General features: G+C 53.9%; 47 protein-coding genes and 1 tRNA gene (2 of these 48 running past the window's edge). 18 read left to right on the plus strand and 30 right to left on the minus strand.

The window, feature by feature from the left end:
- Window positions 1-1,018, minus strand: the 5' portion of a protein-coding gene (locus TREBR_RS09365) for a Coenzyme F420 hydrogenase/dehydrogenase, beta subunit C-terminal domain (protein ID WP_013758936.1). 167 nt of this gene lie to the left of the window's left edge; only the first 1,018 of its 1,185 coding nucleotides appear in the window; its start codon is at window positions 1,016-1,018; its stop codon lies beyond the left edge, outside the window.
- Entirely contained in the window at window positions 1,015-2,640 is a 1,626-nt protein-coding gene (locus tag TREBR_RS09370; RefSeq protein ID WP_052296177.1) for a lipopolysaccharide biosynthesis protein, read from the minus strand. The genes TREBR_RS09365 and TREBR_RS09370 overlap by 4 nt, the downstream gene beginning before the upstream one ends.
- 399 nt (window positions 2,641-3,039) lie before the next feature.
- Here TREBR_RS09370 and TREBR_RS09375 point away from each other — a divergent pair, with 399 nt between their 5' ends.
- Window positions 3,040-3,513 carry an arginine repressor gene (locus tag TREBR_RS09375; RefSeq protein WP_013758938.1) on the plus strand — a complete coding sequence of 158 codons (474 nt, stop codon included), beginning with the start codon at window positions 3,040-3,042 and terminating at the stop codon, window positions 3,511-3,513.
- A gap of 65 nt (window positions 3,514-3,578) precedes the next feature.
- On the opposite strand, the gene TREBR_RS09380 is transcribed toward TREBR_RS09375, so the two are convergent.
- The 4 genes from TREBR_RS09380 to TREBR_RS09395 are packed head-to-tail and all read right to left on the minus strand — an operon-like array spanning window position 3,579 to window position 6,546.
- Complete coding sequence (locus TREBR_RS09380; RefSeq protein WP_013758939.1) at window positions 3,579-4,292, minus strand: hypothetical protein; 714 nt, start codon at window positions 4,290-4,292, stop codon at window positions 3,579-3,581.
- Window positions 4,289-5,002 carry a fluoroquinolone export ABC transporter permease subunit gene (locus TREBR_RS09385; protein WP_013758940.1) on the minus strand — a complete coding sequence of 238 codons (714 nt, stop codon included), beginning with the start codon at window positions 5,000-5,002 and terminating at the stop codon, window positions 4,289-4,291. Before TREBR_RS09385 ends, TREBR_RS09380 begins: the two co-directional genes overlap by 4 nt.
- Complete coding sequence (locus TREBR_RS09390; RefSeq protein WP_013758941.1) at window positions 4,999-5,922, minus strand: ABC transporter ATP-binding protein; 924 nt, start codon at window positions 5,920-5,922, stop codon at window positions 4,999-5,001. The genes TREBR_RS09385 and TREBR_RS09390 overlap by 4 nt, the downstream gene beginning before the upstream one ends.
- 9 nt (window positions 5,923-5,931) lie before the next feature.
- Window positions 5,932-6,546 carry a TetR/AcrR family transcriptional regulator gene (locus TREBR_RS09395; protein ID WP_013758942.1) on the minus strand — a complete coding sequence of 205 codons (615 nt, stop codon included), beginning with the start codon at window positions 6,544-6,546 and terminating at the stop codon, window positions 5,932-5,934.
- A gap of 277 nt (window positions 6,547-6,823) precedes the next feature.
- Between TREBR_RS09395 and TREBR_RS09400 the strand changes: the two genes are divergently transcribed.
- Both TREBR_RS09400 and TREBR_RS09410 read left to right on the plus strand, forming a co-directional pair.
- Window positions 6,824-8,407: a glucose-6-phosphate isomerase gene (locus TREBR_RS09400; RefSeq protein ID WP_013758943.1), complete on the plus strand. Its 1,584-nt coding sequence runs from the start codon at window positions 6,824-6,826 to the stop codon at window positions 8,405-8,407.
- 219 nt (window positions 8,408-8,626) lie between these two features.
- Window positions 8,627-9,526 carry a DUF368 domain-containing protein gene (locus tag TREBR_RS09410; protein ID WP_013758944.1) on the plus strand — a complete coding sequence of 300 codons (900 nt, stop codon included), beginning with the start codon at window positions 8,627-8,629 and terminating at the stop codon, window positions 9,524-9,526.
- Window positions 9,527-9,700: 174 nt separating this feature from the next.
- On the opposite strand, the gene TREBR_RS09415 is transcribed toward TREBR_RS09410, so the two are convergent.
- The gene (locus TREBR_RS09415; protein ID WP_013758945.1) at window positions 9,701-10,558 is read right to left on the minus strand and encodes a M28 family peptidase; all 858 of its coding nucleotides are present in this window, start codon (window positions 10,556-10,558) and stop codon (window positions 9,701-9,703) included.
- A 49-nt stretch (window positions 10,559-10,607) separates the two neighbouring features.
- Window positions 10,608-11,048, minus strand: a complete 441-nt coding sequence (locus TREBR_RS09420) for a hypothetical protein (RefSeq protein ID WP_013758946.1) — start codon at window positions 11,046-11,048, stop codon at window positions 10,608-10,610.
- A gap of 160 nt (window positions 11,049-11,208) precedes the next feature.
- Here TREBR_RS09420 and TREBR_RS09425 point away from each other — a divergent pair, with 160 nt between their 5' ends.
- Window positions 11,209-12,480, plus strand: a complete 1,272-nt coding sequence (locus tag TREBR_RS09425) for a metallophosphoesterase family protein (protein ID WP_013758947.1) — start codon at window positions 11,209-11,211, stop codon at window positions 12,478-12,480.
- The gene (locus tag TREBR_RS09430; protein WP_013758948.1) at window positions 12,477-15,569 is read left to right on the plus strand and encodes an AAA family ATPase; all 3,093 of its coding nucleotides are present in this window, start codon (window positions 12,477-12,479) and stop codon (window positions 15,567-15,569) included. The genes TREBR_RS09425 and TREBR_RS09430 overlap by 4 nt, the downstream gene beginning before the upstream one ends.
- 44 nt (window positions 15,570-15,613) lie before the next feature.
- On the opposite strand, the gene TREBR_RS09435 is transcribed toward TREBR_RS09430, so the two are convergent.
- A complete protein-coding gene (locus TREBR_RS09435) occupies window positions 15,614-16,429 on the minus strand; it encodes an SGNH/GDSL hydrolase family protein (RefSeq protein WP_013758949.1) in 816 nt (271 codons plus the stop codon).
- A 231-nt stretch (window positions 16,430-16,660) separates the two neighbouring features.
- On the opposite strand from TREBR_RS09435, the gene TREBR_RS09445 reads away from it, so the two are divergent.
- Window positions 16,661-18,166 (plus strand): IMP dehydrogenase, encoded by a 1,506-nt coding sequence (locus TREBR_RS09445; RefSeq protein ID WP_013758950.1) that lies wholly within the window; start codon window positions 16,661-16,663, stop codon window positions 18,164-18,166.
- Window positions 18,167-18,268: 102 nt separating this feature from the next.
- Here TREBR_RS09445 and TREBR_RS09450 read toward each other — a convergent pair whose 3' ends face one another.
- Genes TREBR_RS09450 through TREBR_RS09460 form a run of 3 tightly spaced genes read right to left on the minus strand, consistent with a single transcriptional unit; the run spans window position 18,269 to window position 21,797 of the window.
- Window positions 18,269-19,705, minus strand: a complete 1,437-nt coding sequence (locus TREBR_RS09450) for an RluA family pseudouridine synthase (RefSeq protein ID WP_013758951.1) — start codon at window positions 19,703-19,705, stop codon at window positions 18,269-18,271.
- A 27-nt stretch (window positions 19,706-19,732) separates the two neighbouring features.
- Window positions 19,733-20,749: a tRNA (adenosine(37)-N6)-threonylcarbamoyltransferase complex transferase subunit TsaD gene (gene tsaD / locus TREBR_RS09455; protein WP_013758952.1), complete on the minus strand. Its 1,017-nt coding sequence runs from the start codon at window positions 20,747-20,749 to the stop codon at window positions 19,733-19,735.
- Window positions 20,730-21,797 (minus strand): divergent polysaccharide deacetylase family protein, encoded by a 1,068-nt coding sequence (locus TREBR_RS09460; protein WP_013758953.1) that lies wholly within the window; start codon window positions 21,795-21,797, stop codon window positions 20,730-20,732. Before TREBR_RS09460 ends, tsaD begins: the two co-directional genes overlap by 20 nt.
- Before the next feature lie 239 nt (window positions 21,798-22,036).
- On the opposite strand from TREBR_RS09460, the gene TREBR_RS14310 reads away from it, so the two are divergent.
- Window positions 22,037-22,207: a hypothetical protein gene (locus TREBR_RS14310; protein WP_013758954.1), complete on the plus strand. Its 171-nt coding sequence runs from the start codon at window positions 22,037-22,039 to the stop codon at window positions 22,205-22,207.
- A gap of 77 nt (window positions 22,208-22,284) precedes the next feature.
- Here the strand turns inward: TREBR_RS14310 and TREBR_RS09465 are convergent, their stop codons facing one another.
- From TREBR_RS09465 to TREBR_RS09515, 11 genes are all read right to left on the minus strand, one after another.
- Complete coding sequence (locus TREBR_RS09465) at window positions 22,285-23,043, minus strand: lysophospholipid acyltransferase family protein (protein ID WP_013758955.1); 759 nt, start codon at window positions 23,041-23,043, stop codon at window positions 22,285-22,287.
- 87 nt (window positions 23,044-23,130) lie between these two features.
- On the minus strand, window positions 23,131-25,587 hold the full coding sequence (locus TREBR_RS09470) for a helicase C-terminal domain-containing protein (protein WP_013758956.1): 2,457 nt from the start codon (window positions 25,585-25,587) through the stop codon (window positions 23,131-23,133).
- Window positions 25,588-25,671: 84 nt separating this feature from the next.
- A tRNA-Glu gene (locus TREBR_RS09475) sits at window positions 25,672-25,743 on the minus strand.
- A 63-nt stretch (window positions 25,744-25,806) separates the two neighbouring features.
- Window positions 25,807-27,048 carry a tetratricopeptide repeat protein gene (locus TREBR_RS09480; RefSeq protein ID WP_013758957.1) on the minus strand — a complete coding sequence of 414 codons (1,242 nt, stop codon included), beginning with the start codon at window positions 27,046-27,048 and terminating at the stop codon, window positions 25,807-25,809.
- A 168-nt stretch (window positions 27,049-27,216) separates the two neighbouring features.
- Window positions 27,217-28,266 carry a flagellar filament outer layer protein FlaA gene (locus TREBR_RS09485; protein ID WP_013758958.1) on the minus strand — a complete coding sequence of 350 codons (1,050 nt, stop codon included), beginning with the start codon at window positions 28,264-28,266 and terminating at the stop codon, window positions 27,217-27,219.
- A gap of 115 nt (window positions 28,267-28,381) precedes the next feature.
- Window positions 28,382-28,876, minus strand: a complete 495-nt coding sequence (locus TREBR_RS09490) for a GerMN domain-containing protein (RefSeq protein ID WP_013758959.1) — start codon at window positions 28,874-28,876, stop codon at window positions 28,382-28,384.
- Window positions 28,873-29,907 (minus strand): N-acetylmuramoyl-L-alanine amidase, encoded by a 1,035-nt coding sequence (locus tag TREBR_RS09495; RefSeq protein ID WP_013758960.1) that lies wholly within the window; start codon window positions 29,905-29,907, stop codon window positions 28,873-28,875. The genes TREBR_RS09490 and TREBR_RS09495 overlap by 4 nt, the downstream gene beginning before the upstream one ends.
- A complete protein-coding gene (locus tag TREBR_RS09500) occupies window positions 29,904-31,595 on the minus strand; it encodes an ATP-grasp domain-containing protein (protein WP_013758961.1) in 1,692 nt (563 codons plus the stop codon). The genes TREBR_RS09495 and TREBR_RS09500 overlap by 4 nt, the downstream gene beginning before the upstream one ends.
- A 7-nt stretch (window positions 31,596-31,602) precedes the next feature.
- Window positions 31,603-34,137 carry a cytidylyltransferase domain-containing protein gene (locus TREBR_RS09505; RefSeq protein WP_013758962.1) on the minus strand — a complete coding sequence of 845 codons (2,535 nt, stop codon included), beginning with the start codon at window positions 34,135-34,137 and terminating at the stop codon, window positions 31,603-31,605.
- Complete coding sequence (locus TREBR_RS09510) at window positions 34,134-35,126, minus strand: hypothetical protein (protein ID WP_013758963.1); 993 nt, start codon at window positions 35,124-35,126, stop codon at window positions 34,134-34,136. The genes TREBR_RS09505 and TREBR_RS09510 overlap by 4 nt, the downstream gene beginning before the upstream one ends.
- Window positions 35,101-36,771, minus strand: coding sequence for a spiro-SPASM protein (locus TREBR_RS09515; RefSeq protein ID WP_013758964.1), 1,671 nt, complete (start codon window positions 36,769-36,771; stop codon window positions 35,101-35,103). Before TREBR_RS09515 ends, TREBR_RS09510 begins: the two co-directional genes overlap by 26 nt.
- A 49-nt stretch (window positions 36,772-36,820) precedes the next feature.
- Between TREBR_RS09515 and TREBR_RS09520 the strand changes: the two genes are divergently transcribed.
- The 4 genes from TREBR_RS09520 to mutL are packed head-to-tail and all read left to right on the plus strand — an operon-like array spanning window position 36,821 to window position 42,169.
- Window positions 36,821-38,638, plus strand: a complete 1,818-nt coding sequence (locus TREBR_RS09520) for an alpha-glucosidase (RefSeq protein ID WP_013758965.1) — start codon at window positions 36,821-36,823, stop codon at window positions 38,636-38,638.
- Entirely contained in the window at window positions 38,635-39,861 is a 1,227-nt protein-coding gene (gene xseA, locus TREBR_RS09525; protein WP_013758966.1) for an exodeoxyribonuclease VII large subunit, read from the plus strand. Before TREBR_RS09520 ends, xseA begins: the two co-directional genes overlap by 4 nt.
- Window positions 39,862-39,887: 26 nt before the next feature.
- Complete coding sequence (xseB, locus tag TREBR_RS09530; protein WP_013758967.1) at window positions 39,888-40,127, plus strand: exodeoxyribonuclease VII small subunit; 240 nt, start codon at window positions 39,888-39,890, stop codon at window positions 40,125-40,127.
- Window positions 40,124-42,169, plus strand: a complete 2,046-nt coding sequence (gene mutL, locus TREBR_RS09535) for a DNA mismatch repair endonuclease MutL (RefSeq protein WP_013758968.1) — start codon at window positions 40,124-40,126, stop codon at window positions 42,167-42,169. The genes xseB and mutL overlap by 4 nt, the downstream gene beginning before the upstream one ends.
- Before the next feature lie 99 nt (window positions 42,170-42,268).
- On the opposite strand, the gene TREBR_RS09540 is transcribed toward mutL, so the two are convergent.
- Both TREBR_RS09540 and TREBR_RS09545 read right to left on the minus strand, forming a co-directional pair.
- A complete protein-coding gene (locus TREBR_RS09540; protein ID WP_013758969.1) occupies window positions 42,269-44,386 on the minus strand; it encodes a tetratricopeptide repeat protein in 2,118 nt (705 codons plus the stop codon).
- Window positions 44,361-45,197, minus strand: coding sequence for a tetratricopeptide repeat protein (locus TREBR_RS09545; protein WP_013758970.1), 837 nt, complete (start codon window positions 45,195-45,197; stop codon window positions 44,361-44,363). Before TREBR_RS09545 ends, TREBR_RS09540 begins: the two co-directional genes overlap by 26 nt.
- Window positions 45,198-45,329: 132 nt before the next feature.
- Here TREBR_RS09545 and TREBR_RS09550 point away from each other — a divergent pair, with 132 nt between their 5' ends.
- The 6 genes from TREBR_RS09550 (at window position 45,330) to TREBR_RS09575 (ending at window position 50,970) form a co-directional block, all read left to right on the plus strand.
- Complete coding sequence (locus tag TREBR_RS09550; protein WP_013758971.1) at window positions 45,330-46,697, plus strand: tetratricopeptide repeat protein; 1,368 nt, start codon at window positions 45,330-45,332, stop codon at window positions 46,695-46,697.
- A gap of 1 nt (window position 46,698) precedes the next feature.
- Entirely contained in the window at window positions 46,699-47,409 is a 711-nt protein-coding gene (locus TREBR_RS09555; RefSeq protein ID WP_013758972.1) for a metallophosphoesterase, read from the plus strand.
- Window positions 47,406-48,311, plus strand: coding sequence for a transcriptional regulator (locus TREBR_RS09560; RefSeq protein ID WP_013758973.1), 906 nt, complete (start codon window positions 47,406-47,408; stop codon window positions 48,309-48,311). Before TREBR_RS09555 ends, TREBR_RS09560 begins: the two co-directional genes overlap by 4 nt.
- A 65-nt stretch (window positions 48,312-48,376) precedes the next feature.
- On the plus strand, window positions 48,377-50,032 hold the full coding sequence (locus TREBR_RS09565; protein ID WP_013758974.1) for a PP2C family protein-serine/threonine phosphatase: 1,656 nt from the start codon (window positions 48,377-48,379) through the stop codon (window positions 50,030-50,032).
- Window positions 50,033-50,046: 14 nt separating this feature from the next.
- Window positions 50,047-50,385 (plus strand): anti-sigma factor antagonist, encoded by a 339-nt coding sequence (locus tag TREBR_RS09570; protein ID WP_013758975.1) that lies wholly within the window; start codon window positions 50,047-50,049, stop codon window positions 50,383-50,385.
- 33 nt (window positions 50,386-50,418) lie between these two features.
- A complete protein-coding gene (locus TREBR_RS09575; RefSeq protein ID WP_013758976.1) occupies window positions 50,419-50,970 on the plus strand; it encodes an ATP-binding protein in 552 nt (183 codons plus the stop codon).
- A 92-nt stretch (window positions 50,971-51,062) separates the two neighbouring features.
- Here the strand turns inward: TREBR_RS09575 and csrA are convergent, their stop codons facing one another.
- From csrA to TREBR_RS09600, 5 genes are read right to left on the minus strand one after another with little or no spacing between them, the layout of a single operon-like run.
- Window positions 51,063-51,284: a carbon storage regulator CsrA gene (csrA, locus tag TREBR_RS09580; protein ID WP_013758977.1), complete on the minus strand. Its 222-nt coding sequence runs from the start codon at window positions 51,282-51,284 to the stop codon at window positions 51,063-51,065.
- On the minus strand, window positions 51,278-51,724 hold the full coding sequence (gene fliW, locus TREBR_RS09585) for a flagellar assembly protein FliW (protein ID WP_013758978.1): 447 nt from the start codon (window positions 51,722-51,724) through the stop codon (window positions 51,278-51,280). The genes csrA and fliW overlap by 7 nt, the downstream gene beginning before the upstream one ends.
- Window positions 51,725-51,732: 8 nt before the next feature.
- On the minus strand, window positions 51,733-52,977 hold the full coding sequence (locus tag TREBR_RS09590) for a flagellar hook-associated protein 3 (protein WP_013758979.1): 1,245 nt from the start codon (window positions 52,975-52,977) through the stop codon (window positions 51,733-51,735).
- Window positions 52,978-53,001: 24 nt separating this feature from the next.
- Window positions 53,002-54,891, minus strand: coding sequence for a flagellar hook-associated protein FlgK (flgK, locus tag TREBR_RS09595; RefSeq protein WP_013758980.1), 1,890 nt, complete (start codon window positions 54,889-54,891; stop codon window positions 53,002-53,004).
- A 9-nt stretch (window positions 54,892-54,900) separates the two neighbouring features.
- A complete protein-coding gene (locus tag TREBR_RS09600) occupies window positions 54,901-55,401 on the minus strand; it encodes a hypothetical protein (protein WP_013758981.1) in 501 nt (166 codons plus the stop codon).
- Between the two features lie 414 nt (window positions 55,402-55,815).
- Between TREBR_RS09600 and TREBR_RS09605 the strand changes: the two genes are divergently transcribed.
- Window positions 55,816-57,671 carry the 5' portion of a heavy metal translocating P-type ATPase gene (locus TREBR_RS09605; protein ID WP_013758982.1) on the plus strand. It continues 472 nt past the right edge of the window, so only the first 1,856 of its 2,328 coding nucleotides appear in the window; the start codon lies at window positions 55,816-55,818; its stop codon lies beyond the right edge, outside the window.

Raw genomic sequence — 57,671 nt, forward strand, 5'->3', positions numbered from 1 at the left:
GCATCGGTGTCGGATGGTTCAGATTTGTATTCTGTTTTTTCAGTTCTTCAAGAGATATTTCCTTTATTGAAAAAGAATCTGCACATTTCTCTAAAAGTTTTTTCCCTTTCCCAGAATTCACAATAATCCCAGACACTCCTTTCGAAGTGTCAATTTCCGGATAAAACTTCTCCACTCCCCAGAAATCACATATAGATAAATCGCCTATTCTTTCCGCATTTGCAAACGGACACTCATAACACGAAAGTCGATATGTTTCTCCCCGAAGAAAACTTGCATAATAAGGATCACACGAAGCTTCCATAGTCTTAGTCTTAGTCTTAGTCTTAAATTTTCCGCCGCAGCTCCAGCCGCCTGCATCTTTATCCCGAAAACTGTAGTAAATGATTTTTCCGCCGATTTTCGTTCCGAGCCACTCAAGATATTTTGAAAAAAGCAACTGGCTTGGAACCCCGTGGCAGACTAAATCAACCGTAACAAGATTGTCATACTGCCTACCGAGAAACTTCAGAAGTCCGGTTATCTGACACGGACGACCTGAATACAGGACTTTTTTTCCGGAATCTAAAATTTCTTTTGTTTCGATAAATGTATTTTTTGTATCAGACGAAACATATTTTGAGCCTTGTAATTTCGAAAGTTCTTTCAATGAATCAATTTTCACATGTATTGCATTAAGGTCGTCATCGTAAGCACACCCAAAAACTACTCCGACATCTTTAAGAGTGTTTATCGCAAAAGATGCAAAAGCTCCACCGGAAGCAGAATTTTTGCAAACATCATCAGCTAGATAAACTGCAGAATAACATTCCTGAACAAAATCTTTCTCTATATTAACAGGCGATAGTGATGGACATTTTTTTACACATAATCCGCAGTCAATGCATTTTTCTTCATCAACTTTCGGAAATAAAAAACCTTCTGAATCAGCTTCCATCCTAATTGCATTTTTAGGACAGGCTTGAAAACACGAACCGCATCCAAAGCATTTATTCTTTTCTACTGTTGAAACATTCACCTTTTTCTTCCCAATTTAGTTTTAAGAAAACGTAAAACCACTTTTCTCTCTTCTTTTTTTAGGCCGATGAAAAATGAAAAAACTCCGCAAAACACAACGCTTAATAAGCAGGAAATGAAAAAGTAGCTAGGTCCATCAAGACCAGAAACACAGACTCTTACGATAAAAAAACTCAATAATGCAATGCAGACGCATCTAAATATCACATCACGCAGAAAAGAAAACGCTTTAAAACTCATATTTTTTTTGAGATACAAAATTCTAAAGATTGTTACAATAACTGCAAGAAAAATTCTTATGATTAAAATTGAATACGTACTTGCCCCAAATCTGAATGCAATGATTGAAGCCGGAAGGTTTGCAAAAATCAGAATACTTACAATTATCTGATAAGTTTTTATCTTTCCCCGTGCCTGAACAGCAACCCATAGAGAACCGTTCAACGCATCTATCAATGAATAAATTAAAATCAGCTGAACAAACCCCATTGAATATACTGGAACATTTTTTAACCATACTGTCAGAATCCCCTCAAGATTCAAAGATAACGGCAGCACAATCATCCACAAAAGCAAAAATGAAATTTTCGATGTACGAAATACAAAACTGTTAAATTTTTCTCTTTCCCCAGCAGCATAACTTTTTACAATTTGCGGATTGAACGCCGTCTGAAAATTGACTACAAAGCTGTATACTGCGCTGTTTACCTGATTCGCTATTCCCATTGCAGCATTCACCGTAACATTCGTAAACATATTCAGAACTATATTCGTCCCTTGCGAATTACTTACATTTGCAACAGCTCCCAGCAGGCTCCACCCTGAAAATGAAACAAGTTCGCCGGCAACACCTTTTTCTTTCGGTACAGCAAAGTGTGCAATTTCAAAATGTTTGTTACAGTATATTTTGTATACGATAAGAATTATGAATGACACTCCGCACAGTAGCAGTGAATAAGAAATCAATTTATCAGAATGCGACACGGTAAGCAAAAACACAATACCGAGCTTTAGAAAAGCCTCAAGTATGCTGATCTTAGCAAAAAAAGACATTTTCTCATACGCAATGATCACCGCATGATATGGTACCCGAAAGATATTTACCACTGTCGTCAGCACGGTAAACTGATATACCCATACAGCCGCATCACGGCGCACGGCGGGAATATTCAGTTTACTGCTTACGAACCATAATCCTGCCGTTTCAGCAAGAATGATAAACACGACTGATATACCCGTATGGATCAGCAGACTGATACTGTATACCTTTTTTGCCGCTTCCGCGTTTTTTCTGCCTAATTCAAAATTGAGAAACCGCTGAGTACCGGTTGCCATCGCATTATTTACAAATGAAAACAGGACGACAACACCCGCCACTACATTATAGATCCCGTAGTCTTCTGCCCCCAGCGTATGCAGAATCACTCGAACCGTATACAGGCTTACCAGCATGATCAGTATCTGGCGGAAATACAACATCAGCGTATTGCGGGCTATGCGTTTGGAACTGGTTGTATACGCAGACAGGACAACGCTATCGGTTACGGTATCCGAGTGAAAACAGGATTTTTCAGCAACATTGCTCTCTGCAGAAGTTTTTACGAGGCATTCTTTATTTTTCATGTTCGGGAGTTTTAATCTGGTATACGGGCTATAGCTCCGCCGCAGCAATGCATAATAAATACGCATAGACGACGAGACGCTAAACCAAATCCGCCTCGCCGAAACAGAGTACGGACTTGTATTAATCCCCGCTGATAAAGAGATTAACCAGTATTAAACTAGATTATCTTATATGATAATCTCCACGTTGTCAACTTTATATCCGCAAATAGCAAGCAGCAGTACGATTAACTAGTATTTTATACGAAATTTTCGGTATACGGTGCATACCGGCACCGACGGCAGCCGGGCGCCGGGACTTTCCGCCGGTCGAAAACGCAGAGAATCGGACGGCCGCGCCTTGACAAAATCTGAATCTTTATACATATTTAATACATAAATATTCCACAGAGGCGATCAGTGAAAGAGCGGTTATCGCGGCTTAAAATTATACGCAAATTAATAAAATCATACAGAATAGAGTCCCAAGAAGCGCTTTTAGGATATCTTCAAAAAGAAGGGTTTGAAGTTACGCAGGCAACCCTTTCACGCGATCTCAAATTGCTGAAAGTCGGAAAACTTTCGGACGGGCACAACGGATATGTGTATACCCTGCCCGGAGAAGACGAACGGCAGGAATCCGAGCAGACGCTCGTTCAGGATTTTCTGCGCGGATACATTTCGATCGATTTTTCGGGAAATCTCGTCGTCATCAAAACGTATTCCGGACACGCGGACGTCGTTTCCGCCGCGCTCGACGCGATGGCCATGGATGAAATTCTCGGTACCGTTGCAGGCAAGGACAATTGCATTTTTGTCTGCCTGCGCGAAGGTATCACCGGTGACCAATTTTTGGATGCATTGAAACTGCGCATACCGGAACTTGAGGAATAATCAGAGGATGATCCCTCTGACATTCCCGCTCGATTGTCCTTAGCCGGCTTTCCGCCGCCAGCCAATCAGCGCCATCTCCGCATAAACGAACGATACAACACGCTCATCCATACCGCACTCACCGCCAGACACGCGAGTGCATCCGACGCGTGTCCGCTTTGCATGAACCGGGAAATCCACAGCGGCGGTAAAAATGCAAAATAAAGAGAAGCGCGCCCGTTCAATACGTAGGGAACGAGTGCTCCCAGCATCATAATGCCCGACAATTTTGCCAGCGCCATCCCTTCTACCCGATTTCGGGCGAACGCTACCGTCAGCAGTGCCGAAATACAAGCAGAGCACGCGGTCAGCAGCGCGAGCGTTACGCGCGTACCGAGCGATGCCGGCGTTAAATGAAACAGGCTGAAAATCAGCACCGTACCGGCGGCGCCTATCAACGTCGGTATGAACAGCCGGGACACGAGATACCCGTCGCGCCCCAGCGGTGAAACGAAAAACGCCGAAGTCACATGATCGTCGAGTTCACCGAGCATAATCATTGCCGATGCGAAACAACACATATACGGTGTCAAAATGCATAAAAATACATCGAACAACTGATAAAACGGCGCGATACGGGGCGTAAAAGCGAACCGTTCCGCCAGAAACGGAACCAAAAACCGGAACACGCTCCCCGCCAAAAAAGGCGCGGCAAAGACAACGGCAAGCATGGCGTCCCCGGCGATTTGCTTTACGAACATACGGAACGACACCCGTACGGCGTATATTTTGGCGTTCAAAGTCTTACTCCCCCCAATTCCGAAAACATCCGCCGAACGAAGTGACGCGCGGCAAAAAACGACAGCACGTTCCAAACGAGGAGCACGGCGACCCGCAGGCCGACGCCGCCGATACCGAGCGTTTCCCCGTACGCGTTGCAATTCCGAAGCAGATCGATTACGGCGGCGGACGGATGATACTGAAGGACTTGAACGGCGATGCCGAACTGATACAGTATTCCGGGAACGGTTCCGGCAATTTCAACGGGAACCGTTCCCAGCACGAACGCGTTTAAACTGCCGCAGCGGGACGCGACACACAGTGCGGCAAACGTAAACAAAGATGAAGAAAGCAACAAGCCCGCTGCGAAAGTCACGGCGTTCCGTACCGCGCCGGAAGCGAGTCCGATCGCAAAACCGACCGCAAGCGACACGACGGCAAAAGAGCAGACCTTCGCCGCAACGTACGCCGTTTTGCTCACCGGAGCGACGTTAATCGAATCGAGTACACGCTGACTTTTCTCGAACAAAATCACCGCTCCCATAAAGAAAAGACCGAGCGTTGCCGGATCACTGAAAATACAGACGACGGCCGCCTCGTATCGCCACGACTCGGGTAAAGCGGCGACGATAGCCGTATATAGAAGGGTAAAAAACGCGTACAATACGTAAAATCCGTAGCGAATCTGAAAACGGACGTCGCCGATGAAAAGAGTGCGGAATCCCGTCATACGAGCGCCGTTCCCGTTACTTCGACAAAAACGTCGTTCAACGTCGGTTCGCCGCTGTGGATAGACGCGATACGGTTTTCCGCAATAAGCTGCACAAGTCGCACATCCTGTGAAACAGAGCCGAGCGGACAGACGGCCGAGTATTCCGTCCGCGTACCGTCCGCAGCAGATTCCAGCCAGGAATACGTTATCGTACTTCCGCCGCGCCTCATGATCAGATTGTGCGGCGTGTCGAGCGCCTTGATTCGTCCGTTTACGATAAAAGCGACCCGATCGCACAATTCGGCTGCATCGTACATATTGTGCGTCGTCAAAATGATCGTTTTTCCGCACCGCTTCAGTTCCAGAATCTGCGATTTCATTGCGGCAGCGTTCGCCGGATCAAGACCGCTCGTCGGTTCGTCTAAAAACAGTACGTCCGGATCGTGTACGAGCGCTTTTATGAAATTGAGCCGGCTTTTCATACCTTTGGAAAACGCACCGACCGTTTTGTCCGCATCGGCGGTCAGCCCGACTCCTTCAAGCAGCAGCGCTATCCGTCCGTTCATCGCGGCAGCACACCGTTTTCGGCCGCCGGTTGCATACAGGGATGCAAAAAATTGCAGATTTTCCCGCGCCGTCAGCTTTTCGTATAGAGAGGGAAACTCGAAGTCGACGCCGATGCGATGATACAATTCACCGCCTTTCACCGGATCAAGATTCGCCACCCGTACGGACCCGGTGTACCCGGTGAGGATACCGGTCATGATTTTCTGTAAAGTACTTTTTCCCGCGCCGGACGGTCCCAAAAAGCCGAATATTTCACCGGTACCGACCCGGAACGACACGTCCTGAATGAACGGAGAACCGCCGAACACGCGAGACTTCCGTTCATAACTGAAATCGACGTGCTTTACTGAAATCATCTCGGAATCTTCCATAATATGTGCTTACAGCTCCTTTATCAAACCGTTCAGCAAAAGACCGACGGCGTCGAAATAAACGGCTTCACCGATTTCCCGTTTGTGAAGCAACGTCAAAAACAGCAGCCGAAATGCGGCGCTGACGACCTCGGCGGTATGTTTTTTGCCCATACCGTCCGGCAAAACCGCTGTAAGCCGTTCAAACATAGCCGCGTCGGCAGCATGATGCGCGGCTACCGCTTCATCCGGCAGTTTTCTCATCAGATATTCAAGTTCGCCGTTTCTGATAAGTTCTGGCATGAACGATCCGTCTGCAAACCGGAATAAATCGGTAAAAATATCGGCAAGCACGGACGGCGCCACGGAATATAAAGTGCGGCGGGCGTCAAGGTAAGCGACTTCTTTCAGTCGCGCCGCGAGCAGCCGTTCCGCCGTTTCATGAAAAGCGTTTATAACGTCGAAAAAAAGCAGTTCCTTCGACGGATAAAACAGATAAAACGTTCCCTTCGCAATGCCGGCGCGGCGGGTTAATTCGTCGACCGAAGTCTTTCGTATTCCGGTCGTCTTCAAACATGATTCGGCGGCATCCGTCAAGCGTCGTTTTATTTCCGCGCGTTCTTTTTCCGAAAGCGGTGCGGGCATTTTCTGCTCACCTCCTGAGAAACGCAGCCGGTAACGGAAGCGTTTTTATCATATACCGTATGACTATAAAAGCTATAATAGTCATACGGTATATGATAACCGGATCGTACCGAAAAGTCAAGGCACCGGCAAATCGTACGGGTGCGCCGCGCGCCGGCTATCCTAAATGAACCGATTTATGATATACTGTAGCCGTTTACCGGCGCGATTCCCGAACGCATCCGGCGTGGACGGAACCGCCGCAATCCACTTTTTATATACGTATCGAGGCACGAGTATGATCAATTGGGAAAATCTTGACAAACTGGAATCTTTCAAAAAACTCCAGTCTTTACGGAATCTGGTATCAGTGCAGCAGGAACTTGCGGGAACAGGCGGCGCCGAGCGCGTCGCAAAATACGCCGTTCCGATGTCCGCGGGTCTGACGTACAATTATGCGGCGAAACAGATAAACACGCAGCTGCTGACGGTTTTACAGGCACTTTCGGACGAAGCCCAGCTTGTGCAGAAATTTGAAGCCCTGTACAACGGCGACGTTATCAACACCGGAGAAAAACGCAAAGTGCTGCACCATCTGGTGCGCGGCCAACTCGGCAAAGACGTCGAATACGACGGCAAGAACGCGCGCGCGTTCTACAAAGCGCAGCAGGACGCCATAGCCGCCTTTGCCGGCAACGTGCACGACGGAAAAATTACCAACGCGAAAGGCGAAAAATTCACTACCGTAATTCAAATCGGCATCGGCGGTTCGGATTTAGGACCGCGGGCGATGTATCTTGCCCTGGAACAGTGGGCGCGCGCGCACGGTACGCTTAAAATGAACGCGAAATTCATCTCGAACGTAGATCCCGACGACGGTGCGGGTGTTATCGCGTCGGCGGATCTTGCGCATTCGCTGTTCATTCTGGTTTCAAAAAGCGGCACTACGCAGGAAACGCTTGCAAACGAACTGTTCGTAAAGGATTTCCTTTCAAAAGCGGGACTCGATCCGGCGAAGCACATGATCGCCGTAACGTCCGAAACGAGTCCGCTTGCGAATAATCCGGCGTATTTGGCTTCCTTCTATATAGACGACTTTATCGGCGGACGTTTTTCTTCCACGTCGGCAGTAGGCGGCGCCGTGCTTTCTTTGGCGTTCGGATCCGCGGCGTTCGCTGATTTTCTCACGGGCGCGCACGAAGCCGACGTCAGCGCGAAAAATGCCGATATCACGAAAAACGCCGCGCTGCTCGACGCGCTGATCGGTTTGTACGAGCGCAACGTGCAAGGATATCCGGCGACGGCGATTCTGCCGTACAGTCAGGCGCTCAGCCGTTTTCCGGCACACCTGCAGCAGGCGGATATGGAATCGAACGGCAAACAAGTCAACCGCCGGGGCGAACCGGTTGCGTACGCGACGGGTCCGGTCATCTTCGGAGAACCGGGCACGAACGGACAGCATTCGTTCTATCAACTGCTGCATCAGGGAACAGACATCGTACCGCTGCAGTTCGTCGGATTTCTTGACAACCAGAGCGGCAAAGACGTCACCGTGGACGGTTCGACCAGTCAGAAAAAACTGTGTGCGAATCTTGCCGCGCAAATCGTTGCGTTTGCGTGCGGAAAGCAGGATACGGATCCCAACAAGAATTTTCCCGGAGGCCGTCCGTCGAGCCTGATCTACGGCAAAACGCTGACGCCCGAATCGCTTGGTGCGCTCCTTGCACACTATGAAAATAAAATCATGTTCCAGGGTTTTCTGTGGAACCTGAACAGTTTTGATCAGGAGGGCGTCCAGCTCGGCAAAAAACTGACCAAACAGGTGCTTTCAGGCGGTACGGACGGCGCGCTCAAAGCGTTCGCGAACATTTTCGGAATTTAACGGTTCCGTTACGCTGTCCGGATACCGCCCAGCCCGGATGCGGAGGGCGGCCGCCGGAGGCGGCCGGAGGTAAAAAGCCGGTTCGGAACGAATGCCGCTCCGGCAAAAACCGGCTTTTTACCCCGGAGGCGCACGGACGCCGAACCCCGGAGCAAGCCGGTTTGCGCGTTCAGTCCGCTCCATCTTGCACTCGCAGTGCCGATACGATATAGTTTCGGCATGGAAATAATCAAACTTATCGGTATAGGTATCATTCTCGGTGTTGCGAACGTCATTCCCGGTGTGTCCGGCGGGACGCTTGCCGTTGTGTTCAACGTGTACGACAGGCTGCTCGGCGTGATTACGCTGAACGTTAAAAAGATCCTGTCGGAATGGAAGTTCGTTCTGCCGCTCGGGGGCGGCATGGCGGCAGGGATCATTCTTTTCAGCAAGCTGATTGCGTTTCTGTTCGCACGTTATCCGGTGCAGACGAATTGGTTTTTCATCGGTATCATCGCAGGAAGCATTCCGATGATATACAAGCGGCTGCTCGGGGCGGCAAAAACGAGTGAACCGGGTGCCGTACGGCCGGCGGCGGACGCTGACCGGCTGCGCGCGACGCGGCGATCTCCGGAAAAAAACGGTGTGCGGCTTCCGGCCGTTTCCGCGATCGTCTGCTGTGCGGCGGCGCTCGCGCTCATGATCGTGCTCACGTGTACGGACGCGGCGGAAGCGGGCGGCGTTATCCGGACCGATTTTTCATTCACACTCGCGCTGCGGCTCTTTTTTGCGCTTGCACTCGCCGCGGTAGCAATGATCATTCCCGGTATTTCGGGTTCGTTTTTGATGCTGGTGCTGGGCGTGTACGGAACTATCATCGCGGCTGTTGCCGACATGAACATTCCGCTGCTGATTCCCGCCGCTTTGGGGGCGATTGCAGGACTGCTCGGCGGCGCGGGATTGGTACGGTTTCTGCTTGCCAAAGTGCCCGCGCAAACGTACGGCGCCATTTTCGGGCTTATTTTGGGGTCGGTTTTCGTCATATTTCCCGGATGCGGAACGCCCGTCGTGTTCGCCGTTTCGCTCGTGTGTGCGGCGGCGGGTTTTTGCGTGTCGTTTTTCGCTTCGCGCGAAAAATAGCGGCGTGAGCGAACGCGTTAAGCGCGCATGGGACGCAAAAGCGCGCATAAAAGGCTAAGCGCGCGAGAAACCAAAACGCGCACAGGGGACGAAAACGCGCGCGGCCCGGCTACCGGAACCGGCCGAACATAAGGCAAAAGCGCGCATAAAAGGCTAAGCGCACGGCCCGGGCGGTTACACCGGAACGAGCACGGACGCAAGTTCGTCCAGCAGGGCGCGCATGAGGACGAACGCATCCTCGGTGAGGCTCAGCCGATTGTCGTATTCGGTATGGAGCAAGCGCCACGTCGGCGGAAGCTTTTCAGCGGCGGCGGTATGCCGCATGACGGCCGACTCAAGGGTTTTGTCGCGCTGCAGTTCCCGCATATACCGCGTCGCTTCTTCCGCCGGAAGCACGGTGAGCGCGACGGCCGGAATTCCGCATGCAAGAAAGCCCGCGTTGTCACTGTACGGAACCGGGAGCGACACCCAATTGCGGGCGGAGACCGTCCGCAGCAGTTTTTCCGTCCGCTGTGTTAAGGAAGCGAATCGGGAGCGGAATGAGCCGCCGCCACTTGCAGTTCCGGCTTTTGACAGCACGGGTACGCCGCCGCGGCCGCAGCAGTCGAACACGTACACGTCGTCGTTTACTATGCCGAGGCTGCGGAACTTTGCCGCAATGCCGAACGAGCCTTGGGAAGCGACGCCGTCGCCGCTTCCCAATTCTTCTCCGTCGGTAAAAAAGATGCGCACGTTGTGGATTCCGTTCCGCTTCGTAAGGCGCACCGCCCAATCGGCTATTTGGAACACGGCGGCGCTGTTATCGTTGGCTCCGGGGCTGTTTTGCGCGCGATCGTAATGCACGAGCACCGTTTTTATCCTGAAAAGCGGATTGTACGCACTCTGCGGAAACTGCACGAACAGATGGCGGGAACCGTCGATCGGCACCACCGCGCACGTAACGCCCGCCGCCGCGAGTCGGTTTGTAATGAATCGTTCGCGGTCGCAGTCGGCGGCAAGGAAGGAATCGAAATCGTCCGGTAAAAAACTCATGCGATCAGTATAGCCGAACGCGCGGCGCACGGCAACCGTGCACTGTTATTCACGATACGGCGTTTTTATAACTGACGCGTATATGGCAGAACGCAAAAAGCACGGAAAAAAAGATCAGCGGCGGCGAGCATTCAATGATACCGCTGAAAATGAAAACGCACGACGGCAGTACGGACAGCACGACGGCGCGCGGTACGCCCGTTTTATGCCGCAGCACTATCCAGAAAAAACAATACAGCAGAACCAGCGCGCCGTTTACCGCCAGATATGCCGTTTCACCGTGCCCGAACGGCACCGTTTTTTGCAGATTCGGCAATCGTACTATCATAAAAACGAAACAGCCGTATCTGCCGATCTGTTCAAGCAAAAGTACGATCTTATTCGAATACACATTAACGAACGCATTTCCGTTTTTTATCGAATAGACGATATTCGGAATCATCATGCAGACCATTACCGCGATTCCGGAAAGATTGATATAATTCAGCAAAGAGTCCTCCTTCAAAACTGCCGATACGAGAGGCACACCGGAAGTATAACCGAACGCGTGCAGAGAAACAACCGCTCGAATTTTGTTAGCGGCGGCTGCCGCCGGTTTCCGCAATATCCCGTATCTTGCCGGTTTCTTCTTTCTATTATATAGTAACACCATGAAATTCCTGCAAACGGGCGATTTACATTTGGGAAAAATATTTTACGAACGATCATTGCTAGAAGACCAAACCGCCGTGCTCGACACGATAAGCGCGGAACTCACCGCGGCACATGACACGGACGAACCGTACGACGCGCTGCTCGTCGCCGGCGACGTATACGACCGCGCGGTTCCTCCGCCCGAAGCGGTCGCACTGTTCGACGCGTTTCTGACGGAAATACGCGCAAACTGCCCCGAACTGCACGTCGTCATTATCCCCGGAAATCACGACTCCGCCCGAAGGCTTTCGTTCGCGGCAGGCCTGCTCGACGCCCAGAATATTCACCTGATCACCACGCCGCAGCGGATAACGGTTCCGGTTGTGCTTGAAAAAAAAACGCACGGCGAAACGGAGTGCGCGGCGATATACGGTCTGCCGTTTCTGACGCCGGGCTTTACCGGAACGGAAGCGCATCGGCAGCAGGATATGGCGCAGGAAGCGGTATCACGCATCGCCGCCGCTCACGAAGCGGCGTACGCCGGAATTCCGGCCGTTTTATGCGCGCATTTGTTCGCCCGTAACGGCGTAACGAGCGACTCGGAGCGGCTCTTCGTCGGAACGGCGGAGCAAGTCGCCGCGGATATATTCAAACCGTTCGCCTATACGGCGCTCGGACACTTGCATTCGTGCCAGCAGATGAGCGAAACGGTGTGGTACGCCGGGTCGCCGCTCGCGTATTCGTTCGGCGAAGCGGGTGCGCAAAAATACCTGCTCCGCGTTACGCTCGATTTCGGCACGCAGACGGTAAAAGAAACGGATAAACAGCAAAATGCCCCGATGCGGCCGGAAGCCCCCGCCGGCAGCGCACGGCCGGCCGTTACGGTAGAAAAAATCCCGATCACACCGCCCCGCCCCGTCGTAAAACTTTCGGGCCCGTTTGAACAGTTCTACCGCGACGACGAACGCCGGTTCGCCGGCTACACGGACGCCTATCTTGAGATCAGCTGTACCGACCGGGCGCTCGTTGAAAATCCGATGGCGCAGCTCAAACCGAAATATCCGTATCTGCTTTCCGTATTACAGGAAACGGCCGTTCTGGACGCGGGAACCTCCGCCATCGCACAGCGTAAAGCGCTGCTTGAATCGAACGCACCGCACGACGCGCTGTCCGAAGAAATTTTCACTGCGTTCATGAACGATATCTGCGCGGAACTGCCCGAAAACTTTGACGAAGAAAAAAAGGCGTTCCGTGAAACGGCGCGGGAACTTGCCGGAGGCAATGAATGAAACCGCTCAAACTGACCGTAAAAAACATCGGCCCGTTCAGGGATCAGACGATAGACTTCACCGCGCTGGGAGACATGTTTCTCATCTGCGGCAAAACGGGCGCCGGAAAAACGACGATATTCGACGCGATCACGTACGCGCTGTACGGAAAACTGCCCGGCGCGCGCTCGACCGTAAACGTCAGACGGCTGCGCTCCGATTTTGCAGCCCCCGACGAAGAAGCTTTCGTTACGCTCGAATACGTCCTGAACGGCGAGCGCTTTTCCGTTACCCGCATTCTGCCGTGCCCCTACGTGAACCGCAACGGCAAAATTTCCGAAAAACCGGAAGAAGTGATGCTGTGCCGAATGCGGGACGGGCTTGAAGAACCCGTTTCGGGAACGATCAGCGAACTCAACGCCGCTATCACCGGCAGTATCGGACTCTCGCACGACGAATTCGCGCGCATCGTACTGCTGCCGCAAGGCGAATTCGCGGATTTTTTGCGGCAAAGTTCGGCGGAGCGGCGCGACACGCTTGCCAAACTGTTTCCGACGCAGATATACGCCGACTGCATCGAGCGGGCAAAAGAAAAATCAAACGCACTCGGGGCCGAACTGGACTCCATCGTCAAACAGCAGCAGCAATTCGGAGCCGATTACGAGCCGTCCGCGGATAAAACGCTGCTCGAACAGCTGAACGGAGCGCTCGAACGGTGCCAGTGCGAACGGAGCGAAACGCAGCAGCGCATAATCGCGCTTGAAAACGATCGGATCCGGGCGGAAGAGCAGCTGCGCGTTTTTGCCGAAGCCGAGAGACTCCGGCAAAAGCTCGCGTTGCTTGAAACAGAACGGCCCGCAATCGAGCAGGAACGGGAAACGCTGGAACTCGCGGCAGAAGCGGAACCGATCGCCGCGGCTGCGGACGAGGCGGACAGGGCGGAACGCGCGGCGGAAACCGTCCGAACGCAGCTTGCACAGACCCGGCTCCAACAGAACGCGGCGGAAGACGCGCTGCGCCAGCTTACGGATCAGGAAAACGACGTCGAGTGTGCACGGGAAAAATATTCTCAGGCGGAATTTCTGCGGCTCCGGCTTGAAGAAGCGGTTCGGGCCGAGCGGGAATTGACGGACGCCGTACGGAAACAACTGGCAGCCCAAAAATCGGCAGACGACTTTGCGGAACGGATACGATCTCTTGAAACCCGCCGCACCGAAATAGAAGAACAGCTTGAATCGCCCGATTTTGCCGGTACGGATGAAGATCGCTCGCAGCAGCTTGCCGAAAAACGGCAGCAGCTGAAAGAGACGTATCGCAACGCGGAAGAAACCGCAAAACGGGCGGCGCAAAAACGGGAAACGGAAGATACGATCGGGCGGATTCACACGGACTACGCGTTCCGGCAGCAGAAAGCCCGCGCCGCCGCCGAACGCAGCGCCGAAGCAAAACGCGGCGTGGAAGCGTATCTCGAGCGGCAGACGCACGCTGAGCACGCACAGTACGCGCGAATACTCGCCGGCGCGCTTGCAGACGGCTGCCCGTGTCCCGTTTGCGGCGCGCGCGAACATCCGGCGATCGCCGGTACCGCACGAACCGGAACGGAAGCGGACGACGCGCCGGATACCGCGGAGCTTGACCGGCTCAAAGCGGAAGCCGCCGAAGCGGAAAAAGCGAGCGCGGAAGAAACGGCACACGCGGCGCGTCTTGAAGGAACGCTCGCACAGCTGCAGACGACGCTCGACGCTATGGAAAACGTTCCCGATCCGGCAGCGGCAGCGGAACGGCTCGAAAGCGCCGCAGCCGCAGTCCGGCAAATCGAATCGGAATACGCCGGCGCGCTCGACGCGTTCCGGCGAAAACGTGAACTGCAAGGAGCGCTCCGGCGCGTGCAGGACGAACTGGAGCCGCTCAGAACGGAATTTACGCGGCAATCCGTAGCGCTCGCCCAAACGCGCACCGAAAGCGACGCGCTGCGCACGCTCGCCGCCGCCGTCATGCAGCAGGCGCAGAAAGCCGGTTACACGGCCGACACGGCGGCAAAAACGGCGGAGTCCGTACGGGCGGCGCTCGACCGATTGCAAACGTACCTCGATACGTTTACCGAAGCCAAACGTGAAGCGGAAAAACAGCTGGCCCAAGCGGCCGGAAGTATCGAACAACTGACCGCTCAGACGAAAATCCGTGAAACCGAAGCACGCCAAGCCGCCGAACGATTCGGCGACCTGCTCGCCCGCACCGACTTCCCCGGAGCGGACGCAGTACGCGCAGCGATCCTTCCTGCCGCGGAAAAAGCGGAACGGGCAGCGCGCGTCGAACGCTGGAAAACGGAATACGCGGAAACGGCCGCGCTTCTGCGTGAAACGGAAGCCGCGGCCGTCGGCGTAACCCGGCAGCCGGAACGGGAGCTTGCGCAGTTGGAAGACGCGCTGGCTTCAGCACGCGAAACGCTCGCAGCGGCAGAAAAAACGTATCAGGATACCCTTATCGCGCTCGAACAGGTTAAAGCCCGGATCGGCGGCTGGAACGCGCTTGAAGCGCGGCGGCTTGAAACGGCGCGCACCGCCGGTCTGTACCGGCAGCTGTTCAACGATATTTCGGGAAAAAATCCGCGTAAGATTGCGCTCGACTCCTGGGTGCTGGGCATTTATCTTGAAGAAATCACCGCGTACGCCAGCAGCCGTCTGCATCGGATTTCGGACGGGCGGTACACGCTCCTGCTCAATCAGGATACCGGCGGGTCGGGCGCAAAAGGGCTCGATCTTGAAATTCTCGACGCGTATACCGGCAAAAAAAGACCGTGCGGCACGCTCTCCGGCGGGGAAACGTTCATGGCGTCCATCAGTTTGGCGCTCGCGCTGACCGACGTCGTTCGGAACCGCGCCGGCGGCATCACGCTCGACGCGCTGTTCATAGACGAAGGATTCGGTTCGCTCGACGAAGCGTCGCTTGAAAAAGCGCTTGCCATTCTCGACGAAATTCGGGGAACGCGCTGCGTCGGGCTGATCTCTCACGTTCCCGGCATGAGATCACGCATTCCGACCCGGCTCGAAGTCATCAAAACGGCGGTAGGTTCGGAAATACGGACTGTCTTTACGCAAGCCGACGAATGAACGAAGCGCGCGCGTTCTGAAAACCGGAACGAATCCGCCGCTTTTCAGCTCGGTTCGGCCGGCGCGGCTCTATCCGTACGGACATATTTTTTCAGCGCGTTATCCGATTCGCCGACGGCGCGGACTGCCAGATACGCAACGTACGACGCGCCGTACGCGTTCAAATGCGTGTTGTCTACGCCGGCGATTTCGGGACCGGGGCGCGCGTGCAGTTCCAGCGTACCGGCCGGGCCGAGCCGTTCGTACAGCGATTTTGTCAATAGAGTCAAATCGACGACGGTCGTCCCCGTTTCGGCGCCCAAACGGCGGATACATTCGGCATAATCGCCGCCGGGAAATCCCGGAACGCCGGCCGTTCGGTGAATAAACGTACCGTCGTAGATTCCGGCCGCATTGCGGCGCACGATCGGCGTGCACAGAATCGGAACGGCGCCGCGTTCAAACGCAATCTTCAAATAATTTTCATACAGTGAGTTTTTGAACGAACCGACCGCGTTTTTATCGCCGTTCGGATCGGTGTACCGAGCAGCTTCCGCTTTTTCATCGTTGTGAGCAAAGCCGATCATCAGAAAATCGTCTTTTTTAAGCAAATCGAGCAGCACCCGATAATTCGCTTCAGTGGTGAAACTCTTTGAGCTGCGGCCGGAAAGCGCGAGATTAACGACGCCGATATTTTCAACGTAATCGGCGATTTTCGTTCCGTATCCGTACCGGGGACAATAATACGGATCGTTAAAAGGACTCACCGTGGAATCGCCGACCAGATACAATTTGACGCCCGAAACGTCGGAAACCCGTACCGCGGGTCCCGCTTTTTCAACTGTTTCACGTGCGGCTATCGCCGCTTCTTCTTCATACATACCGTATCAGTATACTATCATTTTAGGAAAAGAAAACGGACAAAAACAGTAAAAAAACGAACCGCCCCTTTTTTTACCGAGAAACGCACTCCGCCGTATCTTGCTGTACTCCGCCGTACCTCGCCGCGTACGCAACGCACGTATTGACTTCAAACCGTGCTTTTCGGTATACTCATCTATTAAATCGGACATTTTCATACCCAGTTATGGGATACCGAAAAAGGAGACATCATGGCGTATTACTTTGAAGAACCGTCGCACACGTTCGGTGAATATCTGCTCGTTCCCGGCTATTCATCCGCAGATTGTATACCGGCGAATGTCAATCTGAAAACCCCCGTCGTCAAATTCCGCCGGGGCGAAGAAAGCCCGCTTTCTATGAACATTCCGATGGTTTCGGCAGTCATGCAGTCGGTTTCCAACGACACGATGGCGATCGCACTCGCAAAAGAAGGCGGAATTTCCTTTATTTACGGTTCCCAAACGATCGAACGGCAGGCCGACATGATCCGCCGCGTAAAAAGCTATAAAGCCGGATTCGTTACCTCCGATTCAAACATCAAACCCGATCAGAGTTTGCAGGACGTCGTCGATCTGAAAGCCCGTACCGGTCATTCGACCGTCGCCGTTACTGCGGACGGCAGTCCCAACGGAAAACTGCTCGGTATCATCACCAGCCGCGATTTCCGTATCAATAAAGTGGACCCGGCGGCAAAAGTCCGCGACTACATGACGCGATTCGACGACTTGATCGTCGGTCAGGACGGGATCACGCTCAGTGAAGCGAACGAACTGATTTGGGCACATAAATTGAATTCACTGCCGATCATCGGCAAATCAGGAAACCTCGTTTCCATGGTGTTCAGAAAAGACTACGCCTCGCATGAAGAACATCCGCTTGAACTGCTCGACAGCAGACAGCGCTACGTCGTCGGCGCGGGAATCAACACCCGCGATTATATGGAGCGCGTTCCGGCGCTGATCGAAGCGGGCGCGGACGTATTCTGCTTGGATTCTTCAGAAGGATTTTCCGAATGGCAGAAACGCGCGCTGCACGACATTCATAAAAACTTCGGCGACAAAGTCAAAGTCGGCGCGGGAAACGTCGTGGACAAAGAGGGTTTTCTGTTTCTGGCTGAAAACGGGGCGGACTTCGTAAAAGTCGGTATCGGCGGCGGTTCGATCTGCATTACGCGCGAACAGAAAGGAATCGGGCGCGGTCAGGCAACCGCAACTATCGAAGTGGCAAAAGCGCGCGACGAATACTATGAAAAAACGGGTGTCTATATTCCGGTATGTTCCGACGGCGGCATCGTGCACGATTATCACGTAACGCTCGCGCTCGCAATGGGAGCGGATTTCGTTATGCTCGGCCGCTATTTCGCCCGATTCGACGAAAGTCCTACCAACAAACTCATCGTAAACGGCAGCTACGTAAAAGAATATTGGGGCGAAGGTTCAAACCGCGCCCGCAACTGGCAGCGCTACGACTTGGGCGGCGCAAAAAAGATGGCGTTTGAAGAAGGCGTCGACTCGTACGTGCCGTACGCGGGCAGCCTGCACGACAACGTGGGCATGACGCTCAGCAAAATACGGCACACGATGTGCAACTGCGGCGTACTGTCCATTGCCGAACTTCAGAAAAACGCGAAAATCACGCTCGTTTCACAAGCGTCCATCGCCGAAGGCTCGTCTCACGACGTCGTCGTGCGAAACACGTCCATACGGGCGGAATAAACTGTGAAACGCCGCCTTGCGCGGCGTTTTTTTTATAGCCGGCCGGCCGCCGCAAAGCGCTGCCGCCGGCAACCGCAAAGTGCGCCGCCGGCAATCCCGCCATTAAAACGGTACGGCGGAGGTGAACGTCATCCGTTCGCCCGAAACCGGATGCGTAAAAGACAGCAGCGCGGCGTGCAGCGCCAGCCGCTCGCCTTCGAGCCGGGTCCCGTACAACCGGTCGCCCCTGATAGGCGCGCCCAACCCGTTCGGGTGCATCGAATGCAGACGCAGCTGATGAGTACGGCCGGTCAACGGCGTAAAACGGACGCGAGTCAGCACACCGTCGGAAGACGTCTCCTTACCGCACCGTTCAAAACCGATGAGGCGCCATTCCGTCACGCCCGTTTTTCCGTATACGGGATCGAACACTTGCCGCGGACGGTTTTCAACGTCCAACCGGAACGGCAATTCGATCCGGCCGCTTTCCGCCGCACGAAAGCCGCAAAGCCCGTCCCGATCAGCGCAAACGGACTGTGCCGCCGCACCGCGCGGTTTTCCGCGCAGCAGCGCTTCGTATTCCTTATGGACGGTTCCTTCCATAAATTGGCGGGAAAGACATCGGTGCGCGTCCGCCGTCAAAGCCAATACGAGCAATCCGGACGTATCCATATCGAGCCGATGAACCGAAGGCTGCGCTATGCAGTCAGGATACAGCCGCCGCAGCCGGTGCACCGCGCAATCCTGCTTATCTTCACCCCGGCCGGGTACGGAAAGCAGGCCCGCAGGCTTGTTCAGTACGATACAGTGCTCGTCGCGGTACACGATTTCAATTCCGAGCATAACCGGCAGCACTATCCCGCATTTTTCATCGCACGGAGGATAAAAGCAGCCGGGAACGCGGGTGCCGGAACGGTTCGGTGCGCCGTAAAAGAATTCGGCAAGACTGAGCGGCTGTAATCGGTGAGCAAACGCGTACCCGAGCAACTTGGGCGCGCAGCAGTCTCCCGTCCCGGTCGGCGGAAAAGCCGTTCCGTTCCGAAAACCTCCGTAAAAATCGTCGAACGTACGGATCGTTCCGTCCGCGCACGGAAAACGGTACAGTCGGTAAACGGAGACAAGAGATCGGCGGGAAAGTTCTTTGCGCAGACGCTTCAATTCGGCCATAGAAACGGCGTCGGAACCGCCGGTTTGAGCCGAGGCTATCCGGAGTGAAAGCGATTTGATTTCCGCATCGTCGCGCGCCGTAATCGCATCGTACGCCGCCGTGTCCAAAAGCGGCGGCACCCAACCGGGAACGTTCCAGCAGCCGTTGTATTGTCCCGAAAACGCTTTAAGCACGACGGTTCCGCCGGCCGCCGTACGGCACACGAGTACGCCGAACATCTGCCCGCGCGCGCCGCTAAACACGTACGACGTCGAAAACCGCCCGCTTCGCTCCCCTGCCGGAATCGGATTTCCTGCGGCATCTTCAAAATCAAGGCACCGCTCTCCGTCCAGCTTACGCATAAGCGAACGGCAATACCGAGCGGCGAGCGTTTCATCGAACGGCGCGAACATACGGACAAACGGCGGACGCGGCGGCGGTCAGCGTTTCAAACCGCGTTTGAACGTCGGAACGCGGGCACACGCGGTAACGTCGAGCGGGCTGCGGTCGCCCCGCTGCAAAAACCTATAACCGACGCCGGCGATCATCGCGCCGTTATCCGTACACAATTTAAGCGGCGGAAAAATGCAATTCAGTTCGGTACGTTCGGCAAGCATGGCGCGCAGCCGCGAGTTCGCCGCAACGCCGCCGCCGGCAACGATCGTTGTCAAACCGGTATCCGCGACGGCACGCAGCAGCCGTGAAATCAGAATCCGCACGGCGGTTTCCTGAAAAGAAGCGGCGATGTTTTCGGGCGTTTTCTCGAAGTCGGGATTCCAGAACAAATCGATCTGATTGATCACCGCCGTTTTAAGTCCCGAATACGACACGTCGTAGCGGTGCTCGCCCTTATGCAGCGACGGTACCGGAAACCGGGCCGCCGCGGGATTTCCGTTTTTGGCAAGTTTGTCGATAATAACGCCGCCGGGATAACCGAATCCGTAAAATTTGGCGACTTTATCGAACGCCTCACCGACGGCGTCGTCTACCGTCGTTCCCAAGATTTCGATATCGTCGAATCCGGAAACTTTGCAGATAATGCTGTGCCCGCCTGAAACGAGCAATCCCAAATACGGGTATTCGATGTCGGAAGCAAGATGCGCGGCGTACAGATGACCGAGCATATGGTTCACGGCGATAAACGGCTTGCCCGTTGCCCAGGCGAGCGTTTTGCCGAACGTAAGGCCGACGAGCAGCGAGCCCATCAGACCGGGACGGTTCGTCGCCGCAATACCGTCTATATCGCCGAGCGATACGCCGGCTTCGGTCAACGCCTCGGATACGACCGGCAGAATCCATTCGGCGTGTTTACGGCTCGCTATCTCCGGAACGACGCCGCTGAATTCCTTATGGAACGGAATTTGCGTTGCGATAACGTTGCTCAGGATCGTGCGGCCGTCTTCGACTACGGCGGCGGCGGTTTCGTCACAAGAGGACTCAATTCCCAAAATCTTCATACAAACCTCGAATTCCCGAAAAAGTATACCCTTTTTTCTTCAGCAAAGGATACAATTCATTCAAAATAGATGCAAGCTGCGGCGACCATACGTGTCCGATCATAACCGCATACCCTTTTTTATTCGCAATAGCTGCGCCGCGATACAGCTGGTCCAAAATATCCCGCCGATCCGGCGTATTATCCAGAAAAATATCGCGCTCCCAAATCTTCATGCCGCGCGCGGCGGCAACGGCCGGAACCTGCGTATCGGCAGTCGTTCTGGAATCCAAAAAGAATATCCCTTCGGCGGCGCATACGTCAAGCACCGCGTCCATCTGCGTTACCGACTCGGTAATGAGCGAACCTTCGTGGTTGTTCATTCCTGCCACCGGACCGATTTTCTGCAAATTCGAGTGCAGCAATTTCCGTACGGCGTCCCGATCCATATCGGGATGAATGGCACCGGGACCCGGATTCACGGCCAAATTTTTTGCCTGCATGGGCTGATGCAGCAGCAATTCTTTGCCGGCGGCACGCACCCGCTTTGCCGATTCAACCGAATGCACCAGTTCCGGCATTACGGCGATCGACACGGGAAACGGTAAATTGAGAAACGGCTGCAGCTGGTCCAGATTCTGACCGCCGTCATCAAAAATGAAAACGAGCACGGCGCGGGGTGCGGCGGTCGGAATAAGATCGAATTCAGGATGAACCGGCGGCACCGGTTCTTTCGGAACTATCGGAAGCGAAGGTTCCGGAACACTGACCGGTTCAGTCGGAGAAGTCTGCTTGGCAGGCTGCTGTTCAACGGACGGCTGCACGGAAATAGGCGGCTGCACGGAAACTGACGGCGAAACAGGCGTCTGCGGAGTAACCGGCGCGGGAACGGACGGTGAGACGGCAGGCGGCTGCCGAAAATCTTCGGCAGCGGGCGGCGCAGTCAAAACGGCCACGCACAACATGCAGATACATACGGCGGCAATCGCAGCAGTTAAAATGAAAACCTGTTTGCGCGGAAGTACGACTTTCGGCTTCCGCGTCCGTCTGCGTTTTTTCTTTTTATCCATGATTTACCGTATCAGTATACCAAATGTGAAACGTTACGGCAAGCTGCGCGGAAACGGGCAAAAGGAAACGGGACGCAGCTCCCGCATCGAATCATTCAAAGTGTACCGTAAAAAACGGCATTGCCGCGGATTATTATGCGTTTACCTTCGATAATAATCCGCCTTTCAATTGACACCGGCCTGATAATTGTGTATTATTATAGAATAATCGATTATATTTTTTTAACCGGAGGCTAGTCATGGCTGGAGCCAGTAAAAACTCTCGTACGACCGTTACCACCCATAAATTCTTCTGCTCATGCGGCGGTGAAGTTGTAATGAAGACATTGTTTGAAAAAGGCAGACTGAAAAACGTTGCCGAATGCTCGAAATGCAAGCGTGTAGAACGCCGTCCCAAAGACTTCAAATAAATCGTTCACACAAAAAAAACCTGCTGGAAACAGCAGGTTTTTTTATTCGCTACGGGAAAGGAAACAGCCGGCTGAAATCAGCACGCATCCGTTCCGGCACGCCATTCGTCGAGCTGCCGCTGAATCAGTACTTTGCTTTCTTCAAGAATCCGCATCTGTTCCTGCTTCGACGTCGGCGCAGGATATATTTTCAGTATCTTCACATGATATAAACCGTTATGCAGTTTCCGCATGATACCGTCCAACGTCGAAACCTTGTATCCGCCGTCGAGCGCACAGACGGCAACCGGCATGGGAGCCCGGTCGAGTAACCGCCGGAAACCGGCCGCGTAAAACGAACCGAGATTGCCGTCGCGGCTGCGCGTTCCTTCGGGAAAAATGACCGGAATTTGAGCGCGGGCGACTACGCGTTCCGCAAACGAGTCGAGCGTTTTCATTGCGACGGACGGACTGCCCGTGCGGGGAATCATCGCGTGTTCGTGTGCGCGCAGCATTTCGGATACGAGCGGCACGTGCCGGCCCAATTCGGCTTTTGCAACGAACCGCAATTTCTTATCGCGCAGAAACCGCATATACAGCGGGATATCGAGTAAACTCTGATGATTCGACACGATCAGAAACTGCTCAGGCAATTCGCTTTTCAGATTTTTATCTCCGCAGAATTTAAAATTTTTATACGTCGATAATATGGAAAACAGACGCGGCGCACAGACGCGCACGATATAATCGGATATTTTTACGCTCAACTTCCGCGAAATCGGATAAGCAAAAATATTCAATATGGCGGGTCCCCCTAACGCAACGAGAAAGCACCCTATCGTAATAAAATTGGTCATGCGGCAAATAACTCCTGTGCGTGTATTTTATCGGTTCTTTTCCGAAAAGTCTATCCCTCGCGATTTTTTGTGCCGTGTTTGAATTTTTTACAAAAACCGTTCGACGGCGGAACACACCGTTTCAAGCGGTTCGTACAGACGTTTCGTTTCGGGCACGCTGTCCAAAAAAATGCGGCCGTACCGTTTTTCCATGATCCGCCGGTCGAGCACGACGACGCAGCCGCGATCCGTAGAACGGCGCATGAGCCGCCCGAATCCCTGCCGGAATTTGATGACCGCGTCGGGTACGCTCAACTCCATAAACGGATTTCCGCCCTTCCGCTCCACCGCTTCCGAGCGCGCGGCAAAAACCGGATCGGAAGGTACACTGAACGGCAGTTTTACGATAATCACCTGCGAAAGCGATTCGCCGGGAACGTCCACGCCTTCCCAAAACGAGTCGGTTGCAAAAAGCACGCTCGCACCGTCGTTTTTAAACGTTTCAAGCAGCCGGAAGCGGTCGTCGTCGCCCTGACGCAACACCGTAATACCGTACGGCGCCAATTCCCGGCGCGCGGCATCGCACGCACTGCGCAGCGCTTCGTACGAAGTAAACAGGACGAGCGTGCGTCCCATCGCCGACGTGATCAGGCGCGTTACCGCAAACTCGGTAAACGGCTGAAAACGCGGGTCGTCCGGAAACGGCGCATCGCGGGGCACGGCGAACAGCAGATTCGTCCGGTACGGAAACGGCGAAGCGAATTCGCCGGTACGCACGCGTCCTTCGTCTACGAACCCCGCGCCGCTGCGATGCAGCCAGAACTGGAACGTGCTTCCGATACGGAGCGTCGCGGACGTACAGACGACGCTGCTCATCGGCTCAAAAACACCGGCGTTCATCATCGGCGCAATTTCAAGCGGCGTCTGGACGAAGCGCGGATACCAAACGGGTTCCGCCGCTCGTCCCTTGCCGGCGGAAGCGTTCCATTTCATCTTTTCAATAAAAAACACCGTATCGCGCCGTTCGTCCCATTCTGCAAAGTTTTTGCACAACGCGGCGGAACCTTCCAGGCGGCGCAGCACCGCGCGCGATTCCCAGACGGCAGGAACATCCCGTTCGTCTTCGGCAATGCTGTCTATCAGCTCGCGGATCAGAGCAGTCCAGGCGGTGAGCGCGCTCCGCACTTTTTCGAGCGCGTCAAGCACGGGCGGGAACAGATTCGCCGTCGAATCGGACAGGCGCACCGTGTACTGCGTATCAAGCAGGGTCAAAGCCGCTTCGTCAAGGTTACGCACGGCGTCCTTTATTTCAGTCACGGCCGCGATGACTGCCGTCGTGTTGTCCGAACCGGGAGCGAGCGCGTCGAGCGTAAACAAATGCCCCGCGACTGCGCCGCCTCTGCGTATCCGATACATGATATTGAGTTGTTTTATCAGTTTGAACCGGGTGATCGTTTCCGAAAAAAAGCTCGTCGCGGCGGCTTCAATACCGTGCGCTTCATCGAAAATGATGCGCTTGTACGGCGGAAGCACCGCCGTGTCGTCGTATCCGGCACCCGCAAGCCGCGTTTCAATATCGGCGAACAGCAAATGATGATTTACGATCAGCAAATTCGCATCGGCGGCTTCTTTTCGCACTTTCATAACGAAGCACTGATCCCGATGCGCGCAGCGCATTCCCATACAGGCGTCCGACTCGGAATTGATTCGGCTCCACACGAATTCGGACGGCATGAACGACAAATCGGAGCGGCTCCCCGTAGAAGAATCTTTGACCCACTGAGAAATCCGTTCAAATTCGTCGGTATATTCCGAAAACAGATCCTGTTCGGCAAGCGCGTCGTTCAAACGGCGCAAACAGACGTAATTCTGCCGGCCTTTCAGCAGCACGGCCTTCACCGGTTTATCAATCAATTTCACCGCAGCCGGAATATCCTTTTCGGCAAGCTGCTGCTGCAGATTGATGGTTCCCGTAGAAACGATAACGCGTTCCTTATTCGTCAGCGCCCACAACATGGCGGGAATCAAATACGCGTACGATTTACCGACGCCTGTTCCCGCTTCAAACACACCCACGGCGTTGTCGTTGAACGCGCGGCTGATTTCAGCAAGCAGCGCAATCTGCGTCGGACGCTCCTCAAAATAGTCGGACTGCGCTTCAAGCGGTCCGCCGCCTGAAATGAACAGACACGCCTCATCAGGGTCGAGTTTTTTTATTACCGCGGGTTTGACCGGTTCCACCACCGCGTATACCGAAGTAACGTCGTTATCGATAATATAAAAGCCTTGCGCGTTTTCAGCCGCACGGGAAGCGATCGCCAAATCCGCGTCGGACGGTTTCAGAACGCCGGAAGGATGATTGTGAATCAGCACGTGTGCCTGCCGGGCCTGCTCGAACTGAACGGGAACGGCACTGTCGTGACCGCGGGCGGCGGCGCTGACGGAAACGACGATTCCTTCGGAATTGATCTTACCGGCAAAAAAAACTTCGTTCCCGCCCGCTTCCGCAATCGCCGCGGACATTTCGCCGCACACGGCCTGTGTAAAACGTTCAGAACTATTCATACGCACTTCCGGGCCGGTGCTTCGCGTACGGGTACAACGGCATATTTAAAATAAAAAAGGGCTGAATATCATCAGCCCTTTTGTCATCTCCTAGGGGAATTGAACCCCTGTTGTCGGGATGAAAACCCGATGTCCTAACCACTAGACGAAGGAGACATACGCGACGTTTGACAATATACCAGATGATAAAAAAAACGTCAAGTATTTTCATTATAAAATTCACATATTCATATCGAATTTTTCAACCAGTTTCGCGTGCAGCCGCCGGCAATCTTCGTCGTCCAATCCGAGTTTATTCGCCGTGTCCAGATCCGCCATAGCTCCCGCGTAGTCCGCAAGTTCGTATTTCGCCAGCGCGCGGCGGTAATACACGTGCGACTGGAATTCGTTGAACGTAAGCGATTGGGTAAAAAAATCAACGGCTTTTTTATGTTCGCCCAAAATGCCGTACACGATCCCCATATAATACAGCGAACGGAAATTTTCGGGCTGACACGCCACGCTTTCCGTAAAATCACGCAGCGCCTCGTCATATTTGCTTTGTGCAAAATACGCCATTCCCCGATGCTTGTAAATGACCGATAAAATAATCCGATTCGGTTCGGGTTTCGATTCGATGATGCGCGTATAAATCAACACGGCGGTGTCCAAATCCCCCGTATTGTGCGCGTGGATCGCTTCAAGCAGCAAATCGTCTATAGTACCGCGCACGTACGGAGACGGCGGCGGCGCTGACGCCTGAACGGGCGACTCGTAATCGGGAGCGGTTTCCCGCGTGATTTTATCCGCTTTTTCGTAAAAGGAATTCCGTCTGCAATCTATTTCACGATTCAGTTTGTTCTGATAATCACGAATTTCCTGAAAGATAATATCGGCAAGGCTTAAACTCGCGTTCATTGAAGCAAGCTTCCGTTTCAGCGGCAGGTCGAACGGAGAAAACTCCGATTTATACACCAACTCGTGTTCAACTTCCGCCCACGCGTCCTGCAAAATGGTCCGAATCTGAATTTCACACACACATTCGTCCGGCAGCGGGAACCCGCCGGAAGCCGCGGCGTCGGTAATTTCATCGGGAAGCGCAATGAGCACGTGTACCGACTCGTACCCGAATTCCTTAAACGTCAAGTCGGCGCCTTTGCGCTCGATTTCACGCACGTCGAACATTTGCACTATTTGCTGCTCGACGAGCGAAAGATCTTCCAAAAACGCACAAATCACGCGAATCCCCATTAAATCGGTCAGCACCGGAAGCCCGCCGCCGCCGAGCGACGCGGGCTTTATACGAAGCAGCTTCCGATAATAGCTGTTAAAATCTTTTACGCGGGATTTGAACGTCGGACAGGACGACAGGGAAATGGAATCCTTCAGCTGCAATTCGATCGAATCAAGCACGGATTCGAGCGTCGGCCGATAAGATTTATACAGGTTTTCAAGGGCGCTTCTATTCGGAAGTATCTGCATAACTTTTATTCCTATAATGCTGTAATATATACCGAAGAACTACAGTATAGCACCGATTCCGGTCTTAGACAATAAAAAACCGTCTGCGGCACACGGCAGACGGTTTCAAAAGAACATTCAGATCATCTGCAAAAATCGGTACGGACGTATCGATTCTTGCAAATTAAATTATTCGGCAGTTGTAGTGGTCAAGCTGGAAGTAAAGCTGTCTTCCTGCGCCTGTTTAGCCTGTTCCAGGAAACGATTGACCTGCTTGTTACCGAAACGCGTCATTTCAGCATTCTGCTTCTGCGCTTCTTTTGTGGTAATGATTCCCCACAAATCTTCATCGGCAATGTCGCGATCGGTTGTCAGCATGGCTTTGTCGTAGATGATTTTAACATCTTTGAAATAACCGATGAACGTTTCCCCGGCGTTCATGGCGTCGCGGGAAATCTGAAATCCGGTAAACTTCACGAACGGCAGTCCGCGCGGATAAATCGGGTATACGCGGATTTCACGGGTACGGATTTCATTGATATAAGCCGGATTGTTCCATTTCATTTCTTTCCAGCCGTCGAAATTCAAATCACCCATCAGATAACGGCGTTCAATTCCGTCGGTATCTTTCAGCATAACGTACAATTTATGGGGGAAGTTCATTCCCATCGTCGTAACTGACAAGGACTTAATGGTTCCGACGTTCTTTACGACACCGTAACCGTCTTCAAACAGCGTTTTTCCGCTTGCTTTTTCTTCCGCAGTAGGAGTCTGGCGGGTACCCGTATCGTCGGCGGTAGACAAAGGTTCATATGCGGGGATATCGAACGCCGGTACGATTTTTGCGTTTGAGTTGACGGACATGGCGGGGAATTCAATGCGAACACCCATAACCTCTTTGCCGGCAAACGGTACCGTCGCGGAATCTTTCACCGGTGCGGGTTTGACCTGAGACAGGGCAAGACTGGTAACGCTGCGCGCGGAAGAATTCAATGAAACTTCCCAGTTGGACAACGCCAGCGAAGTTTTCATAAGCGACTTCTGATCGTCGGTGAACGTCGCCCCGGCGGTAACAGAATAATCCATTACAGTACGGCTGTTCTGAGTCGGATTGCCGTTGTCATCGGCAATAATATCAGCATTCAACAATGTAAAATCAATAATTGTTGCTTCATCACCAAATGCAAACGCTCCAACGAGCAACATAACCGCTGCAAATAAAATGAAAGTCCTCTTCATTCGAAGCTCCTTATAATACACTATATGTAGCCTTGTATACTTATAAAGTATCTCTCAAGATAGCTTTTTTGTCAACGCTTTTTTTTCCGGTTTAATTGTTTTTTGTAAAAAACTGTCAATTTCCGGACACATCTTCATAAACCCGTTTCCCGTCGATAAAAAGTTCGACCGTTTTTATCCGGGGAAAATTTTTCAGCACGTTCAGCGTAAAAACGTCGGTTCCGTCTTTTATGGAAGAAACGACGCCGCCGGCCTGCAGCGCCTGCGCGGACAGATCCACATACAACACGCCGCCGCGGACGAAGCAGGACTGCACCTGAGTTCCGGGCACGAACAGCGGACGGAAGCGATGCGTGAGCGGACCGAGCAGTATGTCTTCCACAAAAAAGCGGACACCGCTCTCGGCGGAAAAATCCGGTTCAACGGACGAAGGCATGTATCGAATCTCCGTAAACACGCCCGGTTCATCCAACGATTCAAAATAACAGATCCGGCGCGAGCCGTCACTCCGTACGAGAAAAAAAACGAGCGACACTGCAAACGCAGCGGCGATTCCGAGCGCGGCGATAGAGTCCGCGCGTGTAAAACGGTAATTACGTATCTGTATCATTGCGTACCGGTAAAACCTCTTGAGCGTTCAAAATGCGTTACAAACGCAGCGAGTCCATTATATATCCCAACGGCAATTTTACGCAAGTACTCCGGATCGGCAAGCAGCGCCGCTTCCTTTTCATTGGTAATAAAACCGGTTTCAACCAGTACGCTCGGCATGTTCGCGTTGCGGACGACGAACCATTCTTCGGCCTTGATACCGCGCGAAGAACTTTTATCTCCTATCTGCGCACCGAGCCCGTCCATAATGAATTTGGCGATAAGAATACTTTCAGTCGTATATTCTTCTTCCATCATGGAATTCAGTATCGGAAGCAGCGCTTCGTCTTCGGCGGCATCCGATGCGATTACCGTGCGCCGGAAACCGGGACTCAGATACCACACTTCGTAACCGGACGCTTTTTTGTCGAGCGAAGCGTTCGCGTGAATGGAAACATACAGAATCGCTTCATGAGGCTCCAGCTGCACCGAATTGGCTATATCGACGCGCTGTTCGAGCGAAAGCGTCGTGTCAGTGGAGCGGGTCAGCATGATTTTCTTGTCGGGATATGCGGCTTTCAATTTTTCGGCAAGCATGGTCGACACGCGGAGCGTAACGTCTTTTTCTTTCAGCGTTATTTTTCTTCCATTAATTGTATGCGTATCCAGCGCGCCGGGATCCCTGCCGCCGTGCCCCGGATCGATCAGAATCGCACCGATACGGTAAAATACTTCGGGCACTTCGGAAGCGAACAATTCCGAAACGGCGGCAAGAAAAGCCTGCGTAACGTATACGCCGCCGTCCCGTTTTTGCGGCGCGTCAGTAACGGCGAACCGGTTGTAATCAAGAAGCACGAGAGGATCGCCCGCGTGAAAGGACAGCTGATGTCCGTTTTTTTCGAGCAATCCGCTGCCTGAAAGCGGATCCCAATACAAGGACGCGCCCGTCTGCAGCGCCGCATCCTGCAAACGCACGGACGCAGTCTGAGCCGAAAGCAACGGCAGCAACAGCGCGGCGCACAGCAGCGTACCGGCGTACCGTTTTATCATAGCGGTGCTCCGGCAGCCGACCGGTGAACGCCGGCCGAATCCGCGGCGTACAGCATTCCCTGCAAGCCGCCGCGCACGCACGCACGCCAAAACATGGATTCCGGTACGCCGGCCGCCGAATCGGGGCCGGATTCGGAAATCATTTTATCGAACGATTCCGCCGACTGCCGGATCGTACGGTAACTCCAATCGCGCACCGTATCGGCGACCGGCAGCAAGCACGCGGGAATATGAGCCGATACGGGATACCGTACGGCGGTATGCTCGGCGTCCGAACGGCCGAGAAACGAATCGAACGCAGCGGAAACGGCGGAATCGAGCGGAAACGCAGCCGGCGGATATCCGTCTTCGCCGGCACAGACCGTCCGCCCGGCCAAAAAAGCGTCGGTAGCCGGATTATCCGCTTCCAGTCTGAGCACGATGCACCGAACGGCGTGTTCCGCTGCGGAAACCGCTTCGGTACGGTCTGCGGAAACGGCAATAACGTTTCCGCATTTTTCAACGTTGTTGTGCGGAAAGACCACCGCAGCACCGGCAGCAAAGCGCGGCAATACGTCGCGGACACCGGGTACGGAAGCGGCCTCGGACAATCCGCAGACGGCGGCTACCGTTCCCGGAACGGAAATCCACGCCCGTTCGGCACAGATCCGGGCGGACGGCACTTCATACAAATCGAACGGCGCCGCACCCGAAACGCCCGCGCGCAGCGAAAGCGGCTGCCGGTGAGCCAAAAGCCACGCCGGTTCTTTTCCCGCCGCGATAAGTTCGGCCTGTTCCGTAAGCGGACAGTCGGAAGCGTACGGATAAGTCCAGCCGGACATGTATCCGCCTGAAAGCCGTGCGGCGATTTCACCGATCATCGGCCCTTTGCGGGTCAGTTTTATATCGGCCTTCGCCGCTCCGCAAGTCAGCCCGAGTGCCTGAATGCCGCGGGCAAACGCGGCGATCAACTCGAGACGGTCTTTTTCACTCACCGTCGTGGGCATCGTATGCCCCGTTTCGATAAAGTACGGCGGATAAAAAATGTGTCTGTCGGCAAAACCGCAAACCGTTACCGTTCCGTCGTACACGAGCGCGTCGATCGAAAATTCGGGACCGTTCATATAATCTTCAAGAATGGCGCGTCCGCTGCGGGAGTTTTCCATCGCGGCGCGCAGCGCAGGCTCGAGTTCGTCCCGTGCCCGGATCAGCCGGCAGCCCCTGCCACCCATGTTGTCAACCGGTTTTACGACGAGCGGAAACAGCAGCGCGCCCAGCCGATCGGCGGTCAGACACACCGAATCGAAAGACGCTTCGTCAACCTGCATAAAATGAGGCGACGGCACGCCGTGCGTTTTGAAACAGCCGCGCATCCTTATTTTATCGCTCGCGTTGAGCGCCGCTTCAACCGAATGGGCGGCAAATCCGCACGCGGCGGACGCATACGACACCGCCGCCGAAAAATCGGTTCCGGCGGTAAAGACGGCGGTCAGACCGTCCTTTTCTTTCAGTTCAAGCGCGAGATCGCGGATTGCGTCGCGATTTTTCAAATCGATCGGCTCGAAGCGATCGGCGAGCGGCACGCACAGCGCGGCCGGATTCGCGTCGACGAGCGTTACTTTATACCCGAGTGAACGGGCGGCTTCTATCGCCGGGCGCTGCATCAGACCGGCGCCGAGTATCAGAATATGTCCGTTATACGATTTCATACGAGCCTCATTTTTTCACACAATATAATTCAAACGTATCTCCGAGTCTGCAAAAACGACTGAAGCAGGAAAGCAGCGAATGAAGCGGCGAATGCGGCGTCATCCCGTGCTTTTGCGCCGCCGGAAAGCGTTCCGCGTGGTGTCCGGTCGAAATACATTTCAAAGTCCTGAATCCGTACCGTTTCAGAATATCCGCGGCGCGTCCGGGTTCCCACAACGTATAATGATCCGCAGGACTCCGCGCAAAAAACGATTCGGGCGAATATTTTGCCGAAACACCCGACGCCGACGGCGTTGAAAACGCGAAAATGCCGCCTTTTTTCAGCATGCCCGAAACGGCTTTAAGCACCGAATCAAGATCCGTAAAATGCTCGATGACGTACCACATCGTAATCGCGTCGAACTGCCCGACTCCGAATTCAACGGCAGGGTCGAAGTCGGGAAACGGGGCGCAAACGGCCGGATACCGCAAAATGTTCTGCACATATTCGATCGCCTCACCGGAAATATCCGTACCGTACACCTGCCAGCCCGCGTCGGAAGCTGCGTCCAAAAACGGCCCCATCGCGCAGCCGATATCCAAAACCGACGGAGTAAGCGCGGAACTCTTCCTGATTTTACCGCCGGTATGCGTCCGCATCCAAAACAAAGCGTCGATGACGGACATTCTGCGCACGCACTGCGCTTTTATGGAAGTAAAATCTTCAAGATAGGTCTTTCCGTACTGTTTTTTATAATCGTCAAAAAAATACGCCGCGCCGTATTCGGTCTGCGCGGCATCTACCGTCCACGACATATACAGCATACCGCATTTCGCGCATCTGCGGAACGTCCGCTCCGCAGTACGCGCCGCTATCGGATCGGGTACGTTTTCACGGCCCGATACGGTACCGCAGACAGGGCACGTATTGCGCCGGCCGCGCGCCAATTTGAGCACGAACGAATCGAGCGTATCCGTTTCAACGGCTGCGGCGCGAACGAGCGGCGATTCGGGATACAGCAGCTCAGGTTTCAGCAGCAAACCGTTCACGGCGTTTGCGTTCAGCGCGTCCTGCGCCAGTACTTGAAATCCGTATTTCTGCGCCAACACGACGTGCAGCGAAGACGTGCCGAGCAGCACGACGCCGCAGCCGGCGGCAACCGCTTCAAACGCGGTAAACCCGTAATGCGTTACGACGACATCGTACAAATACAGTTTTTCCCGCAAATTGGAAATGGGCGGCACAAACCTGATATTTTTCTGCAGCGATTCGGGTATTTTGGCTCTGACCGCCGCCGGATCCGCAACCACCGCCGTAACGCTCTTTCCGTTTTCCGCAAACGCGATTGCGGCGGGAACGGTCAATCCGGCGGGGTCTTCTCCGCCTGCGGAAACGAGCACTTTATCACCGAGCGTGGGCGGGAACGTCCGTTCCGCGCCGCCGCATTCCGGTTTTCGGTTTTTCGGAAGCGGAATAAATCCGCTGTTGCACAGATTCGCTTCGCGGCTCAATTTATACGACGGGATGATGTCCAGCAGATAGTCGCAGTATCCCGTAAAGGAGCCGCCCTCGTCGATAGCGGCGACGGGCGCCGCAGCATACAGCTGCTGAGCAAGGCTTCGATCGAGCGAAAAACGGTCGGTTACGATAAGACTGTATTCGCCCGGCGCCGGCAGCGTGTCCAAAATCTGCCAACTTTCAAGCCCGTTGCGCTTCGCTTCTTCCAGCAAATCGGACGTTTCAGCCAAATCCGCCGAAGCGGGAATATACAGATCGGCGCCGGTTTTGAGCGCGATATCGATGCAACGCCGCAAATGTCCGGTACCGCAGCCTTTTTTGACGGAAGGCACGCACAGCACCGGATCCGTTACGGCGGCGGTCGCGCAGGCCGCGCAGATTTCCTCCGCAGCGTACGGCTTACGCACCGTTTTTGATCCGGAAACAGCGCGTACGATCCGCAGCGCCCGCCGGTAATCGGCGTACGAGTCGACCGTCGTTCTGTAAACGGGATGATTCCACGCAGACGGCGCCGTAAGCAGCACCGCCGCAAAGTTTTCCGGATGTTTGTACAGCGCGGGGCCGACGTGTTCGTGATCGTACGGATCGGAGGTCATGCCGCACGCTTCTATCAGCGAGCGGGCGTTTATCAGTTCCACGCCGCTGCCGTGCGGCAATCCCGTCCAGGTGATGTAGTCGCACGGATGTTTTTTCATTTCGTCTACGAGCGCGCGGGCCGCCTCGTAAAAAAGGAACGGATTGTCTCCGGTCGCCCGTACGATCGTGTCCGACGGCAGCACGCAGTCGGCGCGGACGGCGACTTGACAGAAACGGTCGAGCACGTCGTCCCGTGAACCGGCAAAGCACTCCCACCCGCACTCGCGCGCGACGTTCTGCAATTCGCTTTCGGAATCGGCGTCCGTGGCAAGAATATACCGATCCGCCGGCACCTGTTTCATCGCTTCGAGCGTCCAAGCGATAAGCGGCTTTCCGCCGAGCGGAAGCAGCGCTTTGCGCGGCAAACGGGAAGAGGATAATCTGCACTGCACGATGATGATAATCATAATTGGACTGTCTCCCACGTTCGGATAAGCGTATTCATATCCATTTGGAATCTGTATTTATTATGCGACACCCAGCGGCGCGCGTCGGTAAACTGCCGGTACGAGTCGGCGAATCCGAACGAAGATCGCCGCTGATAACCGAAAAATTTGCTGATCGGAATATAACCGTAATCCGTTTTCAGCCGCGGCGCGAGATTTTTCAAAAAGAACCGCAATTGGTACTGATCAGGCGTGGCGTCTTCCACGGGAATTTCATCGTCGTACGCAATTTGGAACACCGGCGAAACGAGCAATTGTTCGCCCCACAGCCACGCGCGGACGGAAAAATCGAGATTCTGCCAATACGGGGAACGGATGGTATAATCGTATCCGCCCAAGCGTACGAATTTTTCATGATGATACAAGCCCATAAAGTCGAACGGATATAAAGTCCGGCTTTTTTCCGTGATCGAAGCGGAACTGAGCGGCTTGAACACGCCGTTTTCCACCGACGGACTGAATTTGACCGGCAGCGGTTGGAGCCGAGGCGTCATGAGACGCGGCGCAACGCACAAAACATCGGATGAAACGAGACGCCGGGCAAGATGCGGCGTAATGAGCGACGACGACAGCCGCACCGTATCGCGGATCACGAGCACGTAGCCGCCGTCAAGTTCTCCCATACCGATATTGATCATGTCGCCGACGGTAACCGGTTCCAACGGCACGATAAATTTAACGGACGGAAAACGCTGCGCCAAATCTTCTATATTGTAATTATCCGCGGAATTTTCTATCGAAACGATCGATGCGAATCCCAAACGTACGAGCGTTTCAAGAATTCTGCCGCGGTAATGACTGCCGCTGCTCGAATTGAGCAGGATAACAGAAAGCGGAAGTCGTATTTGAGAGGCGTCGCCGGTAAGGTTCGCCGCGGCTGCGTCTTCGGCACCGCCGAGAACCGTCCGCCGCACCTGTCGTTCGTTAAAAATTAAAGGTATAGTATTCATCGCACGCCTTGCATTTGTCAGTATACACCATATCTTTCCCCCGATTCCAGACGTTTTCGAGCGAATCGGCGAACACGTTGCCGCAAATTCCGTCGAACAGATATTCGCGGCACATCGGAACGCTGCCGTCCGCAAGAATCACCATGTCGCGCCGCTGATGCCAGCACGGATTGCGCACGAGCGGAGACAGATCCGCGACTTTCAGGTTGCGCAGCGTACCGGCAAAATCGTCGTATTTTTGTATGATTAGGCCGCCCGATTCTTTTCTGCCGCGGTAAAACGTTTCAAGCTGCGCTTCGTTCACCGTCGTGCGGACGAACTGCGCGTACACGCTGCGCGGAAAATACCGTTCAAGCACGGATACCGCGTCGAGCGCTTTCCCGTACCGAACGGGCATCGTCCGCGTACCCGCGCCGCGCATGGCGGCGTACATCGATTCGTCGGCGGCGTCCAGCGACACGATCCAGTTTACGGCAGCCTGTCCGTTCGCGCGCGGCGCGGACTTTGCGGCGGCGGCCGCGACTTCACCCGCAAGCGCATCCGTAACGGCCATACCGTCCGTTTCAACGAGCAACGACAGCCCCTTATGCGCAAGCACCGCTTCTATAAAGCGGAGGAATTCGGGATGCGCCAGCGGTTCACCCCAGGCCGACAGCGCTACCACGGCTTCACCCGATAAATCCGCCATTCGGGACGCGAGTTCCGAAAACTGCCGGATATCCATAAAACAGCGCGGATTCAGCGCGGCGGCTTCGGCGGGATCGTGCCCGAATTTTGCACGGTACGCCGACGGATACGGGCAATACGTACACGTACCGGGACACACGGACGAAATCTGAACGTTGTAAAACGACGGCACCGTGCGAAGCACGGCGGAACTGAACACGGCCTTCGCCGCCAATTCGTCTGCGGAAAGCCGGTGCGCGTCCCCGGCGCCGCACGAGGTAAGCTCGAACAGGCGGCGGCACGCCGTGAGTCCCGCCTTCGACGTGCACGCGAAATCCAAACGGTACTGCCGCATGTCCTCGTCGGAAACGAGCGTTTCTATTTCAAAAGAATTGATATCGCCTTTCATCAGCTCGAAAAACACGTCGCGCGTTACCGGAGACGCATTCGCTGCCGGAGACGCATTCGTTACCGGAGCGGCATTCGCTGCCGGAGACGATTTTTTTTCGGCAAGAGCCGCCAGAATCGCCACCGTTCCCGTATCTATCACGCACGGCGCAAAGCCTTCGGGCCAGCCGTCGGCAAACGTATACTCCGCAGCCGAACGGACGTGCAGCGCGAACACGCGTGCGGTCAGCGCTTCGTCGTAGAACGGACAGGCACCGCGGGCATGAACAACAGCGTCAAAACCGGCCGCACGGCGGTTCAGTTCCGCAATGAACGGAGCCGTTTCCGCAAAATCGCCCGCCGCGACGGCAACCGGTACGGGAAGCTGCTTTGAAGCGAGCGCATCCCGGACGGACCGCTCGTATCCGGACGGCACGAATACGACGGCCGCACCGACCGTTCCGCACGAACCGGCGGAAACGACCGCCGCTATCCAGGACAGTACGCGCTCAAACGCGGAAGCTCCGCCGAACACCGGCTCGAATGCGTATCCGGCTGCATCGCCGGCATATACAGAAATGAGTGTTTTCATACGTTATCAGTATCGGCAAAAAAAACAAATATGTGATATAATAAAATCCATGAATATCCAGATACCGTGGTGGAAAGAACGCGTAGTATATCAGATTTATCCGCGGAGTTTTTGCGATTCCGACGACGACGGTGTCGGCGACATACCGGGCATCATTTCAAAGCTCGACTATCTCGCCGCGCTCGGCGTCGGCATTCTCTGGCTTTCTCCGGTATACCGCTCGCCCAACGACGACAACGGGTACGATATCAGCGGTTATCGGGACATTCAAAGTGAATTCGGCACGATGGACGACATGAAGCGGCTCGTTTCCGAAGCGGAAAAACGCGGTATCAAGATCATAATGGATTTGGTCATCAACCACACGTCGGACGAGCATCCGTGGTTTACCGAAAGCCGGAAAAGCGTGCGCAATCCGTACCGGCAGTATTACATCTGGCGTCCGGGAAAAACCGGCAAACACGGCGAAAAACTGCCGCCGAACAACTGGACCGGATTTTTTACCGGTCCGGCGTGGGAATACGACGCGCACACGGACGAATATTATCTGCATCTGTTTTCAAAAAAACAGCCCGATCTGAACTTTCACAATCCGGACGTTATCGCGGCGGTCAAAGATATCATGCGATTTTGGCTTGATTTGGGAATCGGCGGATTCAGATGCGACGTGATAAATCTCATTTTTAAAACGTCCCTCGCCGACGGTAAAAAACGGATTGCGCTCACCGGCTGCGAACACTATCATTCGCAGCGCGGCTGCCACGAGATTCTTGCCGAACTGCGCCGCGACGTGCTGTCCGAATACGACTGCTTCACCGTCGGTGAAACGGTACTGGTAACGCCCAAACAGGCGCGCGATCTGTGCCGGACGGACGGGAACGGCTCGCCGCTTGAGCTCGACATGGTGTTCTCGTTTGAACATATGGAATGCGATCAGATACACAACAAATGGTTCAAAACGCCGTTCAGACCGAAAGCGTTCATGCGGACGCTGATAAAATGGCAGCGGGAACTAGAATGGAACGCATTGTACTTTGAAAATCACGATCAGCCGCGTTCCGTTTCACGTTTCGGCAGCGCCCGCTACCGCACGGAATCGGCGAAACTGCTCGCGGTACTGCTGTTCACGCTCCGCGGAACGCCGTTCGTATACGAAGGGCAGGAACTCGGCATGGAAAACGGCGATTTTACGTCGATGAGCGATATCCGCGACATCGAATCGCACAATATCTGGAAACTGACGGAAAAGCTGCACTTCCCCGCCGCCGTCAGATGGAAGATGATCCGGCAAACGGGCCGCGACAACGCGAGGACGCCGATGCAGTGGAGCGCGGCGGAAAACGCGGGATTTTCGCCGAACGGGCGTACCGTGCCGTGGCTCAAAGTGAACGCAAATAAAACGACCGTCAACGTTGAAACGGAAAGCGCCGACCCCGATTCGGTGCTGAATTGGTATAAAAAACTGATAAATCTGCGCAAAAAAACGCCGGAACTGACGGCGGGCGAATTCAATCCGCTATACGAAAGCGGCAGCGTATTCGCGTTCGAGCGGGTTTCGGAAGAATCCGACGCAAAGCGGCGCGCGCTGATAGTTCTCAATTTCGGTAAAAAAAGACGCAGGCTTCCGGCGGTACTTGCAGCGCGCATCGGTTCCATGCATAACGCGAAAACGCTTTGTTCCGTCAGCGGAACTGATTATACGCCGGACGCATCGCAGCCGCACGTGCCGCAGTTGCACGTGCCGCAGTTGCACGTGCCGCAAACCGGCGAAAGTTCCGGCCGCCCGAACCGCTCGCACCGCACGCACGCAAAACTTCCGCCGTACGAAGCGTTTATTATAGAAGAAAAAAAAGGCGGCACACTATGAGCGTTCCGCAACTGTTCGCACAAACGTTCCGCGACAAAACGTTTTCAGTTTCCGAATTGACCGGCATTATCAAGGAAATGCTTGAAGGTTCGTTTCCGTTCGTACATATCGAAGGCGAAATATCGAACTGCCGGCCGGCGAGTACCGGACATTTGTATTTTACGCTCAAAGACGCGGGTGCGGCGATTTCCGCCGTCATGTTCAAGGGAAAAATGAAATCGCTGACGTTCGCGCCGGCGGACGGAACGCTGGTCAGGGTAAAAGGTTCGATTTCGGTATACGCGCTGCGCGGAAATTACCAAATCGTCGTCGAATCCATGGAACTTGCCGGAACCGGCAACATTCTGCAAATGCTTGAAGAGCGTAAACGCAGACTCGCAGCCGAAGGATTGTTCGATTCCCGGCGGAAACGGCCGCTGCCGTTTTTTCCGCAGACGATCGGCGTCGTAACCAGCCCCACCGGAGCCGCGCTCCGCGATATTTTGCAAATCACCCGGCGGCGCAACCCGAAAGTGTCGGTTACCGTACTGCCGTGCGCGGTGCAAGGTTCCGACGCGGCGCAGGCGATCGTCCGAATGATCGAAACGGCAAACGCCTACCGGCTGGCAGACGTGCTCATCGTCGGGCGCGGCGGCGGTTCGTTGGAAGACCTTTTGCCGTTCAGCGAAGAATCCGTCGTACGGGCGGTGGCCGCGTCGGAAATTCCGATCGTTTCGGCCGTCGGTCACGAAATAGACTGGGCGCTGTCCGACTTTGCCGCCGACGTTCGAGCGCCGACTCCTTCCGCCGCTGCGGAATTGGTTACGCCGCTGCTGACCGACTTGTACGCGGGTATTGACCGGATAAAACGGGACGTTTATCATACGGTAGAAACAAGGCTTGAGCGGATGCGGCTGCTGGTGCGCTCGTTCACGCCCGAATCGCTTGAACTCAGGTTCAGAACGATCGAACAGCCGCTGCTCGCCGATTTCGACGATGCGAAAGAAGCCCTGCTCGGCAACATGCAGTGCAAATGCGACGAATTGCGGCGGCGGATCACCGCCGCAGTACGGGACCTCGAAGGCGCGAATCCGTCTGCAATCCTCGCGCGCGGTTATTCGATGGTGCGCAATCCGCACACGGGAGCGGTCGTCCGTTCTCCGGCGGATACGGCGATCGGGCAAACGCTCGAAATCATCCCCGCTTCGGGGCGTATAACGGTCAGCGTTACCGGGGCGGAATAATTACAAGCTGAAAACAGGAGTATCCGATGAAAAATTTTGAAGAAAAACTTGAACGTCTCGAGCAGCTCGGCAACGATATAAAGAAAAACGACGTAACGCTTGAAGACGCGCTCAAATATTTTGAAGAAGGCATTACCCTCGCCCGCGGGATGGAAAAAGAATTGGATAAGATTGAGGGGAAAATACAGATTCTCATGAATCAGCCGGACCCCGCCGTTTCGAGTTCCAAACCGGAGCTTGATTTGTTTTCGGAGCTGAGCGAATGACGGGAGAACGCAAACCGGTCAGAACGCTGCCGCCCGAAGTCGCGCGTAAAATAGCTGCCGGCGAAGTGATAGACCGGCCGAACGCAATCGTCCGCGAATTGCTGGACAACGCGGTGGACTCGGGTGCGGATTCTATCGTCACGGAAATAACCGGCGGCGGTATAGACTGTATCCGCGTCGCGGATAACGGCAGCGGAATGACCAAAGAAGACCTTGAAAACTGCGCCCGGCCGCACGCAACGAGTAAAATAACGTCCGAAACGGATCTTATGAATCTTTCGACGCTCGGCTTCCGCGGAGAAGCGCTTTCTTCCATTGCAGCGGTGAGCAGACTGCGCATAACGTCTGCCTGCGAAGGCAGCGCGTGGCGTCTTGAAGCGTCCGTCGTCCGCGATCATCTGATAACTCCCGCAGATCTGCCGCGCGGAACCGTGGTTCAATCGGAAGCATTGTTTGAAAATTTTCCCGCACGCCGGATGTTTTTGAAACGTCCCGCGGCGGAAGCGCTCATGTGCCGCCAAACGTTCGTTGAAAAAGCGCTGCCCCGGACCGATATTTCGTTTCACTTCGTACAGGACGGCAAACGGAAGCTCGACCTGCCCAAGGGGCAGACGCTTGCCGAACGTTTTACCGCGGCGCTCGATCTGCCGGAAAGTCCCGCGCTTTTTTACGAACTGCACGGTTCGGCGGCGCTGTCCGCTGCCGGCGACGCACCGAACGCGGCGGACAATTCCGCGCTCCCCTCAGACAGCGTACCCAACCGCGAAGACGACGCACCGAGCCGCACAGACGGCCGCCGCTGCGACTGGAAATTTACGATCATCATCGGCGAACCGGCCGTATCGCGGCAGGACAAAAAACTGCTGTTCATTTACGTAAACGGCAGACGCATCAACGAATATTCGCTGATGCAGGCGATCGAATACGGCGCGCAAGGATATTTTCCGAACGGAACGCATCCGGCAGCGGCGCTGTTTCTTGAAATGGATCCGGCGCTGGTCGATTTCAACATTCATCCCGCAAAACGGGAAGCGCGATTTAAAGACATTGCGCCGGTACACCGCGCCGTAAGTGCAACCGTCCGCGATTTTTTCAGAAGTCATACGGTTGCGCATCTGGCGGCACAGACCGCCTCGTATTGCCGTATTCAGCCGGAACTGGAAGCACGGCCGGAAACCGTCCCCGCGGACGGTTCGGTGAAAAATTTTTCCGCCGCCTCTGCGGCAGCCGAAAACGCTGCGCCCGCGGCGGATTTTGCGCCGCAGTACGGCGCTCATTCGGGCGATGCGGCACCGTCCGGCGCATCGGACAACCGGCGCCGGTTCTTCCGCGACAGCTTCGGCGAATTGGAAGTACGGCAAAGCGAGCCGGCGTACGCCCTGCCCGGCGACGGATCGGCGGCGACATACGGAACTGCATCGCACGAACCATCGTGTGAACTTCCGCACGACGGCACCGTACACGGCGCGGCAGCAGGATTCGGACACGACACAGCGGCGGCCGGCGTCAGATATATCGGCACCGCACTCGGCGTTTTTCTGGCAGCGGAAAAAGACGGCAACCTGTATCTGATAGATCAACACGCCGCCCACGAACGGATCCTGTACAACGCGTTTATCGCGCAGGCGGGCCGCAAGCAGGCGCTGCTCGTTCCCTACGTGGTGGAAACGGCCGACGCACGGGAAGACGAATATTTGCACTCTATCGGCGAACAGCTCGACCGAGCCGGCTTTGAAGCGGCCGACTGCGGCGGCGGCCGCTGGGAATTCAGCGCAGTACCGATACAATGGAAGGGCACGGAACGGGATCTCGCCGCGGATTTACTTGCCGAACGCATCGCACCGGCCGAACTTATCGCCTCGCTCGCGGCGACCAGTTCCTGCCGGGCGGCGGTCAAGGACGGCGACGTTCTCGACGCGGATTCGGCGCAGCGGCTCGCCGAACAGGCGCTCGCGCTGAGTGATCCGCACTGCCCGCACGGACGGCCGCTGTGGAAAAAAATCAGCAGGGAAGAACTGTTTGCGGCGGTAAAACGCACCTGAGCGGTAAAACGCACGCAGCGCGCACGGCGGCGTATGACCGCGGTTGCCGAAGCCGGATGAACGGCGGCACGATGATTACGGCCGCCGCCGGGCATTGTTTTATTTTAAGCTTGCAAGCAACGCGGCTACTTCGGCAGTCCGGTACGTCGGATTTTTTTCCTGCAAATACACGAGCCATTTTTCGGCTCCGGCCGTATCGTGCAGCGCGGTGTACACCTTCGCCAAATCAAAGCACGCGTCCCAGTTTTTATTATCCGCTTTAACCACTTCAAGATACACGGTCTGCGCGTTGGTGTAATCTTCGGCGCTCGCATAGGCGGCGGCAAGATTCGCGCGCACCGTATTGTTTTTAGAGTCGAGTTTTAACGCTTTCTGAAAATACGTTACCGCGTCGGTATATTTTTTCTGCGCAAGATACGCGTTCGCAAGGTTGTTGTTCGCCTCGAAATTGGAAGGCTCAAGCGCGGCGGCCGATTGCAGCAACGACAGCGCCGTTTCCGTATCACCTGAATCAAGGAAAATAACGCCCAAATTTATCAAAGACCGCACGTGTTTCGGATCCAGCGCGAGCGCTTCGCGATACACGGGAATCGCGCCGGTAACGTCGCCGGAAGCTTCGAGCGTCAGCGCGTAATTATAGACGATGGAAACGTTTTTTCCGTTTCCGGCATAGGCTTTTTTTGCGTATGAAACGGCTTCGGCAGTTTTACCCTGATTGAACAGGACGGTCGACACGTTGTAATTCGTCAGCGCGTCTTCGGGAGAAAGCGCGAGTGCTTTTTTGAAATACGATTCGGCTTCCTTATCGTTTCCGGCGGACGCGTATACGGCGGCCAATTCCCGCAGCGCGTTGCCGTTGGCAGCGTCCAGTTTCAGCACTTCCCGATAGGCGACGACCGCTCCGTTCGTATCGTTTTTCTGCGTCAGAAGCCGCGCCATTTCAAGATACGCTTTATCGTACAGCGGATTGATGGCGGCCGCTTTTCTGAACGCGGCGATCGCATCGTCGCGGCGGCCCAGCGCTTTCAGCGTCATACCCAAATTGTATTGTGCCTGCGGAAAATCCGGTTTGGAGCGGGCGGCCGACTCGAACGACGCGCGCGCTTCGCTGTATTTTTTCAGCGTGTACTGCACTTTTCCCAAATCGTAATAATATAAATAATTGGAGGCATCCGACTGAACCGCCTGCGTATATTCGGACAGCGCCTTGTTCCAATCTTTGGCGGAGGATGCTTGTTTGCCCAAAATGTAATGGGACGGCGCGTCTTTCGCGTTGTACGCCAGTGCATCCTGTGCAAAATCCGCCGCCGATTTCATCAGGGACTTCTGCAAAGCGGCGTCGGTTACCGATTCGGACGCGCTGCTCAGCGCTTCGGCGATTCCGGACAAATTGTCGGCGGCGAACAGTTTCTGCCCGGAAGGCAGCAAGTCTTTTGCCTGATTGAAATAATCGAGCGCCGCGTCGTATTCGCCGATCGAAAGCCGCGCTTTTCCCAATGAAACGGCGTCTTCAACTTTGCCCATCTGCGCTTTCAGCGCGGCGTTTTTTTCGGCAAGTGCTTTTTCTTCTGCCTGCCGTTTGGCTTCCTCGGCTTTGCGCTGCGCGGTTTCTTGGGCAAGCTGCGCCTGCTTCTGTTCTTCGGCTTTACGTTCCGCTTCACGCTGAGCGGCGGCCTGCTCGGCCTGTTGTTTGACCAGTTCGTTCATCGCGGCGGCGCTTTGGGCGGCTGCGTCCAGCGTAGACTGCATCGCTTCTTTCAGTCCGTCGGTATTTATCGTCAAGTCCTGCTTGTAGCGTTCAAAATCCTGCAACGAAGCGCCCGCTTTGAGCGCAATAACTTCATCGATGATATCGAGCGCTTCGCGATCCTGCGCGTCTTTTATCAAAAGCGAATCGAGCAGATTCATCGCCCGATCGTATTCGCCGCGCTCGATATAGCGTTTTGCCAGTGCCAGCGTGTTTTCACGTTCAAGCGCCGCTTCCGATTGGGAATCCTGCACGGAGGTTCCGCGTCCGCCGCCCCGGTTTGCAGAAACGAGCGTATATATGCCAACTCCGCCCGCACCGACAATCAAAACGGCCGCAATGCCGGCAATAACGGCGGCGAGTTTTCTTTTCTTTTTCGCGTTTTTCACTTCCGCCGCGTCGGAATCCGCGGCACTGACCGCAGTATCCGTTCCGTCGTTCCGTTCAGTCAAGTTCCGATTCGTACTCATAGTCTATTACTCCTTCTGTACCGGCGTTCATGTTCGTCGTTTCCGTATCCTGAAGCGAAGCCGCAACTTCTTCCAATAATTTCCGGCGGCGTTCGGCTTCCGCAGCCTGCTCGGCGGCAAGCTGCGCTTCCCGTGCGGCTTTTTCCGCAGCAGCCCGCTCGGCCTCCAGCCGCTGCGCTTCGGCTTTTTCCGCCGCGATCCGTTCGGCTTCTTTTGCCAGCCGAGCTTCTTCTGCTTTCAGACGCTCGGCTTCCTGCGCGAGCCGTTCGGCTTCCTGCGCCTTGAGCGCCAATTCACCCTCGATAGCCGCTATCATCCGTTCCACCGGTTCCCGCTGCGCCGACGAGGGATCCAGCGCCAGATACGTCCGGTAATCGCTCAACGCGTCTTCAAGTTTATTCAGCGAAATCCGCGTATTCGCCCGATTCAGAACGGGAGCCGCATAAGAAGGATCCGCGGCGCAGGCAAGCGAATACAATTCGTCCGCCCGTGCGTAATCTTTGAGCGCGAACGCCGTATTGCCGGCGTTGAACGCGAGAATCCGTTTGTCCGTTCCCGAAGCGGCTAATCCTTTTTCAAAAGTTTCAAGCGACTCCGCATACCGGCCGGTCTGATAAAACGCGATTCCCAAATACATATAAACGGAAGGCGGCACGTCCGGCTCGGCAAGCGCAGCGGTAAAATACGGAATCGCTTCGGCAGGCCGGTTCGTTGAAAACAGCGCGTATCCCGAATCGAACGAAGCCGCGCACAGAACGGACGCGCAAAACGCAAGGACAAATCCTGCAAGCGGAAACTTTATCAGTTTCATCAAAACCTCCGTGATAAACGATAGCCATTTGACATATTCGCATAAAAAAGTTACTCTTTCAATAGAGTAAAGCTGGGCGTTCAAAACTCGGCCGTTTTGAGTGCCCTCCATATTATATGTATCGGAGTACCAATGGCAGCTGTTCAGATAATTATTATCGCGGTGTCGGCAGTCGGAGTAGGGTTTCTTGCGTATTTTGTAATCAAGTCAACGGTAGTTCCCAAACGGATCGAAGGGATCAACAAACTTATAAAGCAGGGAAAAACGTCATCCGCCGTAAAACTTGCTAAAAGTATCATCGCAAAGAATCCCCGCGATTACCACGCGCACTATTTTTTGGGAAAAGCGTATCAGGCTGACAACAAACCGGAACTGGCGCTCATGGAATTCAAAATCGTCAATCAGAACGCAATCTTTGACGAAGAATTGCCCGAAGTTGAATTCCGCAGGCAGATATCCCAACTGTACCTGAAATTCAATCAGCCCGAAGAAGCGCTCAAGGAATTTCTGCTGCTGACCAAGCTTGAGCCGCGCAATGCGGAAAACTTTTACAACGCCGGAAAACTGTTCGAGCAGCGCGGCCGTTCCGATCAGGCGCGCGGATTTTATCAGCAGGCGATCAATTTGAACAAACGGTTCGTCAAAGCGCACGCCGCGCTCGGTCTGATGCTCTATCGCGCAAAACTCTATACTGAAGCGAAGAAAGCATTCGACACGGCGCTCGGCATAAATTCAGACATGTTTTCCATTTATTATTACCTCGGTAAAATCCTGAAAGAAAACAAAGACTATCCGGGAGCCGTCAACGCGTTTGAAAAAGCGCTCCGCGATCCCGAATACAAACAACGCGCGCTGCTCGAACGAGGTTCGTGCTTTATGGCGGTCGACAATATAGACAAAGCGTTCGTGGAATTCGATCGCGCAGTGAAAGCGTCCAAAAACGATTCAAGCGCCGAAACACTGTATTCCCGGTATTTTCTGGCTGCGTGCTATGAAAAACTGCGTAAGATCGACGCGGCCATCACGCAGTGGGAAAAGATCTACGCCAAAAATCATAATTTTCTGGACACGGCCGCAAAATTGGCCGAATACAGCGATCTGCAAACGAACGATCATATGAAAGAATATCTGACCTGTTCGGCGGATATGTTTATCGAACTGTGCAAAAAAGCGGCCCTCGCCGGCTTCAATCTGACCGTTCAGAAAGCGGAACCTGCAAAATACGGCTGTAAAATGATTGCAACGGAAGCGAAAAACGACAACTGGATGAACGTGCGCCAGCAGCTGTACTACCTGCTGTTTTACCGCGAACCGGAACCCATTGAAGATTCCGCCGTACGCCAGATCGTCGAAGAAGCGAAAAAACAGAATTACACGAAAGCGATCATTTTCACCAGTTCGGGATTCACCCGCCCTGCGATGGTTTTTGCAGAAAACAGACCCGTCGAGCTGGTCGGAAAAGAAAAACTCGAAGCGATTCTCACGAAAGCCGGAGTCTGACATGAAAATCCTCTGCGTCTCGGACCAAATAGATCCTATCGTATACAGCAATTCCGCAAAGCAACGATTTTCGGATATAGACGCGGTTCTGTGCGCAGGTGATTTACCGATGGAATATATAGATTTTATCGTTTCCACGCTCAACGTTCCCACGTATTTCGTGTTCGGAAACCACAATCTGTCCGACTTTTACTTATATCATTCGGGTGACTGTGCGACGCAGAAAGGACATTCGGTCAGACTCGCCCCCGTGCGGGAATACGATATGAGCAGAAGTCACGGCGCCGTATACGCAGGCTTTAAAGTGCTTAAATACCACGAACCGGACCAAAAAAATCCGCTGCTGCTGGCCGGCGCGTCCGGTTCGATAAAATACAACAAAGGGCTGTGCCAGTATTCCGACCGCGCCATGAAACGGCAGCTGATACGAATGATTCCGCGGCTGTTGCTGAACAAGCTGCGGTACGGCAGATACCTCGACATCTTTCTGACACATTCCCCTCCCCGGCACATTCACGATAAAGAAGATCCGTGTCATAAAGGATTCGCCTGTTACCGTTGGTTTCTCAAAAAATTCAAACCGACGTACATGATCCACGGACATATTCATTTATACGATTTACAGGAACCGCGCGTTTCCGAATATGCCGGGACGACGATCATAAACGCATACAGTCATTATATCCTTGATTTTCCCTTGGAGATGGAATGAAAAACTATCAGCGAGTTCAAACGGAAGAAGATTTTTCAAAAGCCCGCAACAAAGCGCTGTTCAATGAAATTCAGCATTTTCTGAATCCGGAAGAAACGAATCTGCTGTCTCTCACGGATATAAAAAAAATGCTCAAACCGACCGGTGAAGTCTATCAGGGTATGCAGACCGTTCCGGTCAGCCTTATCGTCGGCAGCGAAGGCCGGTACAACGACTTCGACAATCATTTTTTTCCGAAAAGCCTGCATCTGAAAAACCGCTGGGCGAATATCGATCTGGCGCATCTGCAGGACGTCATTCTGCCCCCGATCACCTTATACGAACTGGGCGGCGTGTACTTCGTGCGGGACGGCAACCACCGCGTATCCGTTGCCAAAACGCGCGGCATTGAAAACATCGACGCGGAAGTCGTCAGCCTGCAAAGTGAAATCAAACTGAAACCCGGCGCCACGCAGAAACAGATGATCAAGCAGGTTATCCAGTATGAAAAACGGGTGTTTTATGCGGAAACGAACTTCGGCGACATTACCGACTGCTGGAATCTCGATTTTTCGGCAACCGGACAGTACGACGTCATCTATCACCACATACTGATCCATAAATACTATATCAACCAGAACAAAACGGAAGAAATATCCATGACCGACGCCATTCAGTCCTGGTACGAAACGGTGTATCTGCCCGTCATTTCCATCGTAAAAAAACGGCATATCCTGCGCAAATTCAGACACCGGACGCCGAGCGACATGTACGTGTGGATCATAAAATATTGGGACGAACTGAAAAAAAAGTTCGGAAACGATTTCAGTCTCGATCAAGCAGCCGAAGATTTTACCAAAAAATTCGGTACCGGATTTTTCAGAAATATGATATCCCGGTTAAAAAAAACGCGAAACTCCTAGAAATCCTTGACGGTAAAACTTTTCGATGTTAGAATGGTAAAATAGATTAGTTTCGGGAGTAACCTGTGTTCATAACCAGTGACAGTTTCGCATACGTTCCGCTTTTACTTACGGCCGTTTTTTCCTTTTTGCTTGCAGTTTTCTTCTCGATCACGAAGCGCAGGGGAAACGGATCCGTCGGCGTTTTTCATATCGCATCGGCCGTAATTTTATGCGCCGGTTCGATATACGCGATACTCAATCCCGGACTTACCGTGTTCGCCGCCGCCGCGGCGCTCTCGGCGGGCCTGCTCGTTCCGGCGGTGCTGCCGCTGCTGAACGGAAAGCGCGAAGCGCCGGAACCGGCTGAAGAACCGGAATGCGAAATCTCCGACGGCGATGCGGAAGAAGATCAGAGCGACGGCGAAGATACCGTTCCGGCCGATCTGATCGAAGTCTGCCGTGATTTCATGATCCACGCCGCGGACGCGTTTTCGGAGGAATCGGGACTTAACGGACTGCTTGATTATATCAATACGACGCTCATCCGTGAAGTAAAAGCCGACGGGGGTGCGATCCTGCTGATAGACGATTTTGACGACGTGCTCGCCGTCAAGACGTTTCAGGGTAATTTTCCGCCGCCGTACAAACTGTCGGACGACATTCCGCACAAAATCGTCCGCGTCGAAACGAATTTCCGCTTCGCGCAGTTTCCGCTCAGTGAAACGATATTCGGCGAAGTCGCCCGCAGCGGAAAAGCGGAACTGATCACCGAACCGCTCGCCGACGACAGAATTTATCAGAATGAACCGGAAGATTTCCTCAAATGCGGCAGCTATATTTTCGTACCGCTGAAAATACGCGATACGGTCATCGGCGTGGCGGCGCTTGCACGCAAATACGCGGTGGAACCGTTTACCGAACGGGATTTTACCGCGGCGGCGATACTCACCGATTTTGCGAGTACTGCGGTCAAAAACGTCTATTCGTTTCAGGAAATCGTCGAACACTCGGAACTCACCAAAGAATCGGACATAGCCTGCCGCCTGCAGAACACGTTGCACCCGAAACTGCTGCCCGCCATTCCCGGCCTGGCGCTCGGTTGCTATTATAATACGGCGGAAGGCGTCTGCGGCGACTATTACGACATCGTTCCCGCACGGAAAGACCGAATCTCGTTCATTTTGACGGACGTCGCGGGTAAGGGAATGAATTCGCTCATCGTCATGGTCATGATCCGCGCCATGCTGCGGCTCATCGTGAATACGGCGCAGAGTGCGGGAACCATTCTCGGCTGGGCGAATCGCGGCATTGCCGGTGAAAGCAACATCGATCATTTTGCGAGTCTGGCGCTCATCAATTACGACAGTACGGTTCAAAAAATACAGCTGGCAACCGCGGGAACTACCCCGGTGCTGCTGTACAGCGCTGAAACGGATTCCATTAAACAGATATCGGCCGTAAGCGAACCGATCGGAGTTGAGAAAACGACCGTTTATGACGATAAAGAATATAGTGTACATTCTGGAGATATTGTTGTAACATATACTGACGGGCTGGTTGAAACGCCCGATGCAAGGGGTATACAGTATTCAAAAGAAAAATTAATGGCATTGATTGCTAAAAATCATCAGTTGTCAGGGAAAGAAATTGCCGATATAGTAAAGGCAGATGTTAAAAAATTCAGCGGGGCTGGACACCAGCACGATGATCAAACCTTACTGGTCATTAAAATTCAGTAGGAAAGGGAGCTACTATGGAACTTAAAATACGGAAAAACGGTGAGATTTATATCGTTGACGTAAACGGTGAAATGGATTTGTACAATTCGTACAAGTTGAAAGAACTCGTTATGAAAATGTTGGAGAAAAACGTCAAAAGCTTTGTAATTAATCTGGAACAAGTCGATTATATCGACTCGTCCGGAATCGGCGCGCTCATATTCATCTGCTCGACAATCAAGAAGATGAATTTGAAGCTGGCGATTTCCAATATCCACGGTTCCGTTAAAAAGGTTATCGAATTGACGAAACTTATGGGATATTTTCCGATTGCGAACAGCGTGGAAGAAGCGTTGCTTATGCTTAATGATTAATACTCAAAGAATATTGCATAAAGGAAGAGCCAAATGGAACAGATAAAAGAATTACGTTCAGGCGACAATGATGCGTTATTCGATAAAACGAATATGCTGTATAAAGAATTTCCCTCGGATTTCAGACAGATTCGTTATTTTACGCTGCTGATAGTTCAATCCGCACCGTTGGAAATAAAGGAAATAAACCTGCTTGAGCAGCAGATCAGCGAAGTTATCAAGAATGCCGTAAAACACGGAAACAACTGCGATATCAACAAAAAAGTTCGTGTCTGGTATTCTTTCAGCCCCACTCACGCACACATTATCGTTGAAGACGAAGGTGAAGGCTTTAAAGACCTTGAAAAGTGGAACGACTTCAACCGCAGAAGACTTGAATGCCTGCATAATCAGAATTTTGAAGAGTTGTCGAATTTCGTTTCGTTCCGTACCAAACGGAGCGACGATCAGGACGGCGGAAACGCATTGTTTGCAGCGCTTGAATATTGGAACGGCGGTTTCGTCTACAACGGAAAGCGGAACGGCGTCGCCATGCTCAAAAAATTCCAGCAGAAACGCCACGGAATCACGGCTGACGGAGAATAAGATCCGGCCGGCTGTAATGACAACCGGCTGCAGCGCCAACCGGTACTCCCTATAAGAAAACGCCGATCACTCACTGATGGTCGGCGTTTTTTTCATTTCGTAAACAGATTGGAAAGAACGCCCAGATTTGCCGGTGAAACCGCGGCACGGTTTTCATCCTGAATCGCGTTGAAAATCTCCTGCCTGAACACTTTTACGTTTTTGGGCGCTTCCACGCCGATTTTAACTTGATCGCCGCGGATTTCCATAATCGTAACGGTGATTTCATCGCCTATTTTTATCTTTTCGGTAACTTTACGGGAGAGAATCAGCATAAATTCCCCCGTTTTTTCATTTCGGCAAGGATATCGTGTTTCGTTCCCCACTGCGGATCCGACAAAATGACTTGCAGGCAATTCTTATTCCGCTTATTGACGATGAGCGGGCCCTGCAGGTTTACCGTTACCGGAGTGCCGTTCGGTGGAACCGTAACGATCGCCAGAACGAATACGTCGGACGGAGATTTTACGCCGATTTCGGCAAGCGTTTTATCGTCAACGTCCAGCTCGTACTCGCTGCAAATCAGAAACGGGTCGACGACCAAAAAAGCCAGCGATTTATCCTGTACCGACTGCAGCCAGAAAAACGGTTTGTATTCCGATTCAAACAAGACGAATTCCGTATAAGACTCGAATCCGAATAACCCCGCCGGAAACGAGAGATTCTGTGATTCGTCGACGCACACGGTGCCCTGCGCTTTTGTTTCTACTTCCATATCAAATCCTATTTCATATAATTGAGCAGCGTATTTGAATACATTTTACCGGCCGTGCTCAACGTTGCCTGATGAACGTATTCGAGCATTTTCATGTCGGTAACGGCTTTCGTAAAATCAAGATCGCCTTCGCGCGAAATTTGCGACGTTACGTTCAGTGCGGTAGCGGAATTGCGGGTGATATTCTGCACGGCGCGTTCATATTGCGCACCCGATTGGGCGAGACGCGTTACCAGATTGTTCACCGCACCGTCGAGACTGCCGAGAACCCGGCCGCCGATCGTTTCCTGATCGCCTGAAAGCATCGCGTCGCGCAGCGCGATCACGCTGTCGAAAAGCGAACCGCCGGAGAGCCGCGTACTGTCGCCCAGATTGTACGGCGGGCGCTGGGAGGCATCTTTGATCAGTCCCAAGTCGTTCAGCACGGAACCGGACGCGTCTTCAAGCCACAGCTGGCGCGAATCGGTTGTCTGCAGGTTAAGGCCGCGGGTAACCGGATCTACGGACGCGCGGACTGCCGCTCCGGAAACGTTTATCTTTGCTGCAAGCGCGTACACGTTGTCGCCCGCAGCCACTTGTATCTGCTTTCCGTCAACGGAAATCACGCTGTCTGCGCCCGCACGGTACGAAGACGCGTCGCGGCTGCCGAACAGGCGCTGCGGTTCGGACCAGAACACTTTGTTGCCGGCCGATTCAACTTCAAGATACGCGCGTTCGTCCACTTCGATTTTATTGCCGTCGATATTGCCGTTATAGCGGACTGCCGCAATTTTCGGTTCCGCGGAACCGGGAACGGCGCCCATTTCGATATCGAACGCAGTCCGGTTCGTGCGGGTTCCCGCGAAAAGCGACGTGCCGTCGGGTCCCGTCGCGTTCGCGTTCTGCACGAGTTCTTTCAGCAATTCGTCCACTTCAGACGCCATATTTTTAAGATCGTCGGGAGTGTTCGTACCGGTTGCACCGGTAACGGCAAGTTCGCGGATACGGTGCATGACGTCGAGCGACTGATTCATGTATCCTTCCGTAAGGGAAAAACGGTCGGTCAGCGTTTGGGCGTTCTTTTCAAACGTCTGCACGCGCCCCAAATACGACTGATACCGAACCAAATGTCCTGCAGCCAGCGGATCTTCACGCAGCGACTGGAGCCGCTGCTGGCTGCCCATCTGATTGTTCGCCTTGTTCAGTCGCGATTCCTGTATGCGCAGATTTCCCTGCACGTCGCTGTTCGTCATAGCGGAACTGACTCTTCTCATCTTTCTACCTCATCACTGCGCCGGTCATACGCCGAGCCGGTTTATCACCGTATCCAGCAGCTCGTCCATAACGGTAATGAATTTTGCCGCCGCGTTATATCCATGCTGGAATTTGATAATATCAGCAAGTTCTTCATCAACGTTTACGCCGGAAATCGAATCGCGCAGCGTACGCAGATCGGCCAGAATTGAATTCTGGCTGAGCATGTTTATTTCCGCCTGCTCGCCTTTCAGCGCGACGTTCGTCACCGATTCGGCAAAATAATCGTCCAGCGTCCGATACCGGCCGATCATGACGTTTGAATTGCGGATAGCCGCTATTGCGGAAGCCGCACGGCCGTCGCCGTTTTCACCGTACCCGGACGCTCCGGGAAAAGAAGACGCAACGGACAATACGTCGCCGGTAATTGCGGGATTAACCGCTATATACGCGGAAGGGTTCAGCACCGGAGAAACCGCGTACTGCGCACCGCCGCCGGTTCCGGCACCGTTCAAAACGTCCACCGAGTCCGGGCGGGCAAAATCGTATGCGTTTTCGGGCCCGGATCCCTGCAGAATACCCGCGTATCCGGCAAGAAAATGACTTGAATCTTCAACGTGCCGAATGACGAAATCCGGATTTTCCTGAGCTTGAGCGGTCGTTGCTTTCAGCACCAGATTGCCGTTCCGGTCGAGATAGGCTTTGACTTCACCGTCGGAATCGTTTATGCGGCTTACGACCGCCTCGACGGTATCCGTCGGATAATACGGAACGGAAACGGTTCCCGTCTTGCCGGACAGCGTTATGGAACCGCGCAGGCCGATCTGTTCCTGCGGATCGAGCGCGTTGGTTCCGCTGATGCGGAAGATATACGACGTGTCCGCTTCCCCGTCGCCGTTGCGGTCGTAATTACCGGCAGTATTCGTTACGAACGGCTGCTGCGTAAAAAAGTCGAGCCCGGTCGTACCGTTCGCACCGATCGCGTTCCGGTGTACGTCGTTTACCAAATCGGCAAAATTCATCGTCATGGTGTTCAGATTCTGCAATTCGGAGCGAACGTCGGAATCGCGTAATTCGATCAGCGCGCCCAGCGAACCGCCGGAGATGGCGGCGTCGTTTCCCGTATCGCTCCAGACCACTTTGCTGTAGCCGTCGTTGTCGGTCAGCGGGATAACGTCGAACGAGCGGGCGCTGTTTCCCTGAACCAGCACGCGGCCGTCGATATGCACCATGAATTCGTCTGGATCGCGCTGATCCGTGGTAATGTTTACCAGTGAAGACAACTTATCCACCATCAAATCGCGCCGATCGAGCAGATCGTTCGGATTGTCGCCCATCGCGCGCGAACGGACTATTTCGGAGTTCAGTGCGGCGATTTGCCGGGCATAATCGTTGACCTGATCCACGGTCGCTTCGATATCGCCGTTCAGCAAGGTACCGATACCGGACAAACTGTTGAAACGCTGCTGAATCGAGTTGGTCAACGAACCGGCGCGCGTTACGATCGATTGGCGTGCGGCCTGAGATTCGGGATACAAGGAAAGTTCCTGCCAAGATTGCCAGAACATATCCATATTCGAGCGAATGGAAACGTCGTTCGGTTCGTTGTATATCTGTTCGAGCATAACGTAATATTTTTCACGCGTGCTCCAGTAGGATTCCTGATTCGACTGTGCGGTAATCCGCGAGTCGAGCAGCTCGTCCCGTACGCGCGAAATGCTTTCGGCGGTCACCCCCTGCCCGATTTGCCCTGCGGTTTCGGCACGGCTCAGATCGGGGCGGTAAATGGGGTCGAACTGGCGCAGCTGAACGCGCTGACGCGAATAGCCTTCCGTACTGGCGTTGGAAATATTATGACCTGCGGTGCTGATAGACTGACTTTGCGCCATCAGACTGCGTTTTCCCATTTCAATTCCTGCAAACGAAGACGCCATATGTATCTCCTATAAAATCGTATTCAAGACGAGACTTTCCGGAACCGGTTTAACGACGGTACCGGAACGGGAATATACCGTATTGCGGCGCTGCGGTATGACCGAATCGAACACACCCTGCAGAAAATCTTTCGTGATCCGGATATAATCGTTGAGCGCGTCGTTTTCTATTTTTGACTCGGCCAGCTTGCGGCGAACTTGATGGAACAGATCCAGAACGGGAGTACGCAGATTGCCCGAAATCAGACAGACGACCTGATACATATCGGGAACCGCATCCGTTTCTGCGGAGGAACACAGCGTGCGGCATAAATTGCCGCGGGTACTTTCCAATTCGGCAAAATCTTCTGAAAGTTCGTTCATTTTATATAAAAACGATTCCAAGTCGGTCCACACTTTACCGGTTACCGCAGTGCGTATGTTTTTTTGCGTCGCAAGCATCGTGTCCAGCAATTCGTTTTGAGACACGAGGACGGCGTATAAATCGTTCGCGGCTGTTTCTTTAGTCATACGAAGCTCCCTAAAAGATATCCGCATCCGGCACTCCGCGTGAACGCACGGCGGTACGAATCGGATATAAAACGGTCTAATCCTTCATTTATTTTTCGGCGGAAAAACGGAGCGACTTTACAGAAAAAATGAAAAAGGAGGCCCGATAAAAACTTTACCGGACCTCCGAAAGGAGAGGAGGATGCAGAAAACCAGAAATCACAGTGTGTGCGTCTGCAGATTTCTGAAGAAACTGCGGTGATTGTTGTTGCTCTTGCAATCACTGTATAAACCGCACTTGCGGCGGATAGTTACAAAAAATTTATTTTTCCGTAAAAAAAGCAAAAAAAATTGACAATATACCCCCTACAGGTATATATTTGATACGGAAGGGATCGGCGGCGGATCCCGCCCGTAGACAGGAGTTACAGAACCATGATAAAAGAAGAATTTTATACTATCGGAGGGATGTCGTGCGCGGCGTGCAGCAGCGCGGTGGAACGGGTCACCCGAAAACTCGACGGAGTCGTACGGAGCGACGTAAATCTGACGACAGGCAAACTGCTTATCCGGTACGACGATGAAAAGGTAACGCCGGAACTCATAATCGGCAAAGTAACGAAAGCCGGATTTTCATGCGAACCGGCAAACCGGCAAAAAAAACCGGCTGAAAAAAAACGTACAGCCGACACGCCGCAGATCGTGCGGCTCACCGGTTCCTGGATATTCACCGGATTACTGCTGTACGTGTCGATGGGTTCCATGCTGCCGCATCCCGTACCGCTTCCGGCATTGTTCGACATGCACGCCAATCCGGTCAATTTTGCAGTGCTGCAGCTGCTGCTCACGATCCCCGTACTGGTGTGGGGCAAACATTTTTTCGTAAACGGTTTTTCGGCCCTGCTCCACCGGAATCCGAACATGAACTCGCTGGTAGCGCTCGGCAGCGCCTGTTCGTTCGCGTACAGTCTGGTGCTGACGTTCCTTATTTCGGCTAATCCGGCGCACGTTCATCACCTGTACTACGAATCGGCGGCAGTCGTGCTGACGTTCATTATGACCGGCAAATATCTTGAGTCGCGGAGCACAGCGAAAACGAAAGACGCAATCACCGCACTGATGAAACTTGCCCCGGATACGGCGCTGCTCGTCCGGAACGACACGGTTACCGAAGTGGCGACCGATTCTCTGAAACCCGGAGACGTCATACTGGTAAAACCGGGCTCACGCATTCCCGCAGACGGCACCGTTTCCGAAGGTTCCAGTTCCGTCGACGAATCGATGCTTACCGGTGAAAGTCTTCCCGTGGACAAAGCGAAAGGCGGCACGGTTACCGGAGGCAGCATGAACTTGAACGGTATGCTGCACGTAACCGTTACCAAAACCGGCGCGGACTCGACGCTTTCCCAAATAATCCGCTGCATGGAAGACGCGCAGGGCAAAAAAGCACCGATCGCCAAAATCGCGGATCGGATTTCGGGCGTGTTCGTTCCCACCGTTATGGGAATCGCCTGCGCAGCGGGAATCGCCTGGTTCGCCGCCGGAATGGACGCGGCGTTCGTGCTGCGCATCGTAACGTCGGTGCTGGTCATCGCGTGCCCGTGCGCGCTGGGACTCGCAACGCCGGCAGCCATAATGGTCGGAACCGGTCTGGGTGCGGCGAACGGGATACTCATCCGCAACGGTGAAGCGCTGGAAACGACCGGAAAAATCACGGCCGCCGTGCTCGACAAAACCGGAACCGTCACGGAGGGAAAACCGAAAGTAACCGCGGTGCTGAGCGAAAAGGGAGTGAACGAACGGCACGTGCTTGCGTACGCGGCGCTGGCCGAATCGGGCTCCGAACACCCGCTGGCCCGTGCGATTATCGCAGCGGAAAAAGCCGCACGCAGCCCGGACGATGCGGCTACAAACGGAACGGGCACCGGGGATGCGGCTACGGCCGGCGGTAAAGTGATTTCGTTCAAAAACATTCCCGGCAAGGGAATCGTTGCCCGCGCCGAACTGAAAGGCAGTCAGTACTTCATCTATGCGGGAAACCGCCGCTTTATGGACGAAGAATCGATCGGCGTTCCGGCGGAAACGGAAACGAAAGCCGAATCGCTTACCAAACAGGGGCACACGATTACGTACGTCGCTTCCGAACGGATAGACAGCGGCGGAAAATCTTACGGACAGGCGGCGCTGCAGGGTCTGATCGGCATTTCGGATACCGTCAGGGAAACCAGTATCGAAGCGGTTCGGATGCTGAAAAACGCCGGAATTTCAGTACACCTGCTCACCGGCGACAA

The organism is Treponema brennaborense DSM 12168 (assembly GCF_000212415.1).
In the GTDB taxonomy this organism is placed as follows: Bacteria; Spirochaetota; Spirochaetia; order Treponematales; family Treponemataceae; genus Treponema_F; species Treponema_F brennaborense.

Coding starts and splice junctions, on each gene's coding strand:
- TREBR_RS09370 (WP_052296177.1), bottom strand. CDS start 2,640: ATGAAAAATAAAGAATGCCTCGTAAAAACTTCTGCAGAGAGCAATGTT.
- TREBR_RS09385 (WP_013758940.1), bottom strand. CDS start 5,002: ATGACGGGATTCCGCACTCTTTTCATCGGCGACGTCCGTTTTCAGATT.
- TREBR_RS09390 (WP_013758941.1), bottom strand. CDS start 5,922: ATGGAAGATTCCGAGATGATTTCAGTAAAGCACGTCGATTTCAGTTAT.
- TREBR_RS09395 (WP_013758942.1), bottom strand. CDS start 6,546: ATGCCCGCACCGCTTTCGGAAAAAGAACGCGCGGAAATAAAACGACGC.
- TREBR_RS09400 (WP_013758943.1), top strand. CDS start 6,824: ATGATCAATTGGGAAAATCTTGACAAACTGGAATCTTTCAAAAAACTC.
- TREBR_RS09410 (WP_013758944.1), top strand. CDS start 8,627: ATGGAAATAATCAAACTTATCGGTATAGGTATCATTCTCGGTGTTGCG.
- TREBR_RS09415 (WP_013758945.1), bottom strand. CDS start 10,558: ATGAGTTTTTTACCGGACGATTTCGATTCCTTCCTTGCCGCCGACTGC.
- TREBR_RS09425 (WP_013758947.1), top strand. CDS start 11,209: ATGAAATTCCTGCAAACGGGCGATTTACATTTGGGAAAAATATTTTAC.
- TREBR_RS09430 (WP_013758948.1), top strand. CDS start 12,477: ATGAAACCGCTCAAACTGACCGTAAAAAACATCGGCCCGTTCAGGGAT.
- TREBR_RS09435 (WP_013758949.1), bottom strand. CDS start 16,429: ATGTATGAAGAAGAAGCGGCGATAGCCGCACGTGAAACAGTTGAAAAA.
- TREBR_RS09445 (WP_013758950.1), top strand. CDS start 16,661: ATGGCGTATTACTTTGAAGAACCGTCGCACACGTTCGGTGAATATCTG.
- TREBR_RS09450 (WP_013758951.1), bottom strand. CDS start 19,705: ATGTTCGCGCCGTTCGATGAAACGCTCGCCGCTCGGTATTGCCGTTCG.
- tsaD (WP_013758952.1), bottom strand. CDS start 20,749: ATGAAGATTTTGGGAATTGAGTCCTCTTGTGACGAAACCGCCGCCGCC.
- TREBR_RS09460 (WP_013758953.1), bottom strand. CDS start 21,797: ATGGATAAAAAGAAAAAACGCAGACGGACGCGGAAGCCGAAAGTCGTA.
- TREBR_RS14310 (WP_013758954.1), top strand. CDS start 22,037: ATGGCTGGAGCCAGTAAAAACTCTCGTACGACCGTTACCACCCATAAA.
- TREBR_RS09465 (WP_013758955.1), bottom strand. CDS start 23,043: ATGACCAATTTTATTACGATAGGGTGCTTTCTCGTTGCGTTAGGGGGA.
- TREBR_RS09470 (WP_013758956.1), bottom strand. CDS start 25,587: ATGAATAGTTCTGAACGTTTTACACAGGCCGTGTGCGGCGAAATGTCC.
- TREBR_RS09480 (WP_013758957.1), bottom strand. CDS start 27,048: ATGCAGATACTTCCGAATAGAAGCGCCCTTGAAAACCTGTATAAATCT.
- TREBR_RS09485 (WP_013758958.1), bottom strand. CDS start 28,266: ATGAAGAGGACTTTCATTTTATTTGCAGCGGTTATGTTGCTCGTTGGA.
- TREBR_RS09490 (WP_013758959.1), bottom strand. CDS start 28,876: ATGATACAGATACGTAATTACCGTTTTACACGCGCGGACTCTATCGCC.
- TREBR_RS09495 (WP_013758960.1), bottom strand. CDS start 29,907: ATGATAAAACGGTACGCCGGTACGCTGCTGTGCGCCGCGCTGTTGCTG.
- TREBR_RS09500 (WP_013758961.1), bottom strand. CDS start 31,595: ATGAAATCGTATAACGGACATATTCTGATACTCGGCGCCGGTCTGATG.
- TREBR_RS09505 (WP_013758962.1), bottom strand. CDS start 34,137: ATGATTATCATCATCGTGCAGTGCAGATTATCCTCTTCCCGTTTGCCG.
- TREBR_RS09510 (WP_013758963.1), bottom strand. CDS start 35,126: ATGAATACTATACCTTTAATTTTTAACGAACGACAGGTGCGGCGGACG.
- TREBR_RS09515 (WP_013758964.1), bottom strand. CDS start 36,771: ATGAAAACACTCATTTCTGTATATGCCGGCGATGCAGCCGGATACGCA.
- TREBR_RS09520 (WP_013758965.1), top strand. CDS start 36,821: ATGAATATCCAGATACCGTGGTGGAAAGAACGCGTAGTATATCAGATT.
- xseA (WP_013758966.1), top strand. CDS start 38,635: ATGAGCGTTCCGCAACTGTTCGCACAAACGTTCCGCGACAAAACGTTT.
- xseB (WP_013758967.1), top strand. CDS start 39,888: ATGAAAAATTTTGAAGAAAAACTTGAACGTCTCGAGCAGCTCGGCAAC.
- mutL (WP_013758968.1), top strand. CDS start 40,124: ATGACGGGAGAACGCAAACCGGTCAGAACGCTGCCGCCCGAAGTCGCG.
- TREBR_RS09540 (WP_013758969.1), bottom strand. CDS start 44,386: ATGAGTACGAATCGGAACTTGACTGAACGGAACGACGGAACGGATACT.
- TREBR_RS09545 (WP_013758970.1), bottom strand. CDS start 45,197: ATGAAACTGATAAAGTTTCCGCTTGCAGGATTTGTCCTTGCGTTTTGC.
- TREBR_RS09550 (WP_013758971.1), top strand. CDS start 45,330: ATGGCAGCTGTTCAGATAATTATTATCGCGGTGTCGGCAGTCGGAGTA.
- TREBR_RS09555 (WP_013758972.1), top strand. CDS start 46,699: ATGAAAATCCTCTGCGTCTCGGACCAAATAGATCCTATCGTATACAGC.
- TREBR_RS09560 (WP_013758973.1), top strand. CDS start 47,406: ATGAAAAACTATCAGCGAGTTCAAACGGAAGAAGATTTTTCAAAAGCC.
- TREBR_RS09570 (WP_013758975.1), top strand. CDS start 50,047: ATGGAACTTAAAATACGGAAAAACGGTGAGATTTATATCGTTGACGTA.
- TREBR_RS09575 (WP_013758976.1), top strand. CDS start 50,419: ATGGAACAGATAAAAGAATTACGTTCAGGCGACAATGATGCGTTATTC.
- csrA (WP_013758977.1), bottom strand. CDS start 51,284: ATGCTGATTCTCTCCCGTAAAGTTACCGAAAAGATAAAAATAGGCGAT.
- fliW (WP_013758978.1), bottom strand. CDS start 51,724: ATGGAAGTAGAAACAAAAGCGCAGGGCACCGTGTGCGTCGACGAATCA.
- TREBR_RS09590 (WP_013758979.1), bottom strand. CDS start 52,977: ATGAGAAGAGTCAGTTCCGCTATGACGAACAGCGACGTGCAGGGAAAT.
- flgK (WP_013758980.1), bottom strand. CDS start 54,891: ATGGCGTCTTCGTTTGCAGGAATTGAAATGGGAAAACGCAGTCTGATG.
- TREBR_RS09600 (WP_013758981.1), bottom strand. CDS start 55,401: ATGACTAAAGAAACAGCCGCGAACGATTTATACGCCGTCCTCGTGTCT.